Origin of the sequence: Enterobacter sp. BRE11, from assembly GCF_031844285.1 — a bacterium.
Taxonomy (GTDB): Bacteria; Pseudomonadota; Gammaproteobacteria; order Enterobacterales; family Enterobacteriaceae; genus Pantoea.
The window spans coordinates 169,988-226,146 of record NZ_JAUZUX010000007.1; the positions used below are offsets into that span (position 1 = coordinate 169,988).

The window sequence follows — 56,159 nt, forward strand, 5'->3', positions numbered from 1 at the left end:
GTCGCGCCAGGCGCGAATGCCGCGCTGCGCGCCGTTGCCCGCGTATTTCAGGCTGTTCTCGATCAGGTTGGTCAGCACGCGCTCCAGCAGCGCGCTGTCGCCTTTGATCAGCACCAGCTCCGACGGCAGGTCGAGCGTGACGCCGTGCCCTTGCAGCGACGGCGCCATGCTGCTCAGCGCGCCGCCGATCACTTCATCCAGCGCCAGCCACTCTTCGCGCAGGTTCAGTCCGCCCGACTGGATGCGCGCCATATCGAGCATATTGCTTACCAGCCGGATGGTGCTCAGCGTCTGCTCGCGGATCTGGTTCGCCTGCGTGACATACTTCGACTCTTCGCTGGCCAGGTCCAGCATCAGCATCTCCGCCTGGCCAAACAGCACGGTCAGGGGCGTGCGCAGGTCGTGCGACAGGGCAGAAAGCAGCGCGTTGCGCAGCTGCTCGCGCTCCGCCGACAGCCGCGACGCCGCCTCACTCTGCGACAGCGCCATGCGCTCCAGCGCGTTGGCAATCAGCACGGTAAAGGTCTCCACCAGCCGCTGCTGCTCCGGGATCATCAGCTGGCGCAGGTTCTGCGGCTCCACCACCAGCAGCCCGCGGCAGTGCGCGCCGCTCTTTAGCGGCAGGATCTGGTACGGCACGGCAGGCAGCGTATCGGTGCCCGCGCCGGCGGGCTGGCCTTTGCTGTAGCTCCATTTGGCGATGGCGCGGTCCGGCTCGCTGCCCGGCGTCGCCGCCCCCGTCGCCACCAGCTCGCCCTGCTCGTCCGGCAGCAGCAGCAGGCTGCGCGCCTGCAGCGTGACCTCGATAACGCGCTGCGCGGTAGCGGCGATATCTTCAGGCGTCAGCGCGCTGCCCAGCGACTTCGCCATCTCGTAGAGGTGACGCGCGCGCTGCTCGCGGTAGCGCGCCACGCGCGCCTGATAGCGCACGCCAGCGGTCAGGTTGCCGACAATCACCCCCACCGCCAGCATCACCGCGAAGGTCACCAGATACTGCAAATCGGAGACCGCCACCGTGCCGGTCGGCGCGACGAAAAAAAGGTCAAAGGCGAGAATATTCATCACCGTGGCGATCACCGACGGCCAGCGCCCGTAGCGCAGCGCGATAATCACCACCGCCAGCAGGTAGATCATCACGCCGTTGGCGGTATCGAAACCGGCCAGCAGCCAGCGCCCGCCGGCGGTCACGATAATACAGAGCAGCAGCGCCATCAGCACGCCGCGCAGCGGCAGGCGCCAGCGGTCGCCGCCGACGCGCGCGTCCGCTAACGTCGAGGCCTCGGCGGCAGGCTCGTCGAGCGCCACCACCAGCAGATCGAGATCCGGCCCCAGCTTGCCGAGGCGCGTGGCGAAGCTGTCGCGATGCCAGCGCCGCAGCGGGCGACGGCCGGTGACGATTTTGCCCAGGTTATGTTCGCGCGCGTAGCGCAGCACCGCCTGCGCCTCGTCGGGATCGGAGAGCGTGGCGGTTTCGGCGCCCAGCTCCTGCGCCAGCTGCAGGGTTTTCAGAATGGCGCGCCGCCGCGCTTCCGGCAGCCGGTTCAGGCGCGGCGTCTCCACATAGACCGCGTGCCACTCGCTGCCGAGCCGCGCCGCCAGCCGCGCGGCGGTGCGCACCAGCTTTTCGCTGCCGGAGTCGTCGCCGATGCAGAGCAGAATGGCGTCGCGCGTGTGCCAGACGCGGTCGCGGCCCTGCTGGTCGCGCCAGGCGCGCATCTGATCGTCCACGCGGTCGGCAGTGCGCCGCAGCGCCAGCTCGCGCAGGGCGAACAGGTTGCCTTTGCGAAAGAAGTTTTCGATAGCGCGCTCGGCGCGATCGCCGACGTAAACCTTGCCCTCCTTCAGGCGCTGGCGCAGATCGTCCGGCGGCAGATCCACCAGCACCACCTCATCGGCGCTGTCGAAAAAGGGATCGGGAACGGTTTCGCGCACGCGAATGCCGGTGATGCCGCCCACGACGTCGTTAAGGCTTTCAAGGTGCTGCACGTTGACGGTGGTGATCACGTCAATGCCCGCGTCCAGCAGCTCGTCAATATCCTGCCAGCGCTTGGGGTGGCGCGATCCCTGCACGTTGGTGTGCGCCAGCTCGTCCATCAGGATCACCGCCGGATGGCGCGCCAGCGCCGCGTCAAGGTCGAACTCGGCATGACGCGAGCGGCCGGTGGCGCGCCGCGGCAGCAGCGCCAGCCCGCGCAGCAGGCTGGCGGTCTCTTCCCGACCGTGCGTCTCTACCACGCCGATCAGCACGTCGAGCCCCTGCGCGCGCAGCCGCTGCGCCTCCTGCAGCATGGCGTAGGTTTTGCCTACGCCCGCGCAGGCGCCGAAGTAGATTTTCAGCTTGCCGCGATGGCTGTCGGCCTGCTGCAACAGCAGCGCGTCGGGATCGGGGCGTTCGCGTTCGTCGTTCATTACGTCCTTCAGGGTTGCGTCAGCGCATCCAGCGCCAGGTTAAGCCGCAGCACGTTGACGGTGGGATCGCCGCTAAAGGCGAGCAGCGGCCGCTCCGTGTTGGCATCGATTAACTCCTCGACCGCTTTCAGCGGCAGCTGACGCGCGGTGGCGACGCGCGGCGCCTGCCAGTGCGCGGCGGCGGGCGATATCGCCGGATCCAGGCCGCTGGCCGAGGCGGTCACCAAATCGACCGGCACCGCCTGCGGCGAGAGCGGATTGGCGGCACGCAGCGCGGCGACGCGTTCCGCCACCGCCTTGTCCAGCGCCGGATTGCTTGCCGCCAGGTTGCTGCCGCTCGACGCCAGCGGATTATAGGGCGCGTCGCCGGTCGCCGACGGCCGCCCCCAGAAATAGCCGGGTCGGGTAAAGTTCTGGCCGATCAGCGCCGAACCGCGCTCTTCGATCAGCGAGCCGTTGGCCTGGACCGGAAAAAGCCACTGGGCCAGGCCGGTAGTAAGTAAAGGATACCCCACGCCGGTGATCAGGGTGAGCAGCAGTAAAACTAACATTGCCGGACGTAACTGACTCATTTTTTTCTCCTTACGCCAGACCCAGCAGCACCAGCAGCAGGTCGATGGCTTTAATGCCGATAAAGGGCACCAGCAGCCCGCCCAGGCCGTAGATCAGCAGGTTGCGGCGCAGCAGCGCCGCGGCGCTCAGCGGCCGGTAGCTCACGCCCTTCAGCGCCAGCGGGATCAGGAAGACGATCACCAGCGCGTTAAAAATCACCGCCGAAAGAATTGCCGACGCTGGCGAATGCAGATGCATGACGTTCAACAGGTTGAGCTGCGGGTAGGTCGCCGCGAAGGCGGCCGGAATAATGGCGAAATATTTGGCGACGTCGTTGGCGATGCTGAAGGTGGTGAGCGAGCCGCGCGTCATCAGCATCTGCTTGCCGATATGCACCACCTCCAGCAGCTTGGTGGGGTTGGAGTCGAGATCCACCATGTTGCCCGCCTCTTTCGCCGCCTGGGTGCCGGAGTTCATCGCCACCGCCACGTCAGCCTGCGCCAGCGCCGGGGCGTCGTTGGTGCCGTCGCCGGTCATCGCCACCAGCCGGCCTTCCGCCTGATACTGGCGGATCAGCGCCAGCTTCGCTTCCGGCGTCGCTTCCGAAAGAAAGTCGTCGACGCCCGCTTCCGCCGCGATCGCCGCCGCGGTCAGCGGGTTGTCGCCGGTGATCATTACGGTTTTAATGCCCATCTTGCGCAGCTCGGCGAAGCGCTCTTTGATACCGCCCTTCACAATGTCCTTGAGCGCCACCACGCCCAGCACCTTCGCCCCTTCCGACACCACCAGCGGCGTGCCGCCCGCCCGCGCCACCTCTTCCACCAGCGCGTTAACCTCCGCCGGGAAGCGGCCGCTGTTGGCTTCGATATGGCGTTTCACCGCGTCCACCGCGCCTTTGCGGATCAGCCGGTCCTGCACGTTGACGCCGCTCATGCGCGTCTGCGCCGAGAAGGGAATAAAGCTCGCGCCCAGGCTGTTAAGGTCGCGCTCGCGCAGGTTAAAGCGCTGTTTCGCCAGCACCACGATGCTGCGCCCCTCGGGCGTCTCATCCGCCAGCGAGGCGAGCTGCGCCGCGTCGGCCAGCTGCTCTTCGCTAACGCCCGGCGCGGGCAGAAACTGCGTCGCCTGGCGGTTGCCAAGCGTAATGGTGCCGGTCTTGTCCAGCATCAGCACGTCGACGTCGCCCGCCGCCTCGACCGCGCGTCCGCTGGTGGCGATGACATTAGCGCCCAGCATGCGGCTCATGCCCGCCACGCCGATGGCGGAGAGCAGGCCGCCGATGGTGGTCGGGATTAAACAGACCAGCAGCGCCACCAGCACCGTGACGCTGACCGGCGCGCCGCCCCACGCCGAGAAGGGCCAGAGCGTGACGGTCGCCAGCAGAAACACGATGGTCAGCGACACCAGCAGAATGGTCAGCGCGATCTCGTTGGGCGTTTTCCGCCGCTTCGCCCCTTCCACCATGGCGATCATGCGGTCAAGAAAGGTCTCGCCAGGATTGACGCTGCACTGGATCACCAGCCAGTCGGAGAGAATGCGCGTGCCGCCGGTGACCGAGGCGAAATCGCCGCCCGACTCGCGGATCACCGGCGCGGATTCGCCGGTGATGGCGCTCTCGTCCACCGAGGCGCCGCCCTCCAGCACTTCGCCGTCGCAAGGGATGATATCGCCCGCCTCCGCCAGCACGATATCCCCTTTGCGCAGGCTATCGGCCGAAACCTGCTGCCACTGGCCGCCATGGTGCGGCTCAGACAGCTTTTTCGCAAAGCTGGTTTTTTTGACCCCTTTCAGGCTGCTCGCCTGCGCCTTGCTGCGCCCTTCCGCCAGTGCTTCGGCGAAGTTGGCAAACAGCACGGTGAACCAGAGCCAGAGGGCGATGGCGCCGGTAAAGCTGGCGCGGCCGTCGAGCCAGCCGCCCGCCATGCCCAGCGCCAGCAGCGTAGTCAGCAGGCTGCCGAGCCAGACCACGAACATCACCGGATTGCGGAACTGCACGCGCGGATCCAGCTTTTTCAGCGCGTCGGCCAGCGCGACGCGCATCAGTGCGCCGTTCAGCGCCTGTTCTTGACGACTCATGAGTGCGTACCCTGAAGAAGTTGCAGATGCTCGGCGACGGGACCCAGCGCCAGAGCGGGAATAAAGGTCAGTGCGCCCACCAGCAGCACCGCGCCGATCAGCAGCGCGATAAACAGCGGGCCGTGCGTCGGCAGCGTGCCGTTGCCCACCGGCTGCGCCTTTTTCACCGCCATGCTGCCCGCCAGCGCCATCACCGGAATGATGATGCCGAAGCGGCCGACCAGCATGCAGAACGCCAGCAGCAGGTTCCAGAACGGCGTGTTGGCGCTCAGCCCCGCAAAGGCGCTGCCGTTGTTATTGGCGGCGGACGAGACGGCATAGAGCACCTCGCTAAAGCCGTGAATGCCGGGATTCGCCATGCCTGCGCGGCCCGCGTCGGTCATCATCGCCAGCGCGGTGCCGAGCAGCACCAGCGTCGGCGTCACCAGAATCGCCAGCGCGGTCATCTTCATTTCGCGCACGTCGACCTTTTTGCCGAGGTATTCCGGCGTGCGGCCGATCATCAGGCCCGCGATAAACACCGCCAGCACCACGAAGAGCAGCATGCCGTAGAGGCCCGCGCCGACGCCGCCGAACACCACTTCGCCCAGCTGCATCAGCCACATCGGCACCATGCCGCCCAGCGCGGTGAAAGAGTCGTGCATCGCATTCACCGCGCCGCACGACGCCGCAGTGGTGATCACCGCAAACAGGCTGGAGTTAAGAATGCCGAAGCGCGTCTCCTTGCCTTCCATGTTGAGGGCGCTGTCGGCGCCAAGCGCCAGCAGGTGCGGATTGCCCTGTGTTTCCGCCCACATCACCGCCACCACCGCGACGACGAACATCAGCGACATCGCCCAGAGCAGCATATGGCCCTGACGACGGTCGCGCACCGCATAGCCGAAGGCGAAACAGAGCGCCGTGGGGATGAGAAATATCGCCAGCATCTGCACGAAGTTGGTCAGCGCGTTGGGGTTCTCAAACGGATGCGCCGAGTTGACGTTGAAGAAGCCGCCGCCGTTGGTGCCCAGCATCTTGATCGCCTCCTGCGACGCCACCGGCCCCATCGCCAGCGTCTGCTGCGCCCCTTCCAGCGTGGTGACGGTATGGTACGGCAGGAAGTTCTGAAGGCTGCCCTGGCTGACGAACAGCAGCGCCATCAGCAGGCTGATCGGCAGCAGCACGTAGAGCGTAATGCGCGTCAGATCGCGCCACGCGTTGCCGAGCGAATCGGTGGCGCGGCTGGCGAAGCCGCGGATAAGCGCGAACGCCACCGCGATGCCGGTCGCCGCCGACACGAAGTTCTGCACCGTCAGGCCGACCATCTGGCTGAAGTAGCTCAGGGTGCTCTCCCCGGCGTAGGACTGCCAGTTGGTATTGGTGACAAAGCTCACCGCGGTATTGAGCGCCAGATGCCAGCTCAGCGCGGGCAGCTGCTGCGGATTGAGCGGCAGCCGATCCTGCAGCAGCAGTATCGCCGTCAGCAGCAGCAGGCCGAGCAGGTTAAACAGCAGGATCGCCAGCAGGTAATGCGGCCAGCGCATGGTCGGCGCCTCTGCGCCGAGCAGACGCCAGAGCGGACGCTCGACGCGCGGCAGCACCGGCTTATCGGCGATCAGCGCGGCCAGCCCGCGTCCCAGCGGCTGCGCCAGCGCCATTAACGCCGCGAGAAAGACGGCAATCAGTAAAAACGCATTGGCGGCCATCAGAACGCCTCCGCATTTAGCAGGGCATAGATCAGGTAGCCCAGTAACAAAAACACCAGCACGATGCCGGTTATCACGCCCACGCTCACAGCGACCTCCAGAGGGATCAGGGTTTCGCGTTAGCCTGCGCGCATCGGTATAAAGAAGCGGTTAAATTGCGTATAGCGGGCGTAAAAAAGTTATAAAAATGGCTGAAAAACAGGCAGATGACCGGGCGCTGCCGCCTTTTTTAGTTATAAAAATCCGGCGGCGCATCGCAATGGTCCCGTCGCCATTGTGAAGACGACTGAGATTCATTATCATTTCGATTTCCTGACGAAATCATTGTAATGCGTTTTCTTTTTTCTCTGATGCTGCTGCTGTGCAGCGGCGGCGCCGTTGCCAAATCGATCGTCGATATCACCGGCCAGCGCGTGACCCTGCCCGATCGTCCCCAGCGCATCATCCTGGGCGAAAGCCGCATGCTCTATACCCTGGCGCTGATCGTGCCCGGCAACCCGGCGGCGCGCATCGCAGGCTGGCCGGCGGATATGGCGAAGTACGATCCGCAAAGCTGGCACCAGTTCACCACCGCCTTCCCGGCGATCAAGGCGGTGCCGCAGCTCGGCACCGGCGCGCTGCGCGACCTCAATCCCGAACAGGTGCTGAAGCTCAGGCCCGATCTGATTATCCTGCCGCGCCTGGCGAAAAGCGGCGCGGAAGAGGCGCATTTCCGCCAGCTGATGCAGCAGGTCAATATCCCGGTCATTTATGTCGACCTGCGCGTTGATCTGCTTAACAACACGGTGCCGAGCCTGAAAATTCTGGGCGAGGTGTTCGACCAGCCGCAGCGCGCGCAGGCGTTTATCGATTTCTATCAGCAGCATATGGATAAGGTGCGCGCCCGGCTGGCGAGCTATCAGGGCGCAAAAACCCGCGTGATGCTGCATCTGCATCTGGGCCGCCGCGACACCTGCTGCACCACGGCGGTCAACGGCAATCTCGGCCAGCTGCTCGCCTTTGCCGGCGGCGACAATATCGCCGCCGGTGCGGTAAAAGGCGTGTTCGGCGAGATCAACCCTGAACAGGCGCTGGCCCAGCCGCCGCAGGTCTATATCGCGACCGGCATGGCGGATGCAGACAACGACAAGACCCTACAGCTCGGCCCGGAAGTCGACGCCAATCGGGCCGCCGCCAGCCTGCAAAGGCTGCTTGCCGCGCAGCCGGTTCTCAGCCAGCTTGAGGCGGTGAAAAACCACCGCGCGTACGGCCTGTGGCACAACTTTTATCTCAGCCCGTGGCACGTGGTGGCGGTAGAGCGCTTCGCAAAAGCGCTCTATCCGCAGCTTTTCGCCGACCTCGATCCGCAACACACGCTTGAACAACTTTATCAGCGCTTTCTGCCGCTGAATTTATCAGGGACCTTCTGGAGCCAGTTACCGCCATGAAACACGTTTCTTCTCTCCTGCTGGGCGGCGCGCTGCTCTCCGGCAGCCTGCACGCGCAGGAAACCACGCTGCTGGTCACGCAGGATGCAGCCTCGCAGGAAGATGGCTACCAGCCGCACAGCAGCGTAACCGCCACGCGCGCGCCAGCAAAGATTATCGACACCCCGCAGAACGTTACCGTGGTGCAGCAGCAGGTGTTGCAGGAGAGCGGCGCACAGGATCTCAACGACGCGGTAAAATTTGTCAGCGGCATCACCCAGGCCAATACGCTGGGCGGCACGCAGGATGCGCTGATCAAGCGCGGCTTCGGCGATAACCGCGACGGCTCTATTCTGCGCGACGGCGTGCGCTCGATTCAGGCGCGCAACTTCACCCCCACCAGCGAGCGCGTCGAGGTGCTGAAAGGCCCCTCTTCCATGCTCTATGGCATGAACGAGCCGGGCGGCCTGGTCAACGTCATCAGCAAGAAGCCGCTGCTGACGCCGCAGGCGCATCTGGAGGGCCGCTACAGCAGCTTCGGCGGCGGCGGCGGACAGCTCGACGTCACCGGCCCGCTCGGCACCAGCGGCTTTGCCGGACGGCTGATCGTCGATCACGACGAGACCGACTACTGGCGTAATTTTGGCCGCACGCGCCAGACGGTGGTTGCGCCGTCGCTGATGTGGTTCGGCGAGAGCACCACCCTGCGCGTCGCCTGGGAACATATGGCGTACCTGGTGCCGTTCGATCGCGGCACGGTGATCAATCCCAAAACCGGCAAGCCGGTGAACACGCCGCGCGAAACGCGCTTTGACGAGCGCTTCAACGCCACGCGCGGCGATCAGGATACCCTGACGCTGGCTGCCGATCGCATCCTCAACGACAGCTGGACGGCGCATCTCAACTACAGCTTTACGCGCAATACCTACAGCGACCATCAGGCGCGCGCCACCGCCTTCAATGCCGATACCGGCGTGCTGACGCGTCAGGCCGACGCCACCGGCGACGCGCAGAGCCGCTCGCAGATGGTACAGCTGACGCTCAACGGCGACGTCGACTGGGGCCGCGTCAATCATCAGCTGCTGGCGGGATTCGACTATGAAGCTGACCGCACCTTCCGCGGCGATATGCTGCGCGGCAAGAAAAACAGCCGCTTCACTATCTGGCAACCGGTGTATGACGAGATGTCATCCAGCTCTACGGTAAGCGCCGCCGACAGCGATCAGCGCGAGAATATCGACAGCCGCGGCCTCTTTTTGCAGGATGCCATCCGCCTGACGCCGAACTGGCTGCTGCTGGGCGGCCTGCGCTACGACAGCTTCGACGTGATGGCGGGCAAAGGTCGTCCGTTCGTTGCCCGTACCCGCAGCTCCGACAGCCGGCTGGTGCCGCGCGCGGGCGTGGTTTATAACCTCAACGGCTGGTCGAGCCTTTACGCCAGCTACACCGAATCCTTTAAGCCCAACTCCTCTATCGCCACCGAGATCGGCGCGCTGCCGCCGGAGCTGGGCAAAGCCTGGGAAGTGGGCGGCAAGATCGATCTGCCCAATGGCGTGACCGGCACGCTGGCGCTGTTCGATATTCAGAAGCGCAACGTGATGGTGGATGAGCTGGTGGATGGCGAGAGCGTCACGCGCACCGCCGGGAAGGTGCGCTCGCAGGGCGTCGAGCTGGATCTGGCGGGCAAGCTGACCGACTCGCTCAGCCTGGTGGGCAGCTACGCCTGGACCGACGCGCGCGTCACCGCCGATCCGGCAAATAACGGCAACGCCATGAGCAATACCGCGCGCCATACCGCCGCGCTGTTCCTGACCAACGACTTCGGATCCACCGGCCTGCTGGCGGCGGACGATCTGCGCGCTGGCGTCGGCGCACGCTACGTCGGCCGCCGTCCCGGCGATGCGGCCAACAGCTTTTATCTGGACGACTACACGGTGGCGGACGCTTTTGTCGCCTGGCAAACGCCGCTGAACGGCTATCGCCTGAAGTGGCAGGTCAACGTCAATAACCTGTTCGATAAAACCTATTACCCGTCCAGCGGCAACAATCTGCGCGTCGCGGTCGGCGAGCCGCGCGAAGTTGTGCTGCGCGCCAGCGTCGATTTTTAGCTTGCCAGCGCCCAGACGCGATTAAGGTCGGCGTTTTGCCATAGCGGACTCTCTTCTGCGCCGATAATGCTGTCGGTGCAGAAGCTGTCGCCAAGATCGACGCGTTCCGGCCTGACTTCACGCTGCGCATGCAGCGACCAGAAGGCGTGCACCACTGGTTTCAGCAGCGATTGCTCGCCCGCCTTGACCACCAGCGCGACGCGCCCCGATGCCAGCCGCACCAGCGAGCCTACGGGATAAATGCCAATAGCGCGCACGAAGGTGTGCAGAATATGCGGGTCGAAATGGCCGCGCCAGTTCAGCATGTTGTGCATCGCCTCTGCGGGCGTCCAGCCCTTACGGTAGACGCGCGTCGAGGTAAGCGCATCATAAACGTCGCACACCGCGGCTATACGCGAGTAAAGGCTAATCTCCTCTCCCTTCAGCCGGTGCGGGTAGCCGCTGCCGTCAATCTTTTCATGGTGGTGCAGCGCGATATCGATCAGATCGGCGTCGGCGTTCGCCTCAATCAGCATCTGCGCCCCCGTTACAGGATGCTGACGCATGACTTCAAACTCCTCATCGCTGAGCTTGTCTGGCTTGTTAAGGATTTCCAGCGGTATGGCCGCCTTGCCGACGTCATGCAGTAGCCCGCCCATGCCGACGCGCCGCACCTGTTTGTCATCCAGCCCGAGCTGCTGCGCCAGCGTAATCATCAGCCCGCAAACCGCCATAGAGTGCAGCCAGGTGTAATCATCATGGTTTTTGAGGCGCGCCACGCTCAGCAGCGCGGTCGGTTCGCGCCGGATAGAGCCGGCGATCTCGTCCACCAAATCCAGCATGCCCGCCAGGTTCAGACGATGGCCGAGACGCGCCTCATTGAACATCGCCATCACCTGCGTTTTGCCCTGCTGGAAAATCTGCTGCGCCTGGTCCAGCTCCTGGAAAAAGGGGGTGCGCTCGACAGGTTTTTTATCCGCCGACGACGCGGCAGGCAGCTGCACCGATCGATTCAGATCGATCCAGAGCCGCAGGATCCCTTCATTGCGCAGCGTCGCGATCTGTCGTGGATCGGTGACCAGCATCTGATTGTGAATGCGTTTATCTTTAATCCACCAGACGTCGAGCTTATGGATAAACATCCCTGGTCGCAGCTCGTCGACGGTGATCTGTTTAATCACGATATCTCTCCTAAAAGATCGCTCCTGGTAGAGAGGTATCGGCAAATGATCAAATTTTCTTCAGTGAGAATGCAGTGGTCAGCGCAGCGCGCCGACCTGCGGAAACCTTAGATTGCCTTGATGCCGTGCGTCGCTTTTTGCGCCTCGCGCGCCGCTTCTGGCGTCTGAGTTTCACCGACGCGCACGATTGGCCCCATCACGAACAGGAACAGCAGCGCGGCGACCACGCAGTGCGCGCCAACAAATCCCAGCCCGATGCTGTAGCTGCCGGTCAGCCCGACAATCACGCCGAACAGCAGCGGCGTGACGAAGCCGGCAATATTGCTGACGCCGTTGAATATGCCGCCAGCCAGGCCGACCGCCTCTTTCGGCGCGGTATCGCTAATCACCGTCCAGGTGCCGGCGCCCGCTGCTACGCCTTTACCGAAGAAGGCGAAAGACATAATGGCGATAATACCGAGGTTGCTCGGGATCACCGCCGCCATCACCAGCGACGCCGCCATCAGCATGCCGATGATAAACGGCGTTTTGCGCGCCCAGGAGAGGCTCCAGCCGCGTTTAATCAGCATATCGGAGATATAGCCGCCGCTGATGCCGCCGAGAAAACCGAACAGCGCGGGCGCGATGGTGGCGAATCCGGCGTCCATAATATTCATGCCGCGCGCCTGCACCAGGTAGATTGGAAACCAGGTAATAAAGAAATAGCTTAACGCGATGGTGCAGTACTGACCGAGATAGGCGCACCAGAGCATGCGGCTGGAGAGCAGAGTTTTGAACATCTTTTTATTCAGCGCGGGCCGCGCCTTTAAAGTGTGGGGCGCATCAATATCCACCAGCGCCCCGCCCTCGACGATATAGTTCAGTTCGCTTTCTGAGACGCCGGGATGTTTGCGCGGCTCGCGCATATAGGCTGCCCAGACGAACACCGCCAGCACGCCGATGCCGCCCAGCACGAAGAAGGGCCACTCCCAGCCAAAGCGCGACACCAGCCAGCCGGAAAGCGGGGAGAAAATAGCCACGGCAAAGTACTGCGCCGTACTGAACAGCGCGGAGGCGCGACCCCGTTCCGCACCGGGGAACCACATAATTACCACGCGCGCGTTCGCCGGAAAGGCGGGCGCCTCTATCAGCCCCAGCGCAAAACGCAGCGTAAACATCAGTACCAGCGCGGCGGTCATGCCGCCTGCCAGCTCGCCGACAAAGCCCATCGCAATGGTGGAAAGTGACCAGAGCGCCAGCGTGATGCCGTAGATTTTTTTCGCGCCGAAGCGATCGAGCAGCAGGCCGCCGGGGATCTGGCCGATCACATAGGCCCAGCTAAATGCGGAGAGGATCAGGCCGAGCTGGATCGCCGAGAGTCCAAACTCATCTTTTATCGCCGATCCGGAGATCGACAGGATCGAACGGTCAGCATAGGCCACCACAGAAAGAAACAGGATCAGGCAGAGGATCCAGATACGCACGCGGGTGGGCCGCGCGGCAGAGTGCGCTGTTGTCATCAGGTGAATTCCTTAAAAAGGAGGCGTACCGCCCCGGAAAAAATGATCAGGAATACCGCGTTGAACGCCCTGTGGAGGAAATATAGGTAGCAGGCGAAGGATTGGTCATTGGGCGAGTGGTGAAATCATGCGCGCTATCTGGCACTGATTTTGGCAGCCTTCACAACGCAGCTTGCGGCGCCGCACATAAGCGGCAAAAACGTCGGCTGGCACATAGGGAATGTGCGCCAGCTCCAGGAAATCATGGCGCGCTGCGCTATGAAACGCAGCGGCCTGCGTGCGTGACCGCAAAATCACCTTTAGCGTCTTGTCAGTTTCTCGGCCACCAGAGAGCATGTTTATCACCTGCAATGCAGGATTTGGCGCAGCAAACAAGAAGCGCATTCATCCTGCACCGATCCCCCTTATCACCGGAGCATTGTTAGTGATGAATAACTGTTCTAAAATTACGCATTGTACGGTATTGAACCGTACAAAAAAGCGATCCGGCAGGGCGGATTTGTTCAGTAATCGGTTCTCAGCGTTGTGGGACGGGAGAAGTCAGATGGGCGCTTCAGCTAAATCAGAGCGTATGGAATTACGGATAAGTGCGGACGATAAAAAAGAGATTGAGGTGGCCGCGCAGCTGAGCCGCGTCAGCGTTTCGCAGTTTATCGCCGATTCCGCGCGCGCGCGGGCCGAGAGCGTGATCGACGAACACAAGCGCATCCGCCTGACGGAAGAATCCTTTATTGCCGTAATGGACGCGTTAGAAAACCCGCCGGAACCCGCTGAACGTCTATGTCGTGCGGCGGCTATCAGCAGAAAGGACTCTACCTGGGAATGGAAACGGTAAAACTAAAAATTATCCGCTTTTCGCCGCAGATGCCTCTCAACGTCGAGAATTTTAACTGTGGCCGTCGGGCATTAAACGAATTTTTGCAAAAACACCTGGCAGCGCAGCACCGGCAAAATGTTCTTAAAGCTTATCTGCTGGTTACCGACGATCCCGTGCCTGAAGTGATGGGCTATTACACGCTGTCTGGAGGCAGTTACGCCCGAGCCGCTATGACGCGCGCCTTTCAAAAACAGGCCGCCCCCTACCATGAGACTGCCTGCATTATTATTGGCCGTTTGGCCGTCGATCAACGCATCGCTGGAAAAGGATTTGGCACCCAGCTGGTGCTGGATGCGCTACGCGTTGCTTACGCTGCGGCTGATGCCGTCGGTATTTACGCCGTGATGGTAGAAGCCAAAGATGATCAGGCCGCTGGTTTTTATCGGGAGGCGATGCGCTTCATTCCGCTCAAAACCGAGGACGGGAAACTGAAGTTCTTCTTCCCCGTCGCCAGCATCGCGCCGCTACTGTGAATAACTGTCGCGCAGCATCGCCATCAAAATAATATCGTGATAGTCGCCGTCGCGCAGGCAGGCCTTACGGCGTACGCCTTCCTGCTCGAAGCCGAGGCGCTGATAGAGCCGCCGTGCGCGCGCGTTGTCGTGAAAGACCTCCAGCTCTACGCGCGTCGCGCCCAGCCAGTTGAAGGCGTAATCCAGGCCAGCGCGGATTAAACGTTCGCCAATGCCGCGTCCGCTGAAAGCGGGATCGACGCCGATGCCGAAGCTCAGCCCGTGCCGGGTGCGCGGCCGGTTTTCAATGAACAGCGTCAGTTCGCCGACCATCTGCCCCTCCAGCTCCGCGACAAAACCGATATAGCCTTCGCTATCCATACGTTCGAATTTTTTCTGCCATGTCGCCACGCTGGGAAACGGCAGCTGTGTGGTCCAGCGATAGACCTCAGGCTGGCTGTAAAGACGCTGATACCCAGCGGCATCGCTGGGCTCGCGACCGCGAATGGTCAACTCCATATCGGTAATCCCTTTTAAGTTGCACTAGGCTGTTTACTCTCCCCAGACGTAAAGAGAGACGTTATGTTGTATCGCCGTTTCGAACGTTTTATCAATATTTTCCAGGATGCTCCATCCGATTCGCCGCCAGGCCGCATCGGCGCCTTCTATTTTTACTATCTGCGTCAGGTATGGCCAAGCTTCGCGGCGCTGCTGGTGGTGGGGCTGGGATCGGCGCTGATCGAGGTGGCGCTGTTCAGCTACCTCAGCCGTATTATCGACCTGGTCAACGGCGCGACGCCCGCCACGCTGTTCGCCGAGCACTGGCCTGTTCTGCTGTGGATGGCGTTTGTCGCGCTGATCCTGCGCCCGGTCTTTATCGCGCTGCACGATATGCTGGTGCATCAGAGCATTAATCCCGGCATGACCAGCATGATCCAGTGGCAGCAGCATAACTACGTGCTGCGCCAGAGCCTGAACTTCTTTCACAGCGACTTCGCCGGGCGCATCGCCCAGCGCATCACCCAGACTGGCAACGCGCTGCGCGACTCTGCGGTGCAGCTGGTCGACGCCATCTGGCACGTGCTGATCTACGCGATTACCTCGCTGGTGCTGTTTGCCGAGGCGGACTGGCGGCTGATGATCCCGCTGGTCATCTGGATCGTCGCCTATGTCGCCTCGCTGCGCTTCTTCGTGCCGCGCGTGAAGGCGCGCTCCGTGGTGGCGTCGCAGGCGCGATCGAAGCTGATGGGCACCATCGTCGACGGTTACACCAATATCTCGACGATCAAGCTGTTTGCGCACCACGATCTGGAAAAGCGCTACGCGCGCGACGCGCTGCAGGAGCAGACCGAAAAAAACCAGCGATTGAGCCGCATGGTCACCAGCATGGACGTGACGCTCTCCTCGCTTAACGGCCTGCTGATCGTCTCAACCTCCGGCCTCGCGCTCTGGCTGTGGAGCCAGTCGCTGATCAGCGTCGGCGCCATCGCGCTGGCGACCGGCCTGGTGGTGCGCCTGGTCAATATGTCAGGCTGGATTATGTGGGTGGTGAACGGCATTTTCGAGAATATTGGCACGGTGCAGGACGGCATCAACACCATCGCCCAGCCGCTCAGCGTGCAGGACGCGCCGCAGGCGAAAGCGCTGAAGGTGACGCGCGGCCAGATCCGCTATGAGGATATCCGCTTTGACTACGGCGGCGGTCATCAGGTGATTAACCGTCTTAACCTCCATATCAAACCCGGCGAGAAAATCGCCCTGATCGGCCCTTCCGGCGCAGGCAAGTCAACGCTGGTGAATCTGCTGCTGCGCCTCTACGACCTGAACGGCGGCCGCATCACTATCGACGATCAAAATATCGCCGAGGTGACGCAGGCGAGCCTGCGCGGCCAGATCGGCATGATCACCCAGGATACCTCGCTGCTGCACCGCTCCATTCGCGAGAACCTGCTCTACGGGCGTCCTGACGCCACCGAAGAAGAGCTGCAGGCGGCGATTCGCCGCGCGCGCGCCGACGAGTTTATTCCGCACCTTTCCGACGCCGAAGGGCGCACCGGGCTGGACGCCCACGTCGGCGAACGCGGCGTGAAGCTCTCCGGCGGCCAGCGCCAGCGCATCGCCATCGCCCGCGTGCTGCTGAAGGATGCGCCGATCCTTATCATGGATGAGGCGACTTCGGCGCTCGACTCCGAGGTGGAAGCGGCGATTCAGGAGAGCCTGGGGACGCTGATGGAGGGCAAAACAGTGATCGCCATTGCGCACCGTTTGTCGACCATTGCCAAAATGGATCGCCTGATCGTGCTGGATAATGGTCATATCGTCGAGATGGGCAACCACAGCGAGCTGCTGGCGCACAACGGCCTCTATGCCCGACTGTGGCGCCACCAGACCAGCGGGTTCGTCGGCGACCACTAATCGCCGCGTCGATACGGCAAGGCGTCGCGCGCTTCATCGGCCCAGGCGCGCACGCCTTCTCGCTCTTCCTGCAGAAAATCCGCCACCGCATCGCGCAGGCCGGGATGCGTCAGATAGTGCCAGGAGGTGGTGAGCTGCGGCTCAAAGCCGCGCACCAGCTTATGTTCTCCCTGCGCACCGGCGTCGAAACGCTTCAGGCCCGTGGCGATGGCGTAGTCCATGCCCTGATAGAAGCAGGTTTCGAAATGCAGGCGATCGAACTCCGCCAGGCAGCCCCAGTAGCGGCCATACAGCGTCTCGCCATCCACCAGACAGAACGCCATCGCCGCCGGCTGCTGCTGCAGATGCGCGATCGCCACGCGAATGCTGTGCGGCATGCTCGCCGCCAGCAGGCTAAAAAAGCTGCGCGTCAGGTAGGGCCGCTGGCCGCGCACCGCATAGGTGTTGGCGTAGCAGGTATAGACGAAATCCCACTGATCCTCGCGCAGCTCGTCGCCGCGATACCAGTAAAATTCAAAGCCGCTCTGCGCCACCAGCTCGCGCTCTTTGCGCAGCTGTTTGCGCTTGCGCGACATCAGCGTGTCGAGAAAGTCCTGAAAATCGCGGTAGCCGCGGTTGTGCCAGTGATACTGGCAGCCAAGCCGCATCAGCCATTCCGGCTGCTGGCGCAGCAGCGCGTCGCCGGACGCGTCGGTAAAGTTGATATGGGCGCTGCTCAGCCCCTGCTGATGCAGCGTCTCGGGCAGCGCGGCGAGCAGCTGCGCGGCAGCCTGCGCGTCGCCCAGCAGGCGCGCGCCGGTCACCGGGCTGAAGGGAATGGCGCCCAGCCATTTTGGATAGTAGCGAATGCCCGCGCGCTGGCAGGCGTCCGCCCAGGCGTGATCGAAGACATATTCGCCCCATGAGTTGCGCTTGCGGTAGCCGGGCAGCGCAGCGCGCAGCGCGCCCGCTTCCCGCCACAGCAGATGATCCGGCTGCCAGCCGCTTTCGGCGCGCACGCTGCCGCTCTCCTCCAGCGTCAGCAGAAAGGCGTGGCGTAAAAAGGGCTGATCGTCGGGCAGCAGCGCGTCCCATTCAGCGGCGTCGACATCCGCCAGCGAAGCAAGGTGAAGCAGAGACATGCAGAACTCCAGGCCAAAACGGGCGAAAAACAAGTCAAGCAGGTTTTGCCGCACAGCGAAAGGGCGACGGCACCTAATGTGAAGCGACGAAGGGCACGTCTGGCCGGGCGACATCCAGCGTCTGCCACCCGCGCACCAGCCTGAAAGCAGCGTTGCCGAAGGGAAGTGCATCACGCGTTCAACCGACGGCTAAAAGCCTGTACATTGGCGTTTTCATCTGCAGGAACGCCCTATGGATCGGCTTGATTGCGACCGCATGTTCGTCGCGGTACTGGAGCTGGGCAGCTTTGCCGCCGCCGCGGCGCGGCTCGGCGTCAGCAGCGGCCAGGCCTCAAAGCTGGTGTCGAAGCTGGAGCGGCAGCTCGGCGTGCAGCTGGTGAAGCGCAGCACGCGCGCGCTGTCGCCTACCGACGTCGGCCGTACTTACTACGAACAGGTTAAAACGCTGCTTGATGCCTTTGACGCCCTCGACGTCAGCGTACGCGAAAGCGCCGGGACCCCGAGCGGCCGGCTGAAAATCAGCGCGCCCGTGACCTTCGGCAGCGTGATACTCTCGCGCGTGCTGGCCGCCTTCGCCAGACGCTATCCGCTGATCGAACTCGATGTCAGCTTTTCCGATCGCCTGGTCAGCATCGTGGACGAAGGCTTCGATATCGCCGTACGCATCGGCAACCTGAGCGACAGCAGCCTGATTGCGCGCCGCCTGGGGGAAATAGCGGTGCGGCTCGGTGCTTCGCCGCGCTATCTGCAGCAGTACGGCGCGCCGCAGCACTGGCGCGCCATCGGCGATCATCAGTGCATTACCGACACCAACTTCCGCGACCCCTGGAACTGGCCGTTCGTCAGCGAAACGGGCGAGACGGTGACCGTGCCGGTGCGCGGCCGTCTGCGCCTGGCCAATACTGAAGCCTGCCTGCAGGCGGCGCTCGCCGGACTGGGGATCGCCCGGCTGCCCGACTTTATCGCGGCTCCCGCGCTGCAGCGCGGCGATATCGTGCCGGTGCTGACGCGCTACGACGTGCCGCCGCTCGGGCTGTTCGCGCTCTATCCCGCCGCGCGCCATCTGCCACAGCGCACGCGGCTGCTGGTCGATTTTCTGGCGGATCACTTTGCGCGTTTCCCGCCCGGCCGATCCCTTCCAGAATGGAAAGAATGATTGTCGTTTTGACCCGATTATCAGCCGTCAGGAAGCGTAATAAGCTGCTGCTTATATCAGCATGAGGAGCAGCGCAATGTTAGTCAGTGGTAAATGGAGTGCGGAGTGGCATCCGGTTCAGGCCACGGATAAACAGGGCGGTTTTGTGCGCCAGACGTCGAGTTTTCGCCACTGGATCAGCAGCGACGGCAGCACCGCCTTTGCCGCCGAGCCGGATCGCTATCACCTCTATGTGGCGCTGATCTGCCCCTGGGCGTCGCGCGCGCTGATCGCCCGCAAGCTGAAAGGGCTGGAGTCGGTTATCAGCGTATCGGTGGTTGAGCCGCAGCTTGGCGAACAGGGCTGGCGCTTCGGCGACTTCCCCGGCGCGGATCGCGACACCCTTAACGGCGCGCGCTATCTGCACGAGCTCTATACCCGCGCCGATGCCGATTTTACCGGACGCGCCACCGTGCCGGTGCTGTGGGACAAAAAGACGCAAACCATCGTCAACAACGAGTCGGCGGATATTGTGCGCATGCTTAACAGCGGTTTCGGCGATCTCGCCGATAACCGTATCGATCTCTTTCCCGATGCGCTGCGTGATGAAATCGAAACGCTGAACGCGGCGATCTACCCGCGCCTGAACAACGGCGTCTACCGCGCCGGTTTTGCCACCACCCAGCTCAGCTATCAGCACGCCTACAGCGACGTTTTCGAGCAGTTGAACGAGCTGGAAACGCGGCTGGCCGATGGCCGCACCTTTCTGTTCGGCGAACGCGTTACCGAGACGGATATTCGCCTTTTCGTGACGCTTATCCGCTTCGACGTCGCCTATTACGGCCTCTTCAAGTGCAATCAGCGTCGGGTGCGCGACTATCCGTTGCTCAACCGCTATCTGAAGAGCATGCTGTCGATTTCCGGCGTGCGCGAGACGGTAAATATCGAGCACATCAAACAGGGCTACTATTCCATTAAGGCACTCAATCCCAACGGGATCGTGCCGGCAGGCCCGGATATGAGCGAGTATGGTTTTTAAGGAGAAACGGATGGCGAAAGCGTTAGTGATTTTTCTGCATGGCGTTGGCAGCAACGGCGAGGATTTAGCGGCGCTGGGTCGCCACTGGGCGCCGCTGTTGCCAGATGTCATCTTCGCCGCGCCCGATGCCCCCTTCCCTTTTCCTCATGGCGCAGGCTTTGAGTGGTTTAGCCTCGACGGCGTGACGCCGGAGAACCGTCCGGCGCGGGTGCGCGCCGCGCGCGACAGCTTCGATGCGACGCTGAAGGCGATTCTCGCGCGCCACGGGCTGAGCGACCAGTGGGACAACGTCGTGCTGGTCGGCTTTTCGCAGGGATCGATCATGGCGCTCGACGCGCTGGCGTCAGGACGCTTTCCGCTGGCGGGCGTGGTGGCTTTTTCCGGCCGGCTGGCGTTTGACGAGCAGCTGTCGCCTGCGGTTCAGACCCCTGCACTGCTGATCCACGGCCATGCCGACGCGGTCATCCCGTGGCGCGAGAGCGAGTCAGCCGCGCAGCGCCTCAAAGCCGCTGGCGTACCTCTTGAGCTTCAGCTTGAGCCCAGGACGGAGCATACCGTTTCCGCGCAGGGCGCGATGCGGGCCGCCGCGTTTATCGCCCAGTGCCTTCAGGATTAAGGCCAGAAGCGCCGTAGCGCGGCATACGCCTGTCGCGCCGCCTCATGCGGCGGCAGGCGCTTCAAATCGTCATTAAACACCTCGATACCAACTGGTCCCTGATAGTTCGCGCTTTTCAGCTTATCGACAAAGCTGTCAATATCGATAATGCCCGCGCCGGGCAGCTGGCGCTGATGTTTCGCCAGCCTCATGATCGCCTCTTTATCCTGCGGCGAAGGCTGAAGCGCCATATCGCACAGCTGCACTTCATAAATTCGCTCGGCGGGGATCCCGTCGAGATGCGAGGCGTTGCCGCCCAGCGCGCAGATATGAAAGAGATCGACCACCAGACCGATATTGGGCTGATCGAGACGCTGCAGCCGCTCCCAGGCTTTCGGCAGCGTATTATCGACGCTGCACCACGCCATCGGCTCATACATGATGCGCATATCGAAGCGCGCGGCCTCGGAAGCCAGCCAGCGTAGATCTTCATCAATTTGCCCGGCAATGCAGTCTTCGCGCGTGGTGGCAGGAGCCTGAAGGGTGTCACAGCCCAGCGCCTGCGCCATCTCGATAAACTGGCGCAGCTCCTCCCGTTTTTGCCAACGCAGCTCGCCGGGCGAGCCGGTAAAGTCGCGCAGCACCTGCAGGTTGGTGAAGCCCGGCCCCTGCTGCGCCAGCTGCGCTGCGCCCTGCCGGGAGGCTTCGACATCTTCACGCCAGATTTCGACCTGATCGAAGCCAGCGTCGCGCGCCGCCTGAAGTTTCTCTTCGGTGTTACCGCTTAACAGCACCAGGTTAAGGAATGCAGGTTGAGTCATGAACGTCCTCCTTAATTGTCCGGAATAATCGGTTGCAACCGCGGCGGAATGTTTCTGCGGCCGGTATTTGCCCTTAGCCGAGAAAATTTACCAGCGCGAAGCCGGCAAAGGTCATCAGCAGCGATCCAGCGACGTGCGTCAGCACGCTGGTCATCGCCCACAAATACTTACCTGATTGTAGCAACATGAGAATTTCTGCCGAAAAGGTTGAGAAGGTCGTCAGACCGCCACACAGGCCGGTGACGATCAGCAGCTTCCAGGCGGGGTCGAGCTGGGGATTTTTAACAAACCAGGCCAGTGCGGCGCCGATAATAAAGCCACCTGCCAGGTTCACCAGCAGCGTGCCCGGCGGCAGGCTGGGAAAGAGCGCGTTAAAGCGCAGCGAGATAAGCCAGCGCAGCGTACAGCCTGCAGCGCCGCCCAGCATCACGGCGAACAGCGACTTCAACATGATTAACTCCTGTAGTCAGCGATCGCGCAGGGAGGTGGCGGAGAGAGCAGTAGCCTGACACACCAGCAACGCCTGCGAGAGGATTCGGGTTGATGTCAGGCGTCATCAGCCGCTGGGAGCGCCAGCTGGCGGTTGGGAAAGGTGGAACGCCATCACCTTAAGGCGTTGATAATACGATGAGGCACAGGGAGAGACAAGCGGGTCAGACGTGCAGCAGACGGCGGAAGAGCAGATTCTGGAGGCTTTGCCGCGGCGAGAGCAGCACATGCACGAAAACATCCGGCAGCGTCAGCGAATAGAGGATGCGATAGCCGCCGCTGGTATAGCATTCGCGATAGCGGCTAATGCCCAACGCCAGCAGCTCGCTACAGATCGGACAGCCTTCAGGAAAGATTGCCACGCGCTGCTCGAACTCATCCAGCGCGCGCCGAATGAGGGCTGTGGGTTCATTGCCTAATCTGCGCTGAAAAGCGGCGATCTCTTCGATACTGAGACGCACGGTGGGGAGATAAATAAAGGTCAGTTCAGCATCCTGCCGGGACATTATTTACCTCACAGATTCGAGAGAAGCTCATCGCGCGTCATGCCGCGCTCTTTTTGTTTATCCTCTTCGGAAAGCGCCAGCAGACGAAGTAGTGCCAGAGTGTCGTCGCGCTGCTGTCTATCGGCCCATGACTCAATAACATAGGCCGGGTTGCCGTTTTGCGTCACCAGGATAGGTTCGGAAATGTCGAGCGACGCCGCATTTCGCTTAATATCACTGATCGTCTGAATTTTCATCACTGCCTCCGCGGTTGATGAACCAAATTTAGACTGATAAAAAACCATGAGCAACATTTTTGTTGCTTTTTCAGGCAATACGCTACGGGAGAAGTGATGCGCACCTTGATTTTCGATACCGATATCGGCGTAGATGACGCCTTTGCGCTGGCCTACGCGGCGCGCACGCAGCGGCTGCTGGGCATCACCACGGTGTTCGGCAACGTGGCGGTGGGACAGGCGGTGAAAAACGCCCGGCTGTTTTGCGAAAAGATGCAGATCGACGCGCCAGTCTACCGCGGCTGTTCGCGCCCGCTGGCGCTGCCGCCCAGCGAATCGGCAACGCTGCACGGCGAAGATGGCTTAGGCGATGCCTTTGCCAACGCCTGTAGCGACGCGGCGCCGGGCGCGGTGCAGTTTATTATCGACAGCGTGCGCGCCCGGCCGCACGACATTACGCTGGTGGCGATTGGCCCGCTGACCAATATCGCCAGCGCCATCAATCAGGCGCCGGACATTATTCCGCTGGTGAAAGAGCTGGCGATCATGGGCGGCGCGTTCGGCACCGACGGCCACAGCGGCAACGTGACGCCTTTCGCCGAGTTCAATATCTGGAAAGATCCGCACGCCGCCGATCAGGTGCTCAGCTCGGCGCTTAACATCGTGATGCTGCCCCTCGACGTAACGCACAAGGTGTTGATCAGCGCTGAGGAAATTGAGCAGCTTAACCAGCCGGTGCTGAGCGCCATCGTGCGGCCCTATCTTACCTATAGCCTGCAAAAAGAGGGGTTCGACGGCATGGCGCTGCACGACACGCTGGCGATCGCCTGGCTCTGCCAGCCCGAGGCGTTTCAGCTAAGCGAAAGCCCGCTGCGCGCGATCGCCGAGGGTATCGCGCGCGGGCAGACGGTGCGTAAGCTGAGCGCGCTGGCGTCGCGAGAGGATCCGTTTCGCCAGCTCCCAGCCCATCGCGTGGCGCTGGACGTGGACGCCGCGCGGGTGCGCGACCACTTCTTCCGCACCCTTAGCGATCGAAGTGAATAACGCCCTTTATCAGCTCGCGGTTGTTGATCACCTGCGGCGCGAAGCTTTCCGCCAGCGTCGAGAAAGCGAAGTGCGCGTTGAGCATCATCGCGGCGCGCAGCTGGCCGCTCGCCATCAAATCGCGCACGCGATCGAAGTCTTCGCGCGTCGCGTTGCGGCTGCCCATTAGCGTGGTCTCTTTCTTGTGGAACTCGCTGTCCGGGATCACTAGATCGCCCTTATGCAGGCCCACATAGACCACGGTGCCGCCGTGCCGCATCAGGTTGACCGCGTTATTCATCGCCGCCGGACTGCCGGTGGCGTCGAGCACTTTTAGCGCCAGCCTGCCGTTGAACTGCGCGCGCAGCGCGTCGTAAAAGTCGTCGTGCGCCGGATCAAGCGCCGCCAGGCCCAGCTCTCTGGCGACGTGCGCGCGGCGAAACGCGCTGGTGTCCGCCACCACGACGTTCGCGCCCGCTGCCGCGGCGATCGCCGCCACGCCCAGGCCTATCGGCCCCGCCCCCACCACCAGCACATCGTCGTCCGCGCCGACGCTTGCCCGGCGCACCGCGTGCGCGCTGATGGCGAACGGCTCAATCAGCGCGGCGGCCTCCGGCGCCACCTCTTCTACCGGCAGCAGGTTGCCAGCCGGCACCGCGAGGTAGTCGCAAAAGCCGCCATCCTGATGCACGCCGATCACGGAAATCTGTTCGCAGCAGTTGGTTTTGCCGCTCTGGCAGGCATCGCAGCGCAGACAGGAGAGATAGGGGATCAGCGCCACGCGCTGGCCCGGCTCAACGCCCGTCGCGCCTTCGCCCAGCGCGACCACTTCGCCGCACAGCTCATGTCCCAGCACGCGCGGATAGCTGAAGAACGGCTGATTGCCCGCCCAGGCGTGGATATCGGTGCCGCAAATGCCGGCGGCGATGATTTTAATCAGCGCCTCACCGGCGGCCGGGGCAGGCCGCTCGCGCGTGGCCCAGATCATGTTCTTTGGTTCAGCGATGACCAGGCTTTTCATTGTCGTCATGGGAATTCTCCTGTTGTTCTGCCGCAGTTATGACGAATTGATCACACACCGACTGTTTTGCCCGCGCGATCTGTGAGGCACGACGTTTTTTTTGGGATTTGAATGGTTTTTAATAAATAAAAAACCGGAGATCGCTCGTGAGCCGCAACCTGAATCTGCGCCAGAACGTGATTAACCAGATGCTGGAGGGGATCGCCCAGCGCCATATCCGTTCGCCGCTGCCTGCTCAGGCCGCGCTGGCGGAGATGTTCAATATCAGCCGCACGACGGTGCGCCATACGCTGCACTATCTGGCACAGCGCGGCGTGCTGGAAAAAGTGGCCGGAACCTATGTGATCGTGCGGCAGCCGCAGGAAGAGGATGGTTTCAGCGAGCTGACCTCGCCGATTGAGCAGCAGGCGAGCCAGTTCGAGCAGGCGTTTTTCGAGATGATCAACCAGCGCCAGCTCGCGCCCGGCGACGCTTTCAGCGAGCTACAGCTGGCGCAGCGGGTGAAGGTCAGTCCGGTGGTGGTGCGCGAGTTTCTGCTGCGCTTTATGCGTTACGATCTGCTGGAGCCGGTCAGGCGCGGTCGCTGGCGCATGAAGAAGTTCACCCTGGACTACGCCGACAAGCTGTTCGAGCTGCGCGAAATGCTGGAAACGCATGCGCTGACGCGCTTTCTCAACCTGCCGCCGCAGGATGAGCGCTGGATTCAGGCGCGCGACCTGCTGGATCGCCACCGCGCCCTGCGCGATACCATCGCCAGCGACTACCGCCAGTTCGCCGCGCTGGATAAAGAGCTGCACTCGCTGATCCTCTCCGCCGCCAATAACCCCTTTTTCAACCACTCGCTGGAGATTATTTCCGTTATTTTTCATTCCCATTACCAGTGGGACGAGCGCGATCTCAAGCAGCGTAATATCGTGGCGCTGGAGGAGCATATGGCGCTGCTCTCCGCGCTTATCGGCCGTCAGGACGTCGATGCGCTGCTGGCGCTGCATAACCATCTGGCCACCTCCCGCTCGTCGATGGCACGCTCGATCCAGCAGTACAATTAAAAACCGATTAAAAACCGCAAAGCATTAGCTCCCGCACGAATCAGAAACATCTTCGCAACATTACGGCTGCATTACTTCTAGTCTCGACAGCAACTCATAGCGGCCGCCTGCCGCTATGTCCTTAGCTGTCTGATAACGATAACGACCCCGCTACGGGAGTATGCCATGGAAAATACCTCAACCCGCGACGCGAAAAATCCGGCCGCCGGAACGCCGCCAGAGCAGGAGTATGTGCCGGCGCGCAGCGATATCGTGCGCTCGCCGCGCATTCGCAAGATTCAGATCACCGCCATGCTGCTGCTGCTGTTCGCAGCCATCATTAACTATCTCGACCGCAGCTCGCTCTCGGTCGCCAACATGACCATTCGCGAGGAGCTGGGGCTGAACGCCACCGAGATCGGCATGCTGCTCTCCGCCTTTTCGCTGGCGTATGGGCTGGCGCAGCTGCCCTGCGGCGCGCTGCTGGACCGTAAAGGGCCGCGCATTATGCTGGGTCTCGGCATGTTCGTCTGGTCGCTGTTTCAGGCGGCCGCCGGGCTGGTGCATAACTTCACCCAGTTTATTCTGGTGCGCATCGGCCTCGGCATCGGCGAAGCGCCGATGAACCCGTGCGGCGTGAAGGTGATCAACGACTGGTTCAACATCAAAGATCGCGGCATGCCGATGGGCTTCTTTAACGCCGCCTCAATGATCGGCCTGTCGGTCGCGCCGCCGGTGCTGGCCGCGATGATGCTGGCGTTCGGCTGGCGCGGCATGTTTATTATCATCGGCGTACTCGGCATGTTTCTGGCGATTGGCTGGTATCTGATTTATCGCGACCGCGACAACAACAAGCTCAGCGCGGAAGAGATCCACTATTTGCAGGCGGGCAGCGTGGCGTCGCGTAAAGAGCCGCTGAGCTTCGCCGAATGGCGTGGCTTGTTTAAGCAGCGCACCATGTGGGGCATGATGATCGGCTTTAGCGGCATCAACTATACCGCCTGGCTTTATATTGCCTGGCTGCCGGGCTACCTGCAGTCGACCTACCATCTGGATCTGAAGAGCACCGGCCTGCTGGCGGCAATTCCGTTCCTGTTCGGCGCAGCGGGCATGCTGCTCAACGGCTACGTGGTGGATGCGCTGGTGCGCCGCGGCTTCGACGCGGTGAAAACCCGCAAAGTGTGCATTATCTCCGGCATGCTGCTGTCGGCGGCCTTTACCGCCTTCGTGACGCGCGCCACCGATACCACCAGCGCCGTTACGCTGATTGGTATGGCGCTCTTCTGCATCCACTTCGCGGGCACCTCCTGCTGGGGGCTAATTCACGCCAACGTGACGGCGCGCATGACCGCGTCGGTCGGCAGCATCCAGAACTTCGCCAGCTTTGTCTTCGCCTCGTTCGCGCCGGTCATCACCGGCTGGGTGCTGGATACCACGAAGTCGTTCAGCCTCGCGCTGATGATCTGCGCCGGTATCGCCGTGGTGGGCGCCCTCGCCTATCTGGTGCTGGTGCGTAAGCCGATCACCGACGGCGTATAGCGGTAAAGCAGCCGGGCGCCCGCCCGGCTAGCTCAGCTTATGCAGCGTCACGCCGTGGCGCGCGCCGTAGCGCTCAATACCGGAAATAACCTTCTCTATGCTCAGCGGCGGCGGCGGCGCGAAAAGCGGCGCCCGCGCCCGCAGCACCGCATCAAAGTGCGCGAAAGCGGCCAAATCATGCGGATAGCGCTCAGTATCAACGCCGACGAAGGCCCCCTCATTTATCGCGCGATCGAGCAATGCCTGCCAGCGCTCGAGCGGCGCCAGTCCGATGCTCTCCGTCCCGGTTGAATAGAGCAGCATATCGATATCGCGATAGCGCGGCTGCCGGTCAAGGAAGCGCGCCAGTGAGGCGGCGGAAGGCTCGGCGCCCGACATCAGCCAGAACGGAATGGCGTGCTGACGCATGGCGCACCAGGGATCCATCAGCAGATAGCTGCCCACCGTCAGGCGCGTGGCGTTGATGCCCGCCGCCAGATACCAGTCGCGGTAGATCTCCGCCACCACGAAGCTCAGCGCCTCGGGATCCTGATAGCGTATTTCCATCAGCTGCCAGCCCTGATCCGCTGCCAGCTTTTTCAGCGGCGACTTCAGGTATTCGTCCAGCCCCCACTCCGCTTCCGGCACGCGATCGGTAGGCGCGGGCGCCTGCCACCGATCGCGATCGCTGCCGTAACGCGCCAGCAGTTCCGCTACGCGTCCGCTGCCCTGCAGATACTCCTTCTCCGCTGCGCCGCCCAGCGCGCCGAACTGGAAAAAAGAGCGATCGCTGGTGCGCGTTACCGGCCACTGCTGGGTGCAGTGGCTGATAAACAGCGTACTTTTGCCCGGCAGGCTGCGCATCAGGAACTCATTGAAGGCGAGCGGCAGCGCGCGCAGCTTCAGGTGGAAGTAGCGCAGTCTGTCGAGCGTCAGCCGGTCCTGGTTGGGATCCTGGATCTGATGCACCGCCAGACGCGGCCACGCGGCCAGCAGCGCCGCCGCCACCGCTTTGCCCTGCTCAAAGCCCGCCTGAGCGTCGTCGGGATCGCTGTGCGGCGCACGCACCGGACAGAGAAAGGTTTGCGGCAGCCAGGGCGCGCCCGCCGCCGCGGCCAGATGGGTCAGCGCGCCGTTCGACGAGCCGATAAAGGCGGCGGGATAGTCGCGCTCCGGATATTCGCTCACCATCCATTCGGCGATGCCTTCGAGATCGAGATCGCCCGCCTGCGATTCCGTGATGCCTTCCGCCATGCCGCCGACGGCGTAGCCCCACTCTCTCAGCCGGGTCGGCAGGCGGTCGAGCGACGGCAGCAGGCGATCGCGCATCGGCGACGCCTCGGCGTCGTCGACCGGCTTATCATGCAGCGTGTGGGCCAGCGCCATCAGCATGGCGGTGGCGGAGTCGAAGCGGGCGATGCCTTTAGGCAGTTTACTCATCCTGATTCTCCTGCTGAATGCGCGTCAGAAAGGGACGGATGGCGTGGCGAAAGCTCCACGGATAGACATAGTGCAGCGTATGGGTGCCGCCGCGCAGCGTCAGCACCTCGCCGCGCGGCATCAGCGCGCCCAGCTCCTCGACCCAGCGCGCGGGCGACACCGTATCGCGCGAGCCGCGCAGCAGCAGCGTCGGCGCGTTGATATAGGGCAGACGATGCTCAATGCGGTCCTGCAGCAGCAGCCGATGGGTTTTCAGCGCGCGCCACAGGCCCGCTTTGGCCAGGTCGACGTGCATCAGCGACGTGGAGGGGCGATGGCGTTCGAGACGGCTATTGCGCCAGCCGCGCCGCGCCTGACGCAGCAGGCTGCGCGCGTGGCGATCCACCGTCGGGCCCTGGAAAACCAGCCCGGCCACCGCTTCGGGATGCCTGACGGCCAGCGCGGCGAGCACCTGACAGCCGGAGGCGCTGCCGATCCAGATCGCGCGCGTCATCTCGTTATGCTGCAGCCACTGCCAGAGCGCATCGGCCTGCTCTTCCACCGACAGCGCAGGCGCCGATGCGGGCAGGACGCTGGCACCGAAACCGGGCAGATCAGGCACCAGCACGCGATAGTTGTTGCTGAGCGCCAGCGCCAGCTCCTCCATCGCGCGTCCCGACATCACCAGCTCGTGCACCAGCACCAGCGGCAGGCCGGGCGCGTCGTGGGGCGTCACGCGCGTAAACATGCGCCACTCGCCAACCTGTTGAAAATAACCGGCCAGCCCGGCGTGATGGCTGCGCGGCGAAACGGGCGGCGTCTGTTTTAACCGCCGCCACTGCTGAACGCCCCACCAGGTTGCCGCTGCGCCCAGCCCTAGCCCGGCCAGCAGCGCGCCGCTTTTCCAGCGCGTCGGTTGTTCCTTCCGCCTCATTACCCGCTCCTGAATATGGTTGTGTCACTTCAGTGTAGGCGGCGAAATCGTGACCAGCAGGCGAGGCGGGAGAAAGTTGGAGCGGGGTATCAAAGAACAGGCTGCGATTAGGACCAACCGCAGCCAGTGGGGATTAGGCGATTACGTTGCGCAAGCGGCCAATCTTTTCGATCTCCACTTCCACCACGTCGCCGCTGAACATAAACAGCGGCGGCGTGCGCTTTTTACCAACGCCGCCTGGCGAGCCGGTAAAGATGACGTCGCCTGGCGAAAGCGGGCTGAAGGCGGAGATATATTCGATAATGTTCGCCACCTTATGCACCATGCTGCCAGTGGTGTCGTTCTGCACTTCGCGTCCGTTCAGAAAGGTTTTTATCGCCAGCGCCTGCGGATCGCCAACCACTTCAGCCGTCGTCATCCACGGCCCGAAGCCGCCGGTCTGCGGCCAGTTTTTCCCGGCAGTGAACCAGGTAAACTGCATGTCGCGCACGGTGGCATCCATAAAGCAGCTGTAGCCCGCCACATATTCCAGCGCCTGGGCCGCTTTGACCTGATGCGCCGGCTTGCCGATGATGACCGCCAGCTCCCCTTCATAGTCGAATTCGCTGGTGGTCGCTGGCTTCAGTAGCGGCCGCTCATGGCCAGCCAGCGAGTCGGCGAAGCGAATAAACAGCGTGGGTGCGTCCAGGGTTTCAGAGAACTCTTTGCGTTTATCGGCGTAGTTCATGCCGACGCAAAAGACTTTGCCTGGGTTTTCAATTACCGGCAAGAACTGCAGCGCGGAGAAAGAGTAGTCTGCGGGCATGTCGCGGAAGGCAGCCAGGTCGGCCATGGAAGAGCGCTGGAGAAAGGTTTTTAAATCCGGGCAATGCGCGCCCAGGCGCAATCCGACATCTACTACGCCGTTTTTAAGGGCGATGCCAAAACTTTTCCTTGCCTGATCAGGAAGATAAAAACTGCAAAGCTGCATTACTGCCTCATTGTTATAAGAAAAATTGCGCGCAGATTAGCAAAAGATAAGATGAAAATCGTACGAAGTTTCGCTCATCCGATCTGTCGGTAGAGCGCAGATCGCATTACGCCGATAAGGCGCAGAGTGGTCTGAAGCGAGAGGATTATATGCGGTCGCTTCAGACCGCAATTGTCGATATGTCGGTGCAACGGTAACTCAGTACATCGCGCCTGGCGGGACATATTTGAAGGTTTCGACGTAAGCGCGGAAAACATATTTCACTAAGCGTTTCATAGATTACCTGATTCAAAATTTGTTGAAGAAATGCAGCGAAAGTATAGCTTCCGTGCATTTTTCAGGCAATAAATTTTGAACCAGATCACAAAAAACAGATTAACTGGCGAGTAGCGGCTTCAGGAGAAGAGGTTGAGATGCTGGATGAGGATAGTGCAGCCAATCGAAATCAACACCACACCGCCGAGCACTTCTGCCCATTTGCCCAGCACCGGTCCGACTAAACGTCCCACCAGCACGCCGGTGGTCGCCATGATGGTGGTTGCCATGCCAATGGTCAGCGCGGTGGCGATAATATTGACCTGCAGAAAGGCCAGGCCTACGCCGACGGCCAGCGCATCAAGGCTGGTGGCAACCGCCGTGGCTGCCAGCACCATAAAGCCGTGACGCTGCGGCGCTTCACACGGCTCTGCCGTCGCCGTCTGGCGAAAACCTTCCATCATCATGCGCCCGCCGAGAAACGAGAGCAGGAAGAAGGCGACCCAGTGATCCCAGGCCATCACATAGCGGCTGGCGGCAAGACCGGCAGCCCAGCCGATCAGCGGCGTCAGCGCTTCAATGGCGCCAAAAATCAGGCCGGTGCGCAGCGCCTCTTTGAATCCGGGACGATGCAGCGCCGCGCCTTTACTCAGCGCTGCGGCAAAGGCATCCATCGACATGCCGAAGGCAAGGATCAGAGTTGCGATAAAAGTCATAATGGCCAGTGTCAGGGTAAAAAGCGTTCAGACGCCCGCTTTTTTCCGCAATAACGGTTCAGTCTGGTAAAAGTGCGCGCAGTCTATCACGCATCATGCCTGATAAAAAGACAATAAAATCATGGGTTTAAGTATAGCAAAGGCTATAACTTTTATCGTTCGCTATGTTTTGCCGCTAAGTTAATGGTACTTAAGCCTTTTCTCAAGGCGCAATGCGCCCTTCAGGCGTGTGGCCGCCTCGGGGATTGAACCCTGGCGGAGATTGCCGGAAAATGGCCGCGCTGATTAATGCGGAACCTGCTAATGAAAAATCCTTTTGAATCTCTGATTATCCCCGGCGGCATCTTGCTGCTTGGCTTTCTCTCTGCGCTGCTGCTGCCTGCGCCCAATTTTGGTCTGACGATGGCCAGAAGCCTGACTCAGCGGCTGCACCTGCAGGACATCAACCAGCTTTACACCCTCATCTTCTGCGTCTGGTTTCTGCTGCTGGGCGTGGTGGAGTTCTGTGCGATCCGTTTTATCTATCGCCGCTGGTTTCGCTCGTAATGCGCTGCCCGCCGCTGCGGCTATGGGCCGAGCGCGGGCTGGCCGCACTCACAAAAATGTAACATTACTTTTACAGAATCGGCTGAAATACCCCTCGTCGTGAAAAATTCTTTATCAAGCCATTTTTCATTAACCTAATAAAATCAAAAACTTATAATGTAAGCCACTTTTTGCCCTCCTCCATGCGATGCACTACTTTCGTGCATTTACGCAACATCATATTCGGTTAACCTGCTAATTTTTCGGTAAAAAATCCCTTATGGCCGCCCGCCTGAGATGATTAATTCTTATGCTGAATCATTTCTGCATTTAAAAAATAAACAAATGTTTAATTCAGAGGCGAGAATGTTATATTCAACAGACAAAGCATAACGTGCAGTTAACCTGCATCCCGCTTAAACGAACCTGTGTCTTAACCTTTGAGAAATAGCGCAACGCGCTCCCCAGAAGCGCGACTATTTCGCCTGCGAACCTGTTGAGCATCAGGTCAACAGAGAGAGGAGATGTCGCCTCATGAGCAAAACAGCTGTAAACCTTACGCTCGCAACGAGCGCCGTTGGCATGGAAAAACCGCAGATGTCCGAGCGTAAAGATGTTGATGTGCTGCTGATTGGCGCAGGCGTCATGAGCGCGACGCTGGGCGCCTGGCTGCAGGATCTGGAGCCCGACTGGACCATTGAAATGGTCGAGCGTCTCGGGAGCGTGGCGGAAGAGTCCTCCAACGGCTGGAATAACGCCGGGACCGGCCATGCCGCGCTGGCAGAGCTGAACTATACGCCGTTAAAGGCGGATGGCAGCATCGACATCAGCAAGGCGTTAGCCATTAATGAATCCTTCCAGGTTTCCCGTCAGTTTCTGGCCTGGCAGGTTCAGAAGGGCCGCCTGCACTCGCCCGAACGCTTTATCAACAGCACGCCGCACATGAGTTTTGTCTGGGGCGAAGAGAATGTAGCTTTCCTGCGTAAGCGCTATCAGGCGCTGCAGAAAAGCACGCTGTTCCGCGGCATGGCCTACTCCGAAGATCCGCAGCAGATTGCCGAGTGGATCCCGCTGGTGATGAAAGGACGCGATCGCCGCCAGAAAGTCGCGGCGACCTGGACGGAGATGGGCACAGACGTCAATTTTGGCGAAGTGACGCGTCAGCTGATCGCTTCGCTGGAGAAGCATCCCGGCTTCCGCCTGCGCCTTCGTCAGGAAGTGCGCGACCTGAAGCGCCTGAGCGACGGCCGCTGGCAGGTGACGCTGCATTCGCTGGCCACGGGCGAGAGCCGCGTGTTAACGGCGAAAAGCGTCTTTATCGGCGCGGGCGGCGCGGCGCTGCCGCTGCTGCAGAAGAGCGGCATTCCAGAAGTTAACGGCTACGCCGGTTTCCCGGTCGGCGGCTCTTTCCTCGTGACCGAGAACCCGGACGTGGTGCGCCAGCATATGGCGAAGGTCTACGGCAAAGCCTCTGTCGGCGCACCGCCGATGTCGGTGCCGCACATCGACACCCGCGTGCTGGACGGCAAAAGAGTGCTGCTGTTCGGCCCGTTTGCCACCTTCTCCACCAAGTTTCTTAAGCAGGGTTCGCTGCTCGATATGTTCGGTTCGATGAACGGCGGCAACCTGCTGCCGATGATGAACGTCGGACTGAAGAATTTCGATCTGGTGAAATATCTGGTCGATCAGGTGCTGCAGAGCGACGCCGACCGCATGGAAGCGCTGCGCACCTATGTGCCGGAGGCGCATCCTGACGACTGGCGTCTGGTGACCGCTGGCCAGCGCGTACAGATCATTAAGAAAGAGGCCAAAGAGGGCGGCGTGCTGCGTCTCGGTACCGAAGTGGTCACCTCGGCAGACGGCTCGATTTCCGCCCTGCTCGGTGCCTCGCCCGGCGCGTCGACCGCCGCGCCGATTATGCTGGAGCTGATGGCGAAAGCCTGGCCGGAGCAGATGGCGTCGACGGAATGGCAGAACCGCATTCGCGCGGTGGTGCCCACCTGGGGCCGCAAGCTCAACGGCGACGTGACGCTGACGGAGAAAGTGCTGGCAGATACCAGCCGCGTGCTGAAACTCGCCTACGCGCCGCCGGTGACGCCGAACGCCGCGAACGACGAAGCGCGCGAGACCGCGCACGTTGTCGGCAAGTAATACGGTTTTGCTGATAAAAGCCCCGCTGATGCGGGGCTTTTTTGTTTTTAGCCGCGATACCTGAGCAGGGGTGTCAACCGATGGCAACGTGGTGAATACGGCCTCCCTGCCAGCCCGTCGCCTGGTCGAGTCGCGCATTCTCTATTAGGGTTAATGGAACGCTTTTTTCCCGCCACCTTTCGCTAACCAGGAGAATGCCCGATGTCACAATCGACCGCTGCCAGTGAATTACGCCTGCTGGACCGCTACTGGCGCGCCGCCAACTACCTTTCCGTCGGGCAGATTTACCTGATGGCGAACCCGCTGCTGCGCGAGCCGCTTCAGCCGGAACATATCAAGCCTCGCCTGCTGGGGCACTGGGGCACTACGCCCGGCCTCAACTTTATCTACGCGCATCTCAACCGCATCATCCGCCAGCGCGACCTGAATATGATCTATATCTGCGGCCCCGGCCACGGCGGGCCCGGCATGGTGGCCAACACCTGGCTGGAGGGCAGCTACAGCGAAATTTATCCGCACGTCAGCCAGGATGCCGAAGGCATGCAGCGCCTGTTTAAGCAGTTTTCGTTTCCCGGCGGTATTCCGAGCCACGCCGCGCCGGAAACGCCGGGATCGATTAACGAAGGCGGCGAACTCGGCTATTCGCTGTCGCACGCCTTTGGCGCCGCCTTCGATAATCCGGATCTCATCGTGCCCTGCGTCATTGGCGACGGCGAGGCGGAGACCGGCCCGCTGGCGTCGAGCTGGCACGGCATTAAGTTCCTCAATCCCCAGCGCGACGGCGCCGTGCTGCCGATTCTGCACCTTAACGGCTACAAAATTGCTAACCCTACTATTCTGGGACGCGCCAGCGACGACGATCTGCAGCAGCTGTTCCGCGGCTACGGCTACGAGCCGCTGTTCGTCAGTGGGCATGAGCCGGAGAAGATGCATCAGCTGATGGCGGATACGCTGGAGCACGCCTTTAATCAAATCGCCGCTTACCAGCAGGCGGCGCGCGCGGGCGGGGTGCAGGAAGGCGTTCCGCGCTGGCCGATGATTATTATGCGCAGCCCCAAAGGCTGGACCGGCCCGCAGGAGGTTGATGGCAAAAAGGTTGAAGATTTCTGGCGCGCCCATCAGGTGCCGGTCGCCGCCTGCCGCGAGGATGCGGGACATCGCCAGATTCTGGAGCAGTGGCTGCGCAGCTATCAGCCAGAAGAGCTGTTCGACGAACAGGGTCGATTGAAGCCGGAGCTGCGCGCGCTGGCGCCGCAGGGCGATAAACGCATGGGCGCATCGCCCTACGCCAACGGCGGTCTGCTGCGCCGCGAGTTGAACACCCCCGATATCCGCGAATTCGCCTTTGACGTCAAAGAACCTGGCTCGCAGCTGGCGCAGGCTACCGAGCAGTTTGGCCGCTACCTGACGGAGATTTTTGCGCGCAACCAGCATAACTTCCGCCTGTTCGGCCCTGATGAAACCGCCTCGAACCGCCTGACGCCGGTCTTTGACGTCACCAGCCGCACCTGGATGGAGCCGGTGAAGCCCTACGACGAGCAGCTGGCGCGCGATGGCCGCGTGATGGAAATCCTCAGCGAACACCAGTGTCAGGGCTGGCTTGAGGGCTATCTGCTGACTGGCCGTCACGGCCTGTTCAACTGTTACGAAGCCTTTATCCATATTGTCGATTCGATGTTCAATCAGCACGCCAAGTGGCTGAAGGTGACGCGCAAGCTCGGCTGGCGCAAGCCGGTCTCTTCGCTGAACTATCTGCTCTCTTCGCACGTCTGGCGCCAGGATCACAACGGCTACAGCCATCAGGATCCTGGCTTTATGGATCACGTCGCCAATAAAAAAGCGGATATCGTGCGCATCTACCTGCCGCCGGACGCCAATACGCTGCTGTGGGTCGGCGATCACTGCCTGCGTACCTGGGACCGCATCAACGTTATTGTGGCGGGCAAGCAGCCGTCGGCGCAGTGGCTGGATATGGAGAGCGCCATCGCACACTGCGAGGCGGGCATGGGCGAATGGCGCTGGGCGGGCACCACGCCGGAAGGCGAAGAGCCGGACGTGGTGATGGCGTGCGCCGGCGACGTGCCGACGCTGGAGACGCTGGCGGCGGTGGATCTGCTGCGCGGCTATCTGCCCGACCTGCGGATCCGCGTGGTGAACGTGGTCGATTTGATGGCGCTGCAAACGCAGGAGCAACATCCGCACGGCAAAAGCGAGGAGGCGTTTGACGCGCTCTTTACGCTCGACAAGCCGGTGATCTTCGCCTTCCACGGCTATCCGGCGCTGGTGCATCGTCTCACCTATCAGCGCAGCAACCATCATAATTTCCACGTGCGCGGCTTTAACGAAGAGGGCACGACCACCACGCCGTTCGATATGACCGTGCTAAACGAGCTGGACCGCTATCACCTGGCGCAGGAGGCGATCCTGCGCGTGCCAGGCCTGGCGGATCGCCATCCGGAACTGCTGGACGATTTGCAGGAGCGCATCGCCGAGCATCATCGCTACGTGCGGGAATATGGCGAAGATGTGCCGGAAGTGCGCGGCTGGAAATGGCCGTCGGAAACCGGTGCTGGCGCGCCCGATTAACGCAGGGCGCCCGCCAGCATCCATAACGTGGTGGCGACCAGCGACAGCGCCATGACGCCGTTGAAGAGACGACGCTTCCACGGCGTCTGCAGATGCAGGCCCAGCCGATCGCCCAGCGCCGCCCAGATGAAAACGCAGGGCAGGTTGACCAGCGCGAAGCCGAGCATCACCGGCAGCAGCCCGCTCTGTGCGCTCCACAGCAGCGCCACGTTGGTCGCCATCAGCCAGGCTTTGGGATTGACCGCCTGAAAGGCGATGGCACCGGCGACGGTCATCGGCCGCGCTTTTTCCCGCTGGGTCGGCGCGCCTGCCCGCCACAGCTTCCACGACAGCCAGAGCAGATAGGCGCAGCCCGCCAGCGTCAGCGGCAGCCGGACGGCACTCATCCAGCTCAGCAGCCACTCCAGCGCCAGCACCGCCAGCGCGGTTTGCAGCAGGCAGCCCAGCAGTATGCCGGAGATCATAGGCAGCGTGCGCCGCAGGCCGAAATTGACACCGGAGGTCGCCAGCAGCAGGTTGCTGGGGCCAGGCGTGATGGACATCACGGTGACATAGCTAAAAAAAGCGGGATCGAGCATGGCGGCGTTCTCGTTTATTAAACAGAACCCTATGCTAGAGCGCGGAAAGGATTGGTAACAGAGACACAAAATAACTATTGTCATGGTTACAGTTGCCATTTTTAACTATTGTACCTATGACTTGCGGAGGCTTTTGTGTCCCTTTCTCCTTCAGCCGATCAGCCGCTCTATTACCAGCTTGCCGATAGCTTCGCCGAGGCGATCCATCAGGGCACGCTAAAGCCCGGCAAGCGCCTGCCTGCTATTCGCCGCGTGGCGCAGACCCATCAGGTCAGCATCAATACCGTCCTGAACGCCTGGCAATTGCTGGAGGATCGCGGCCTTATCGAGGCGCGTCCGCAGTCAGGCTACTATGTGCGCAGCGTGCTGCCCGCCCTGACGCAGCCGGTTCCGCATCGCGCCCGCATCAAAGATCCGAGCAGCGAAAAGCTCGATCTCATCGAGCAGGTGTTCGCGGCGCAGAACCATCCCGACTACGTCAATATTTCGCTGGCCTGCCCGCAGGATGGCGAGCTCTATCCGTCGGCACGCCTCGCGCGCATTACCGCCTCGCTGCTGCGACGTAATCCCGATTTAATCGGCCGCTATGCGCTTCCGCCTGGTAGTGAGCGCTTACGGGAGGAGATTGCGCGCCGCGCGCTGCATGCGGGCATGTCGCTGACCAGCGACGCGATTACCCTGACCCACGGCTGTATGGAGGCGCTGCAGCTGGCGCTGCGCGCGGTGACGCAGCCCGGAGACTGCGTGGGGCTGGAGTCGCCGACCTACTTTTTCCTCTTTCCGCTGCTGGCGTCGCTGGGGCTGAAGGCGCTGGAGATTCCGACCGATCCGCAGCACGGCCTTTCGCTCGACGCGCTGGAGATGCTGCTGCAGGAGAAGCGCATCCAGGCGCTGATCGCCATGCCGAGCGCGCAGAATCCGCTGGGCTGCTGCATGTCGCGCCAGAACAAGCAGCGCCTGGCAAAGTTAGTAAATACTTACAACGTTCCGCTGCTGGAAGATGGTCTCTATGACGAGCTGCAGTTCGACTGGCCGCTCTCGCCTACCGTTAAGTCATACGATTCAGAGGGCTGGGTGATTTACTGCACCAGCTTTACCAAGACGGTAGCGCCTGACTTTCGCATCGGCTGGATCGCCGCCGGCCGCTTCCATGAGGCGATTGCGCGCCTGAAGGCGGTCTCCTCTATGGCTGAATCCCGGCTGCTGTCGGAGACGCTGGCGGAATTCCTCGCCAACGGCGGCTACGATCATCATCTGCGCACGCTGCGCCGCCGCTACGCCGCCAATATGGATGAGGCGCGCGGCCTGATCGCCCGCTATTTTCCGCAGGGGACGCGCGCCACGCTGCCGCGAGGCGGATTTGTTTTTTGGGTCGAACTGCCGGAACAGGTGGATACGGTGGCGATGTTCCATCGGTTGCTGCAAGAGCAGATCTGCGTGACGCCGGGCGCGCTCTATTCGCTGAGCGAACGCTACAATCACGCGCTGCGTCTCTCCTGCTGCTATCCCTTCGACGATCGCTATAGCTGGGCGCTGAAGCGCACCGGCGCGATCGCCTGCGAGCTCGCGGGTCTGGCGCCCGGGCTCGATCAGGGTTTGCCGTTGCGGCCCCAGACCGTGTAGGGATGACGCTCGGTCAGGCGTTCGTAGTAGTTACGCACCGCTGGCAGGCTGGGATGATCCAGCGGGGTTTCATACCAGCGGTTGACCGCCAGCCCGACGCCGATATCCGCCAGGGTAAAGTTGCGGCCCGCCACATAGCGTCCGGTTTTCTCCAGCTGCTGGTTGAGGATGCGCATGGTGTGCGCCCAGCCTTTGCAGGCCGCCGCCAGCAGACGCGGATCCTGATGCGCCGGCGAGTTGCGCACCAGCGACATAAAAGCGTAGCGCCAGGAGGTGTTGAGTTCGGTGGATTGCCAGTCCATCCACTGATCGACCGGCGCGCGGGCGCGCGGGTTTTGCGGATAGAGCCAGTCGCCTTCATAGGCGTTGGCCAGATAGCGCAGGATGGCGTTCGACTCCCACAGCACAAAGTCGTCGTCGATTAATACCGGGATTAAGGCGTTAGGATTGAGGGCAAGGAATTCCGGCTTGCGCAGCGAATCCGGCTCGGTGCCCCACTCTTCGCGTTCAAAGTCGAGATCCAGTTCGTCGCAGAGCCAGAGCACTTTACGCACGTTGATTGACGAGTCGCGCCCAAGAATTTTCAGCATAACGGTCTCCTGCAGGAATTGTTAACATATTGATAACCCTGTCAGGCCATAAACGCAAATGTCGGGCGTGGAAATGCCCTGTTGAGAAAGGAGCAATAATGAACGTCGCCTTTAAGCAAGTAGATGTCTTTACCTCGTCAGCGTTTAACGGCAATCCGCTGGCGGTGATTATGGATGCGCAGGGCCTGAGCGACGCCCAGCTCCAGACCATCGCCCGCTGGACGAATTTATCTGAAACCACGTTCGTGCTGCCGCCGCAGCATCCTGAAGCTGACTATCGCGTGCGCATCTTTACCGTCGAAGGCGAGCTGCCGTTTGCCGGGCATCCGACGCTGGGTACGGCGCATGCGCTGCTGGAAGCGGGCTGGCCGACGAAAAATCCCGGCAAGATGGTGCAGGAGTGCGGCGTCGGCAACGTGACGGTCAGCATCGACGCCGAGGGTTCGCTGGCGTTTGCCGCACCGGATGCGACTATCACGCCCTTCACCGACGCCCTGATGGGCAATGCGCTCGGCTGCGAGCTGTTCGACACCACGCACACGCCCGCCGTGGTCGATATGGGCATCCGCTGGCTGCTGGTCCCGATGATTAGCGCCGAAGCGGTGCTGGCGATTCAGCCCGCCGTCAGCGATCTGCAGCGCCTGCTCGCCCATGCGGGCGCGACCGGGGTGATGCCGTTCGGCCCATTGCCGCACGGCGAGAGCGAGCAGTATGAAGTGCGCGGCCTGCTGGTGGAAAACGGCAGCCTGACGGAAGACCCCATTACCGGCAGCGCCAACGCCTGCCTGGCGCGCTACTTTGCCGCGCAGGGCCAGATGCGGGATTACCGCACCCGTCAGGGCACGGCGATCCGGCGCCAGGGGCGCGTATCGGTGCGCTATGAAGGCGACCAGATCTGGATTGGCGGCAAGACCGTCACGGTGATTGACGGCACTATCAGGCTGTCGCCATAACGCTGCCGGGCAGGTGACATAAACCCGTCGCAATGTTCAGGGCGTCTCTGCTCGCCCAGCGCGGCAGAGACACATTTGCTTATAACGCCTGGCCGCCCGACGCCTCGATGCGCTGCGCCGTGATCCAGCCGGTTTCCTCGCTGAGGATTGCGCAGATGGCGTCGCCGATATCGTCCGGCTGTCCGACGCGCCCCAGCGCGGTAAGCGCCGCGATAGTGTCGTTGATCTCTTTGTTATCGCGCACGCGCCCGCCGCCGAAGTCGGTCTCGATGGCGCCCGGTGCCAGGATATTGACGCGAATGCGGCGTTCCCCCAGCTCTTTTGCCTGATACCGCGTCAGCACCTCCATCGCGCCTTTGACGGAGGCGTAAGTCGCCGAGCCGGGATAGGTCATGCGCGTCAGGCCGCTGGAGATATTTAAAATGCGCCCGCCGTCGTTGATCAGCGGCAGCAGTTTCTGCGTCAGGAAATAGGGACCTTTGAAGTGAACGTTAACCAGCGCGTCGAACTCCTCCTCTGTGGTCTCGCTAAATGGCTTATAGTGACCATGTCCGGCGTTGTTGATTAAATAATCAAAGCGCTCGCGCTGCCATGCCGTTTCCAGCGTCTGTTTGACCTGTGCGGCAAAGTCGCTGAACCGGCTGCTGTCGCCGACATCCAGCCGCAGCGCGGCCGCGCGGCCGCCCAGCGCTTCGATGGCTTTTACCACCGCCTGCGCCTCTTCATAATGGCTGCGGTAAGTAAAAAGGATATCAACGCCCTTTTCGGCCAGTTTTAGCGCCGCATTTTTGCCTAAACCACGGTTGGCGCCCGTAATCAGTGCAATTTTATTACTCATGTTTCGATCCTGTTGCAAAATTGAACACCAAATCAGGATATTCCCCGGTAATTGATCTATAAATGCCTGGAAATACGCAGCACTGTTTCGTTTACAACAACAATCGGTGAACAATATGGACAAAATTCACGCAATGCAGGTTTTTGTGCGGGTAGCGGAAATGGGCAGTTTTACCCGTGCGGCGGAGAGCCTGGGCCTGCCGAAAGGCAGCGTGTCGCGCCAGCTGCAGGCGCTGGAAAATCAGATGGGCACGCGGCTGCTGCATCGCACCACGCGCCGCGTGCAGCTTACCCAGGATGGGCTGGTCTACTACGATCGCTGTCTGGATCTGCTGTCGATGATCGACGATATGGACAGCCTGTTTCAGCACGATCCCGCTACGCTGAGCGGCAAGCTGCGCGTCGATATGTCAGTGGCGATGGCGACCGGCTTTATCCTGCCGCGTCTGCCGGAGTTTTTGCAGCACTACCCCGGCGTGGAAATCGAACTCAGCAGCAGCGACCGCATGGTGGATGTGATCCGCGAAGGCTTTGACTGCGTAATTCGCGTCGGCGAGCTAAAGGATTCCGGCCTGATTGCGCGAAAAATCGGCACCTATACCTTGATTAACTGCGCCAGCCCTGGCTACCTTTCCCGCTTCGGCATGCCGACGCGGCTGGAGGAGCTCTCGTCGCACGCCATGGTGCACTACACGCAGCAGCTCGGCCAGCCCTCGCCCGGCTTTGAGTATTTTGACGGCAGGCAGTGCCACTACGTGCAGACCGGCGGCGTCGTGACGGTCAACAGCACGGAAACCTATCGCGCCGCCTGCCTGGCGGGGCTGGGCATTATTCAGGTGCCGGCGATGGGCATCTACCCGCTGCTGGAGTCTGGACAGCTGGTGGAAGTGCTGCACGCCTTCCCGGCGAAGCCGATGCCGATCTCTCTGCTCTACCCTCATCGGCGCAATGTGGCGCGGCGCGTGCGCGTGTTTATGGAGTGGCTGAGTCAGGTGTTGCAGGAGTATGTCACCTGAGCGGCTATAATTGCCTTTTCAAGTAAAGCAGGATGATAACTGTCTATGACGGACAAACAGGAAAACCCGACCAGTTCCGAGCAACCTAAACCGCTGATCGATATTCAGACCGGCAATAAAACCGTCGATGGATCGATTCGTCGCGTATCGCGCTTCGCCGCCTGGTTTCAGGCGATTCCGGCGGTGGCGCACTTTATTCGCGCGCTGGAGCGCTTTAACGATCGTCTGGGAAGCCAGTTTGGGGCGGCTATTACCTACTTCTCGTTTTTGTCGCTGATTCCGATCCTGATGGTCTCTTTCGCTGCCGTGGGGTTCGTGCTGGCATCGAACCAGGATCTGCTGTCGGATCTGATCAATAAGATCGTTAACAGCATCAGCGATCCCACGCTCGCCACCACGCTGAAAAATACGGTGAACACCGCTATCCAGCAGCGCGCCACGGTGGGCATCACCGGTTTGCTGCTGGCGCTCTACTCCGGCATCAACTGGATGGGCAATTTGCGCGAAGCGGTGCGCGCCCAGTCGCGCGACGTCTGGGAACGCAAGCCGGACGATCAGGAGAAGTTCTGGAAAAAGTATCTGCGCGACCTGATTTCACTGATCGGCCTGATGCTGGCGCTGGTGATTACCCTTTCGCTGACCTCTATCGCTGGCGCAGCGCAGGCGGCGATTGTCAACGCGCTGGGGCTGGCGGATATCGAGTGGCTGCGCCCGGTAATGACCGCCATCGCGCTGTCGATTTCGATTATGGCCAACTATCTGCTGTTCCTGTGGATTTTCTGGATCCTGCCGCGCCACAAGCCGCGCAAGAAAGCGCTGTTTCGCGGCACGCTGCTGGCGGCTATCGGCTTTGAGATCATCAAGTTCGTGATGACGCTGACGCTGCCGAAGCTGGCCACCTCGCCTTCCGGCGCAGCCTTCGGCTCTGTGCTTGGGCTGATGGCGTTCTTCTACTTCTTCGCCCGTTTGACGCTCTTCTGCGCCGCCTGGATCGCCACCGCGAAGTATAAGGACGATCCGCAGATGCCGGATTCGCGCCGCGCCTCGCGCCATCAGGTGTAAGAAAACGTTAACGGCAGCGAAAAATTTCCCCCTTCGGCTATTTTTTTAACCATCCAGCAGGATGAATAGCTGAAGGGTCACTTTTATTTCCCCCTTTTATAGAGATTCTCGCTGCAAAAGGCGGGCTTCTCCCTGCCTTAATCCGCGCATTCCAGTACGACACAAATTATTCACTTTTTCGCCAAAAAAGCCCGTTCTGGCGCGGGTTATCAGCGTTGAATGCGGCATGCCAGGTGCGTAATATTCCTGGTCTCTATTTACAATTAAGAAACAGTTATGCAAGCCTCCATCACAGAACCCCTGAAAAAGTCACAAGACGAAACGCCGGTCAATTCGCGCGGCAAGGTCGTGGTGGCCTCGCTGGTCGGCACCGCCATCGAATTCTTCGATTTCTATATCTACGCCACGGCGGCGGTGATTGTCTTTCCACATATTTTCTTCCCGCAGGGCGACAATACCGTGGCGACGCTGCAGTCGCTGGCGACCTTCGCTATCGCCTTCGTGGCGCGCCCGATCGGCTCCGCCCTTTTCGGCCACTTCGGCGACCGCGTGGGCCGTAAGGCGACGCTGGTGGCCTCGCTGCTGACGATGGGCGTTTCTACCGTAATTATCGGCCTGCTGCCGGGCTATCAGTCGATTGGCGTTGCGGCGCCGCTGCTGCTGGCGCTGGCGCGCTTTGGCCAGGGGCTCGGTCTCGGCGGCGAATGGGGCGGCGCGGCGCTGCTGGCGACGGAAAATGCGCCGGCGAAAAAGCGCGCGCTCTACGGCTCTTTTCCGCAGCTCGGCGCGCCGATCGGCTTCTTCTTCGCCAACGGCACCTTTCTGCTGCTCTCCTGGCTGCTGACCGACGAGCAGTTTATGCAGTGGGGCTGGCGCGTGCCCTTTATTCTCTCGGCGGTGCTGGTGATTATCGGCCTCTATGTGCGCGTGTCGCTGCACGAAAGCCCGGTGTTCGCCAAAGTGCAGAAAGAGAAGAAGCAGGTGCGGGTGCCCATTGCTGCGCTGTTGAGCAAGCATCTCACCGCGACCATCCTCGGCACCTTTATCATGCTGGCAACCTATACGCTGTTCTACATTATGACGGTCTACTCGATGAGCTACGGCACCGCGCCGGCGCCTGCGGGCCTCGGCTTCTCGCGCAACAGCTTTCTGTGGATGCTGATGATGGCAGTGATCGGCTTCGGCGTCATGGTGCCGATCGCCGGTCTGCTGGCGGATCGCTTTGGCCGCCGTAAGACCATGATCACCATTACTCTGATGATTATCGCTTTCGCCTTTTTGTTCCCGGCAATGCTCGGTTCCGGTTCGCAGGCGCTGGTAATGGCCTTTCTGCTGCTCGGCCTGAGCGTCATGGGGCTGACCTTCGGTCCGATGGGCGCGCTGCTGCCGGAGCTCTTCCCGACCGAAGTGCGCTATACCGGCGCCTCTTTCTCCTACAACCTGTCGTCGATTCTCGGCGCCTCGGTTGCGCCCTATATCGCCACCTGGCTGAACGCCCACTACGGCTTGCAGGCGGTAGGCTACTACCTGGCATCCATGGCGGCGCTGACGCTGATTGCGCTCATCGCCTGTAAAGAGACGCGCCATCAGACGCTATACGAAGCGGTGTAAGCGAAATCAGGAAACCCGGCTAAGGCCGGGTTTTTTTGTCATGGTATAGTTCCTGCTGTTTCGGTATGCAGGAAAAGAATGATGGCAACGGCAGCGCACCTGATCAGCAATAACCTTCCCAGCGTTAAACAACTTCAGTGCTTTCTTGCCGTCGCATACGAGCTCAATTTCCGGCGTGCCGCCGAGCGTCTCAACATGACTCAACCTCCCCTGACGCGTCACATCCAGAGCCTCGAAGCGCTGCTCCACCAGCCGCTCTTTAGCCGCAGCACGCACGCGGTGAGCCTGACCGAGGGCGGGCGTGCGCTGGTCCCCAGAGCGGAGCGAATTCTTGCCGATCTTGACGCCCTCAGCGCCGGTTCTCTTTCCCGCCCGCATCGTCTGCGCATCGGACTGACACGCACGCTGGACTTTACGCGCATACCGCCTGTCGCCGCGCGGCTGGCGCAGCTGGATGCCGGCGACGAAATCGACTCGCCCGATCTGACCTCTGCCCGGCTGCTGCAGTGTCTGGCGCAGAACCGGCTCGATCTGGTGCTGACCGGAGAGAAAGGCGCTGGCGAGCACGATAACGTCCGCTATCGCTGGATCTGCCGTGAGCCGCTGCTTATCGCGCTGCCAGCCTCGCATCCCGCCAGCCGACAGCCGCAGGTTTCGCTCGACGCGGTCAGCAATCTGCCGCTGTTCTGGTTCGCCAGGCGCGCCAATCCCGCCTTCTTTGATAAGTGCGAACAGGTTTTCGCAAAGCTGAAGACGCCGCTGAAAAAGATCAACGAGCCCGACGACTCGCTGACGATGCTGGCGCATATCGCCCGCGGCAAAGGATTCGCTCTGCTGCCGCAGTCAAAGTGCGCCTTTAATCAGGAAGGATTATGCTACCGGCCGCTGCGCGACGACCAGGCGCAGCAGCTGCATATCGACGTTTACGCCGCCACGCGCCGTGACGACGCGCGTCCGGCGCTCCTGCAGGCGCTGGAGAAGCTAAGCGACAGCGCGCCTTAATACCTTTTCAGCATCACAAAAACGGCAATTCCCTGCTGCCCCGCCCGGTGAAAGAATCAGACCCGGACAACAGGAGGCATGATGAAAACCCGTTACTTAGCAAAAAACTTCGAGGTCAGCGCCATCGGCTATGGCGCGATGGGCCTCAGCGAATTCTACGGCGCGGCGGATGATGCGCAGTCGCTGCGTGTTTTACACAAACTCATCGAGCTGGACCAGACCTTTATCGATACGGCGGATCAGTACGGCCGCGGTCACAATGAAACGCTTATCGGACAGTTTCTGGCCGGGCTGGATAACGCCACACGCGGCAAAATGAAAGTCGCGACCAAGTGCGGCATCGAGCGCGCGGCCGACGAAGCTTACAGCCGCACTATCAACAACCGGCCGGACTATATTACCCGCTGCTGCCACGACTCCCTTAAGCGGCTTGGCGTCGAGCGCATCGACCTTTTCTACCTTCATCGCGTCAGCCAGGCGACGCCGATTGAAGAGAGCATGGCGTGCCTGAGCCGCCTGGTGAAAGAGGGAAAGATAAACCATATCGGGCTGTGCGAAGTCTCTGCCGCAACCCTGCGCCGCGCGCACGCCGTTCATCCCGTCGCCGCCCTGCAGACGGAATATTCGCTGTGGACGCGCGACATCGAGGAGGCGATCCTGCCGACGGTTAAGGCGCTGGATATCGGGCTTGTCGCCTACTCGCCGCTGGGGCGCGGTTTTCTGACCGGCAAATACCTCCGCAACAGCGACTTCGCCGAAGGCGACTTCCGTAAAAACAACGGGCGCTTTCAGCAGGAGAGCCTCGATCATAATGCCGCGCTGCTGAACGCAGTGCGGCCGCTGGCGGAGAAGTACCGCTGCACGTCAGGCCAGATAGCGCTCGCCTGGCTGCTGGCGCAGTACGCTAAGCTGGTGCCGATTCCCGGCACCAAACAGATCGGCTACCTGGTGGAAAATGCGCAGGCGGCAGAGATAGCGCTGGAAGAAGCGGACGTGGCGCTGCTCAACACGCTTCACCAGCGCGTTCAGGTACAGGGCGCGCGCTATACCGAGGAAGGCATGAAGGGGGTAAATGCCTGATGTGAAAAACCCCGGCAGGCCGGGGTTTTTTAGTGCTGAATAAAGTGGCGCGCCTGGCTTAGCTGGCGACGGCGATACGCTTCATATCGGTCATATAGCCGCGCAGTTTACGGCCAACCGCTTCGATCGGATGCTGGCGAATCGCTTCGTTGACGTCGCGCAGCTGCGCGTTATCTACCTGCGTGCCTTCGATCGCTTTACCCAGGTCGCCCGGCTGCAGCGTGGTCATAAACTCTTTCAGCAGCGGCACCGCGGCGAAGGAGAAAAGATAGTTGCCGTACTCTGCAGTGTCGGAGATGACCACGTTCATTTCATACAGACGCTTACGCGCGATGGTATTGGCGATCAGCGGCAGCTCGTGCAGCGATTCATAATAGGCGGACTCTTCGATAATACCCGCGTCGACCATGGTTTCGAACGCCAGCTCAACGCCCGCTTTCACCATCGCCACCATCAGAACGCCTTTGTCGTAGTACTCCTGCTCGTCGATTTTGCCGTCAAACTGCGGCGCGGTCTCAAACGCGGTTTTGCCGGTCTCTTCGCGCCAGGTCAGCAGGTTTTTATCGTCGTTGGCCCAGTCAGCCATCATGCCGGATGAGAATTCGCCGGAGATGATATCGTCCATGTGCTTCTGGAACAGCGGCGCCATGATCGCTTTCAGCTGCTCTGACAGCGCATAAGCACGCAGTTTCGCCGGGTTAGAGAGGCGATCCATCATCAGGGTGATGCCGCCGAACTTCAGGGATTCGGTGATGGTTTCCCAGCCGAACTGGATCAGTTTTTCGGTGTAGGCCGCATCATGACCTTCCGCCACCAGCTTGTCGAAGCAGAGCAGTGAGCCCGCCTGCAGCATGCCGCACAGAATGGTCTGCTCGCCCATCAGGTCGGACTTCACTTCCGCAACGAAAGAGGATTCCAGCACGCCTGCGCGGTCGCCGCCGGTGGCCGCGGCCCAGGCTTTGGCGATCGCCATGCCTTCGCCTTTCGGATCGTTTTCCGGATGCACCGCGATCAGCGTTGGCACGCCGAAACCGCGCTTGTACTCTTCGCGCACTTCGGTGCCCGGGCATTTCGGCGCCACCATTACCACGGTGATGTCTTTACGGATGGTTTCGCCCACTTCAACGATATTGAAGCCGTGCGAGTAGCCGAGCGCCGCGCCGTCTTTCATCAGCGGCTGTACCGCCTGCACCACCGCAGAGTGCTGTTTGTCCGGCGTCAGGTTAACCACCAGGTCGGCCTGCGGAATCAGCTCTTCATAGGTGCCGACTTTGAAGCCGTTTTCGGTAGCCTTGCGCCAGGAGGCGCGCTTCTCGGCGATCGCTTCGGCGCGCAGCGCATAGGAGACATCCAGACCGGAATCACGCATGTTCAGGCCCTGGTTAAGGCCCTGCGCGCCACAGCCCACGATGACCACTTTCTTCCCTTTCAGGAAGCTGGCGCCGTCGGCGAATTCATCGCGCGCCATAAAGCGACATTTGCCTAACTGCGCTAACTGGTTGCGCAGATTCAGTGTGTTGAAGTAGTTAGCCATGGGGCACTCCGGTCAGATGTTGTGTTTGTTTTTGTCCTGTAACGGCGTAACAAGCAGCGCCGCGAATGACCCCATCATATGACAGGAAATCCGTTGCTTAAATTGATATATTAGCAAGGTTACATTGCAATATTTGCAACACTACTTTCGAGGTTAAGGCGTATGGATTTACGAGATCTGAAGCTGTTTCTTCATCTGGCTGAAAGCTGCCACTTCGGCCGCACCGCGCGCGCCATGCATGTCAGCCCCTCAACGCTCTCGCGCCAGATCCAGCGCCTTGAAGAGGATGTGGGGCACGCGCTGTTTCTGCGTGATAACCGCACCGTTGCCCTGACGGAGGCGGGCGAACGCCTGCGCCAGTTCGCGCAGCAGACGCTGCTGCAGTATCAGCAGCTGCGCCACGTGATGGATCTTAACGGTCCGTCGCTGAGCGGCGAGCTACGCCTGTTCTGCTCGGTGACCGCCGCCTATAGTCATTTGCCGCCGATTCTGGATCGCTTCCGCGCCGAGCATCCGCAGGTAGAGATCAAGCTGACCACCGGCGATGCCGCCGACGCCATTGAGATGGTACAGTCCGGCGAGGCGGATCTGGCCATCGCCGGGCGCCCCGAGTCGCTGCCTGCCAGCATCGACTTTACGCCGCTGGGACTCATTCCGCTGGTGCTGATCGCGCCGGCGCTGCCCTGTCCGGTGCGCAGCCAGGCGACGCAGCCGTCGCCCGACTGGGCGCAGATTCCGTTTATCCTGCCCGATCAGGGCCCGGCGCGGCGCGGCATCGATCTCTGGTTTCGACGTCGTCGTATCCCCAATCCGCAGATTTACGCCACGGTTTCCGGCCATGAGGCGATTGTATCGATGGTGGCGCTCGGCTGCGGCATCGCGCTTTTGCCGGACGTGGTGCTGGAGAACAGCCCGGAGCCGGTGCGCAATCGCGTGCTGACGCTGGCGAACGTGGAGTCGGTGGCGCCGCTGGAGCTGGGCGTCTGCGTACAAAAAAAGCGGCTCGGGGAGCCGCTGATTCACGCCTTCTGGCACCTGCTGTAGCTACTGCCCGGCGAGGAAGAAGCGGAACGCCGGGTTGTTGGCTTCATCGTGGAAGTCGTAACCCAGTTCGGTGAGATGCGACTCAAAGCGCGGCTCATTGTCGCCGATTTCAAAAGCCGCCAGCACGCGGCCATAATCGGTGCCGTGGCTGCGGTAGTGGAACAGTGAAATGTTCCAGTGGGTGCCGAGCGTTTGCAGAAACTTCAGCAGCGCCCCTGGCGCTTCGGGGAATTCGAAGCTGAACAGGCGCTCGCGCAGCGGCTTCGACGGGCGTCCGCCGACCATATAGCGCACGTGCAGCTTCGCCATCTCGTCGTCGGAGAGATCCACCACCTGATAGCCGCCCTGCGTAAGCTGGCTGATAATCTCGCCGCGCTCCTCCAGCCCGCGCGTCAGGCGCACGCCGACGAAAATGCAGGCGTTATCCGCATCGGCGTAGCGATAGTTGAATTCGGTCACCGCGCGTCCACCCAGCGTCTGGCAGAACTTCAGGAAGCTGCCCTGCTGCTCCGGAATGGTCACCGCCAGCAACGCTTCGCGCTGCTCGCCCAGTTCGCAGCGCTCAGAGACGTAGCGCAGGCCGTGGAAGTTGACGTTGGCGCCGGAAAGAATATGCGCCAGCCGCTCGCCTTTGATGTCGTGCTGCTGGATATATTTCTTCATGCCCGCCAGCGCCAGCGCGCCTGACGGCTCCGCTATGGCGCGCACATCTTCAAACAGATCTTTCATCGCCGCGCAGATGGCGTCGCTGTCGACGGTAATGATGTCGTCGAGATACTCCTGGCACAGGCGGAAGGTTTCGCTGCCGATGCGCTTCACCGCCACGCCTTCGGCAAACAGCCCTACGCGCGGCAGATCCACCGGCTCGCCCGCGTCGAGCGCCGCCTTCAGGCAGGCGGAGTCTTCCGACTCCACCGCGATCACCTTGATTTGCGGCATCAGCTGTTTGATCAGCACCGCCACGCCCGCCGCGAGGCCGCCGCCGCCGACTGGCACGAAGACGCGATCGAGATGCGCGTCCTGCTGCAGCAGCTCCATCGCCAGCGTGCCCTGACCGGCGATCACCGCGGGATGATCAAACGGCGGCACGAAGGTGTAGCCCTGCTGTTCCGCCAGCTCAATCGCTTTGGCTTTCGCCTCGTCGAAGTTAGCGCCGTGGAGATAAGCCTCACCGCCAAATGCGCGCACCGCATCTACCTTGATGTCCGCCGTGGTCACCGGCATCACAATCAGCGATTTGATGCCGAGCCGGCTGGCGGAGAGCGCCACGCCCTGCGCGTGGTTGCCGGCCGACGCCGTTACCACGCCGCGCGCTTTCTGCTCTTCGTCTAGTCCGGCGATCATCGCGTAGGCGCCGCGCAGCTTGAAGCTGTGCACCGGCTGCCGATCCTCGCGCTTCACCAGGATGGTGTTGCCGAGACGCGATGAAATTTTTTCCATTTTTTGCAGCGGCGTCACCTGTGCGACTTCATACACGGGCGAGCGCAGCACGGCGCGCAGATATTCTGCTCCGCAGGGCGACGCAGGTAGCGGTTGAGCCTCAGCCATCGGTTAGCCTCCCAGCTTGCTCTTGTCGCGCACCGCGCCTTTGTCGGCGCTGGTGGCGAGCGATGCGTAGGCGCGCAGCGCGAAAGAGACCTGACGCACGCGGTCGTGCGGCGTGTAGGCCGCGTCACCGCGCGCCTCTTCCTCTTCGCGACGCGCATGCAGTTCGTTGTCCGGCACCGCCAGCTTGATGCCGCGGTTCGGGATATCGATCTCGATGATGTCACCATCTTTCACCAGCGCGATGGTGCCGCCGTTGGCCGCTTCCGGCGAGGCGTGGCCGATCGACAGACCGGAGGTGCCGCCGGAGAAGCGGCCGTCGGTGATCAGCGCGCAGCTTTTGCCGAGGCCCATCGATTTCAGATAGGTGGTCGGATAGAGCATCTCCTGCATGCCCGGTCCGCCTTTCGGCCCTTCGTAACGGATAACGACCACGTCGCCCGCCACCACTTTGCCGCCGAGGATCGCCTCGACCGCGTCATCCTGGCTTTCGTAGACTTTCGCCGGGCCTTTAAAGGTCAGGATCTCTTTATCTACGCCGGCCGTTTTAACAATACAGCCATCTTCGGCGAGGTTGCCGTAGAGCACCGCCAGACCGCCATCCTGCGAGTAGGCGTGCTCACGGGTGCGGATACATCCCTCGGCGCGGTCGTCGTCCAGCGTATCCCAGCGGCAATCCTGCGAAAAAGCCTGGGTGGTGCGGATGCCCGCAGGACCAGCGCGGAACATATCCTTCACTGCCTGGTCTTTGGTCAGCATGATGTCGTACTGATCCAGCGTCTCACGCATCGTCTGCTGCAGGATATTACGGACGCTGGTATCGATCAGTCCGGCGCGATCCAGCTCGCCGAGAATGCCGATAACGCCGCCTGCGCGGTGCACGTCTTCCATATGATATTTCGGGGTGCTCGGCGCTACTTTGCAGAGCTGAGGCACCTTGCGCGACAGGCGGTCGATATCAGAGATATTGAAGTCGATTTCGCCCTCTTGCGCGGCGGCCAGCAGGTGCAGCACGGTGTTGGTGGAGCCGCCCATGGCGATATCCAGCGTCATGGCGTTCTCAAAGGCCGCTTTGGTGGCGATGTTACGCGGCAGCATGTTCTCGTCATCCTGCTCGTAATAGCGTTTGGTCAGGCTCACGATGCGCTTGCCCGCATTGATAAACAGCGCTTTGCGGTCGGCGTGGGTCGCCAGCAGCGAGCCGTTGCCCGGCTGCGACAGGCCCAGTGCTTCGGTCAGGCAGTTCATAGAGTTGGCGGTGAACATGCCGGAACAGGAGCCGCAGGTCGGACAGGCGGAGCGTTCGATCTGCTCGCTGTCAGCATCGCTCACGTTCGGGTTGGCACCCTGAATCATCGCGTCGACCAGGTCAAGCTTGATGATCTTATCGGAGAGCTTGGTTTTCCCCGCTTCCATCGGCCCGCCGGAAACGAAGATCACCGGAATATTGAGGCGCAGCGACGCCATCAGCATTCCCGGTGTGATTTTGTCGCAGTTGGAGATGCAGACCATAGCATCGGCGCAGTGCGCGTTAACCATATATTCCACCGAATCGGCGATCAGCTCGCGCGACGGCAGCGAATAGAGCATGCCGCCATGGCCCATGGCGATACCGTCATCCACCGCAATGGTGTTGAACTCTTTCGCTACGCCGCCCGCCGCTTCGATCTGCTCGGCGACCAGCTTGCCGAGATCGCGCAGGTGAACGTGGCCCGGCACAAATTGGGTGAATGAGTTGACCACGGCGATAATCGGTTTGCCGAAATCGGCGTCGGTCATTCCTGTGGCGCGCCACAGGGCACGGGCACCCGCCATGTTGCGGCCATGTGTGGTGGTGGCGGAACGGTACTTAGGCATGCTCTGTTTACTCCAGTCTGTAAATGACGCGGGCACAACGGCGCCCGCGCGACTCTCTTGTTATGGGTTAACCTGATCCAGCCAGCCATATTTATCTTCGGTTTCGCCAGTGAACAGGCCGAAGAAAGCTTTCTGGATTTTTTCGGTTACCGGGCCGCGTTTGCCTTCGCCGACCTGAATGCCGTCAACGCTACGTACCGGCGTGATTTCTGCGGCGGTGCCGGACATGAAGATTTCGTCAGCCAGATAGAGCGATTCACGCGACAGCACCTGCTCGCGTACTTCAATGCCCATATCCTGCGCCAGCTTGATGATGGCGTCGCGGGTAATGCCCGGCAGTGCGGAAGAGGTAAACGGCGGGGTAAACAGAATGCCGTCTTTTACTTCGAACAGGTTTTCGCCTGCGCCTTCAGAGATATAGCCGTTGGTGTCCAGCGCGATGCCTTCCTGATAGCCGTGACGACGCGCTTCGCTGCCCACCAGCAGAGAGGAGAGATAGTTGCCGCCCGCTTTCGCGGCGGTCGGCAGGGTGTTTGGCGCCACGCGGTTCCATGAAGAAACCATCGCGTTGATGCCGTTTTCCAGCGCTTCTGCACCCAGATATGCGCCCCACGGGAAGGCGGCGATGATGACGTCGGTGGTATAGCCGTCCGGTGGGTTCACGCCCAAACCGACATCGCCGACAAAGGCCAGCGGACGAATGTAGGCGCTTTTCAGGTTATTGTCGCGCAGCACTTTACGCGTCGCTTCCATCAGCTCTTCTACGCTGTATTTCAGCGGGAAACGATAAATCTTCGCCGAGTCGTGCAGACGCTGCATGTGTTCACGGTGACGGAACACCACCGGACCTTTGTGCGAGTCGTAGCAGCGCACGCCCTCAAACACAGAAGTGCCATAGTGCAGCGCGTGAGACATGACGCTGACTTTGGCGTCTTCCCACTTGACCATCTCCCCGTTGAACCAAATAAAGTCAGCTTTCTTCGTGCTCATTCTTATTTCCTTTCACGACCAGGCGTGGATTTGTTGTGATGTTTGTTGCTGGATTTCGACATTAGCGACATCCATTAATTTGCTTAACTGTGAAGACAGTAAATCGACTGAACGCTGGCTGGCAACGGTCATTTCGATATTAATGTTCTCGCTGTTGGCCGCCGCGCCCATGTTCATGGCGCAGACCTGGAAACCGCGATGGCGGACGACGCGTAAAATGCGTTCCAATATTTCAGGGCGAAAGCGAGCTTCGATAGACAATTGGTGCTGGTTCATACGGTTTTCTCCATCATGTTTGCGTTGCTGGCGCCAGGCGGCACCAGTGGCCAGACGTTTTCATGCTCATCAATCGCAACATGCAGGAAGTAAGCACCTTCGCTGTTCAGCAGAGCATCAAGGGCGGCGTCGACCTCGTCTTTACGGCTAATACGCTGGCCTGGGATATCAAAGGCGCTGGCCAGCGTCAGAAAATCGGGGTTGTCGGTCAGAATGGTTTCGCTGTAACGACCGTCAAAAAAGAGTTGCTGCCACTGGCGGACCATACCGAGACGCTGGTTATCGAGCAGCAGGATTTTCACCGGCAATTTTTTACGTTTGATGGTGCCCAGCTCCTGGATATTCATCATGATCGAGCCGTCGCCCGATACGCAGATCACGGTATCGTCGGGACGGGCGACCTGCGCGCCGACTGCAGCCGGCAGGCCGAAGCCCATGGTGCCCAGGCCGCTGGAGGTGATGAAATTTTCCGGCGCGTTGAAGTTCATATGCTGCGCGGTCCACATCTGGTGCTGGCCGACGTCGGTGGTGACGACGGCGCTGGCGGGTTTGCGATCGGAAAGCTGTTTCAGCAGCAGCGGCGCGTAGATCGCTTCGCCGGGATGATCGTAGCGCCAGCTGAATTCCGCTTTCATCGCCTTCACCTCTTCGCGCCAGCCGGCGATCTGCATCGGCATGCTCAGCGCGGGCAGGATCTGATTCATGTCGCCCTGCAGCGAAACGTGCGCGCGGCGCAGTTTATTCAGTTCGGCCGGATCGATATCGATGTGAATGACGCTGGCGTGCGGCGCGAAAGTGTCGAGCTTGCCGGTGACGCGATCGTCGAAGCGCGCGCCGACGGCAATCAGCAAATCGCAGGACTGAACCGCCAGGTTCGCGGCTTTGGTGCCGTGCATGCCCAGCATGCCGAGATAAACCTCGCTTTCGCTATCGGCGCTGCCGAGACCTTTCAGCGTGGCAACCATGGGAATGCCGGTCTCTTGCGCCATGGCGCGCAGCGCAGGCACCGCCTGCGCCATACCGACGCCGCCGCCGATATAGAGCATCGGCTTATGGGACTGCGCCATCAGCGCGCGCGCCGCTTCGATATGCTGCGGTGAATGGGCGAACGTCTCTTCGACCGGCAGCAGATGCGGAGTCAGCTCGCCGCTGGCGATTTGAATATCTTTAGGGATATCGACCAGCACCGGTCCAGGACGGCCTGACTGGGCGATAGCGAAGGCTTCCGCCATGACGGAAGGCAGCTCATCCAGCGACTCAACCAAAAAGCTGTGTTTGGTGCAGGCCAGCGACAGGCCCAGCACGTCGATCTCCTGAAAGGCGTCGGTGCCGATAAACGCCGACGAAACCTGACCGGTGATCGCCACTACCGGCACCGAGTCCATCATCGCATCGGCCAGGCCGGTAATTAAGTTTGTCGCACCAGGGCCCGAGGTCGCAATGCAGACGCCAGTTTTTCCGGTCGCGCGGGCATAGCCGATCGCCGCGACCACTGCGCCTTGTTCATGACGACACAGTAGGTGTTCCACGCCGCCATCGTAGAGTGCATCGTACACTGGCATGATGGCGCCGCCAGGATAACCAAATACGGTATCGACACCCTGCGCGCGTAAAACCTGAACTACCCACTGTGCACCTGTCATGGTTATTCTCCTGTATCCTTAGGGGAACAACAGAATTTTATGCTACTGCTCATTGTTTGCTCCTCGGTAATCCGCTGATATTTGCTCTGGTCGAAAAAAAACCCCCGGACCTTTCGGTGCGGGGGTTTTTCGAATTCCAGGCTTGATTTTTAAGCCTTTCTTTCTCCAGGCGTAGCCCCGCACGGTGGGTTAATAATCACCACCACGCTAAT

The 56,159-nt window shown here is 61.2% G+C and carries 52 protein-coding genes and 1 riboswitch (2 of these 53 running past the window's edge); of the genes, 22 read left to right on the forward strand and 30 right to left on the reverse strand.

Annotated elements, in window-relative coordinates:
- The 5 genes in view from kdpD to kdpF are tightly spaced (at most 10 nt apart) and all read right to left on the reverse strand, a layout consistent with a single transcriptional unit that may run on beyond the window.
- Positions 1 to 2,409: the 5' portion of a two-component system sensor histidine kinase KdpD gene (kdpD, locus tag Q9R34_RS09460; RefSeq protein WP_485893238.1), read on the reverse strand. 264 nt of this gene lie to the left of the window's left edge; 2,409 of the gene's 2,673 nt are visible here — the first part of the coding sequence; its start codon is at positions 2,407 to 2,409; its stop codon lies off the left edge, out of view.
- Between the two features lie 8 nt (positions 2,410 to 2,417).
- Positions 2,418 to 2,981, reverse strand: coding sequence for a potassium-transporting ATPase subunit KdpC (gene kdpC / locus Q9R34_RS09465; protein WP_434124747.1), 564 nt, complete (start codon positions 2,979 to 2,981; stop codon positions 2,418 to 2,420).
- 10 nt (positions 2,982 to 2,991) lie between these two features.
- The gene (gene kdpB, locus Q9R34_RS09470) at positions 2,992 to 5,037 is read right to left on the reverse strand and encodes a potassium-transporting ATPase subunit KdpB (RefSeq protein ID WP_485893241.1); all 2,046 of its coding nucleotides are present in this window, start codon (positions 5,035 to 5,037) and stop codon (positions 2,992 to 2,994) included.
- A complete protein-coding gene (gene kdpA / locus Q9R34_RS09475; RefSeq protein ID WP_485893243.1) occupies positions 5,034 to 6,722 on the reverse strand; it encodes a potassium-transporting ATPase subunit KdpA in 1,689 nt (562 codons plus the stop codon). Before kdpA ends, kdpB begins: the two co-directional genes overlap by 4 nt.
- Complete coding sequence (gene kdpF, locus Q9R34_RS09480) at positions 6,722 to 6,811, reverse strand: K(+)-transporting ATPase subunit F (RefSeq protein ID WP_033753373.1); 90 nt, start codon at positions 6,809 to 6,811, stop codon at positions 6,722 to 6,724. The genes kdpA and kdpF overlap by 1 nt, the downstream gene beginning before the upstream one ends.
- Positions 6,812 to 7,051: 240 nt before the next feature.
- Between kdpF and Q9R34_RS09485 the strand changes: the two genes are divergently transcribed.
- On the forward strand, positions 7,052 to 8,149 hold the full coding sequence (locus Q9R34_RS09485) for an ABC transporter substrate-binding protein (protein WP_485893245.1): 1,098 nt from the start codon (positions 7,052 to 7,054) through the stop codon (positions 8,147 to 8,149).
- The gene (locus tag Q9R34_RS09490; RefSeq protein WP_485893247.1) at positions 8,146 to 10,236 is read left to right on the forward strand and encodes a TonB-dependent siderophore receptor; all 2,091 of its coding nucleotides are present in this window, start codon (positions 8,146 to 8,148) and stop codon (positions 10,234 to 10,236) included. The genes Q9R34_RS09485 and Q9R34_RS09490 overlap by 4 nt, the downstream gene beginning before the upstream one ends.
- Here the strand turns inward: Q9R34_RS09490 and Q9R34_RS09495 are convergent.
- From Q9R34_RS09495 to Q9R34_RS09505, 3 genes are all read right to left on the reverse strand, one after another.
- Positions 10,233 to 11,396 carry an HD-GYP domain-containing protein gene (locus Q9R34_RS09495; RefSeq protein WP_485893249.1) on the reverse strand — a complete coding sequence of 388 codons (1,164 nt, stop codon included), beginning with the start codon at positions 11,394 to 11,396 and terminating at the stop codon, positions 10,233 to 10,235. The genes Q9R34_RS09490 and Q9R34_RS09495 overlap by 4 nt on opposite strands.
- Before the next feature lie 107 nt (positions 11,397 to 11,503).
- A complete protein-coding gene (locus tag Q9R34_RS09500) occupies positions 11,504 to 12,895 on the reverse strand; it encodes an MFS transporter (protein WP_434124741.1) in 1,392 nt (463 codons plus the stop codon).
- A gap of 105 nt (positions 12,896 to 13,000) precedes the next feature.
- On the reverse strand, positions 13,001 to 13,231 hold the full coding sequence (locus Q9R34_RS09505; protein WP_434124740.1) for a hypothetical protein: 231 nt from the start codon (positions 13,229 to 13,231) through the stop codon (positions 13,001 to 13,003).
- Between Q9R34_RS09505 and Q9R34_RS09510 the strand changes: the two genes are divergently transcribed.
- The gene (locus Q9R34_RS09510; protein WP_485893251.1) at positions 13,230 to 13,730 is read left to right on the forward strand and encodes a type II toxin-antitoxin system TacA family antitoxin; all 501 of its coding nucleotides are present in this window, start codon (positions 13,230 to 13,232) and stop codon (positions 13,728 to 13,730) included. The genes Q9R34_RS09505 and Q9R34_RS09510 overlap by 2 nt on opposite strands.
- Complete coding sequence (locus Q9R34_RS09515) at positions 13,718 to 14,245, forward strand: GNAT family N-acetyltransferase (protein WP_485893253.1); 528 nt, start codon at positions 13,718 to 13,720, stop codon at positions 14,243 to 14,245. Before Q9R34_RS09510 ends, Q9R34_RS09515 begins: the two co-directional genes overlap by 13 nt.
- Here the strand turns inward: Q9R34_RS09515 and Q9R34_RS09520 are convergent.
- Positions 14,237 to 14,743, reverse strand: a complete 507-nt coding sequence (locus tag Q9R34_RS09520; RefSeq protein ID WP_434124737.1) for a GNAT family N-acetyltransferase — start codon at positions 14,741 to 14,743, stop codon at positions 14,237 to 14,239. The two genes, Q9R34_RS09515 and Q9R34_RS09520, sit on opposite strands and share 9 nt — an antisense overlap.
- A gap of 63 nt (positions 14,744 to 14,806) precedes the next feature.
- Here Q9R34_RS09520 and Q9R34_RS09525 point away from each other — a divergent pair, with 63 nt between their 5' ends.
- Positions 14,807 to 16,639 carry an ABC transporter ATP-binding protein gene (locus Q9R34_RS09525; protein ID WP_485893255.1) on the forward strand — a complete coding sequence of 611 codons (1,833 nt, stop codon included), beginning with the start codon at positions 14,807 to 14,809 and terminating at the stop codon, positions 16,637 to 16,639.
- Here the strand turns inward: Q9R34_RS09525 and Q9R34_RS09530 are convergent.
- A complete protein-coding gene (locus tag Q9R34_RS09530; RefSeq protein ID WP_485893257.1) occupies positions 16,636 to 17,760 on the reverse strand; it encodes a GNAT family N-acetyltransferase in 1,125 nt (374 codons plus the stop codon). The genes Q9R34_RS09525 and Q9R34_RS09530 overlap by 4 nt on opposite strands.
- 232 nt (positions 17,761 to 17,992) lie before the next feature.
- Between Q9R34_RS09530 and Q9R34_RS09535 the strand changes: the two genes are divergently transcribed.
- The 3 genes from Q9R34_RS09535 (at position 17,993) to Q9R34_RS09545 (ending at position 20,550) form a co-directional block, all read left to right on the forward strand.
- Positions 17,993 to 18,916: a LysR family transcriptional regulator gene (locus tag Q9R34_RS09535; protein WP_485893259.1), complete on the forward strand. Its 924-nt coding sequence runs from the start codon at positions 17,993 to 17,995 to the stop codon at positions 18,914 to 18,916.
- 76 nt (positions 18,917 to 18,992) lie between these two features.
- Complete coding sequence (locus Q9R34_RS09540) at positions 18,993 to 19,934, forward strand: glutathione S-transferase family protein (protein WP_485893261.1); 942 nt, start codon at positions 18,993 to 18,995, stop codon at positions 19,932 to 19,934.
- Between the two features lie 10 nt (positions 19,935 to 19,944).
- Positions 19,945 to 20,550, forward strand: coding sequence for an alpha/beta hydrolase (locus tag Q9R34_RS09545; protein ID WP_485893263.1), 606 nt, complete (start codon positions 19,945 to 19,947; stop codon positions 20,548 to 20,550).
- On the opposite strand, the gene Q9R34_RS09550 is transcribed toward Q9R34_RS09545, so the two are convergent.
- The 4 genes from Q9R34_RS09550 to Q9R34_RS09565 all read right to left on the reverse strand — a co-directional run bounded on the left by Q9R34_RS09550 (position 20,547) and on the right by Q9R34_RS09565 (position 22,581).
- Positions 20,547 to 21,350, reverse strand: coding sequence for a sugar phosphate isomerase/epimerase family protein (locus tag Q9R34_RS09550; protein WP_485893265.1), 804 nt, complete (start codon positions 21,348 to 21,350; stop codon positions 20,547 to 20,549). The two genes, Q9R34_RS09545 and Q9R34_RS09550, sit on opposite strands and share 4 nt — an antisense overlap.
- A 73-nt stretch (positions 21,351 to 21,423) precedes the next feature.
- Positions 21,424 to 21,801 carry a fluoride efflux transporter CrcB gene (gene crcB, locus Q9R34_RS09555; RefSeq protein ID WP_033753408.1) on the reverse strand — a complete coding sequence of 126 codons (378 nt, stop codon included), beginning with the start codon at positions 21,799 to 21,801 and terminating at the stop codon, positions 21,424 to 21,426.
- 89 nt (positions 21,802 to 21,890) lie between these two features.
- Positions 21,891 to 21,967: riboswitch (Fluoride riboswitch) on the reverse strand.
- Positions 21,968 to 22,003: 36 nt separating this feature from the next.
- Positions 22,004 to 22,345, reverse strand: coding sequence for a type II toxin-antitoxin system RelE/ParE family toxin (locus Q9R34_RS09560; RefSeq protein WP_485893267.1), 342 nt, complete (start codon positions 22,343 to 22,345; stop codon positions 22,004 to 22,006).
- An 8-nt stretch (positions 22,346 to 22,353) separates the two neighbouring features.
- Positions 22,354 to 22,581, reverse strand: coding sequence for a type II toxin-antitoxin system Phd/YefM family antitoxin (locus Q9R34_RS09565; protein WP_485893319.1), 228 nt, complete (start codon positions 22,579 to 22,581; stop codon positions 22,354 to 22,356).
- A 96-nt stretch (positions 22,582 to 22,677) separates the two neighbouring features.
- Between Q9R34_RS09565 and Q9R34_RS09570 the strand changes: the two genes are divergently transcribed.
- The gene (locus Q9R34_RS09570; RefSeq protein WP_485893269.1) at positions 22,678 to 23,604 is read left to right on the forward strand and encodes a nucleoside hydrolase; all 927 of its coding nucleotides are present in this window, start codon (positions 22,678 to 22,680) and stop codon (positions 23,602 to 23,604) included.
- Here the strand turns inward: Q9R34_RS09570 and Q9R34_RS09575 are convergent.
- Complete coding sequence (locus tag Q9R34_RS09575; protein ID WP_485893271.1) at positions 23,585 to 24,613, reverse strand: zinc-binding alcohol dehydrogenase family protein; 1,029 nt, start codon at positions 24,611 to 24,613, stop codon at positions 23,585 to 23,587. The genes Q9R34_RS09570 and Q9R34_RS09575 overlap by 20 nt on opposite strands.
- A gap of 137 nt (positions 24,614 to 24,750) precedes the next feature.
- Here Q9R34_RS09575 and Q9R34_RS09580 point away from each other — a divergent pair, with 137 nt between their 5' ends.
- The gene (locus Q9R34_RS09580; protein WP_434124727.1) at positions 24,751 to 25,653 is read left to right on the forward strand and encodes a GntR family transcriptional regulator; all 903 of its coding nucleotides are present in this window, start codon (positions 24,751 to 24,753) and stop codon (positions 25,651 to 25,653) included.
- A gap of 165 nt (positions 25,654 to 25,818) precedes the next feature.
- The gene (locus Q9R34_RS09585) at positions 25,819 to 27,171 is read left to right on the forward strand and encodes an MFS transporter (RefSeq protein ID WP_485893274.1); all 1,353 of its coding nucleotides are present in this window, start codon (positions 25,819 to 25,821) and stop codon (positions 27,169 to 27,171) included.
- A gap of 27 nt (positions 27,172 to 27,198) precedes the next feature.
- Here Q9R34_RS09585 and Q9R34_RS09590 read toward each other — a convergent pair whose 3' ends face one another.
- The 5 genes from Q9R34_RS09590 to mntP form a co-directional block, all read right to left on the reverse strand.
- A complete protein-coding gene (locus tag Q9R34_RS09590; protein ID WP_485893276.1) occupies positions 27,199 to 28,590 on the reverse strand; it encodes a hypothetical protein in 1,392 nt (463 codons plus the stop codon).
- Positions 28,583 to 29,503, reverse strand: coding sequence for an alpha/beta fold hydrolase (locus Q9R34_RS09595; RefSeq protein WP_485893277.1), 921 nt, complete (start codon positions 29,501 to 29,503; stop codon positions 28,583 to 28,585). Before Q9R34_RS09595 ends, Q9R34_RS09590 begins: the two co-directional genes overlap by 8 nt.
- 133 nt (positions 29,504 to 29,636) lie before the next feature.
- On the reverse strand, positions 29,637 to 30,473 hold the full coding sequence (locus tag Q9R34_RS09600; RefSeq protein ID WP_485893279.1) for a fumarylacetoacetate hydrolase family protein: 837 nt from the start codon (positions 30,471 to 30,473) through the stop codon (positions 29,637 to 29,639).
- A 198-nt stretch (positions 30,474 to 30,671) separates the two neighbouring features.
- Positions 30,672 to 30,749 (reverse strand): stress response protein AzuC, encoded by a 78-nt coding sequence (gene azuC / locus Q9R34_RS09605; protein ID WP_120457375.1) that lies wholly within the window; start codon positions 30,747 to 30,749, stop codon positions 30,672 to 30,674.
- Between the two features lie 119 nt (positions 30,750 to 30,868).
- On the reverse strand, positions 30,869 to 31,444 hold the full coding sequence (gene mntP / locus Q9R34_RS09610; protein ID WP_048783280.1) for a manganese efflux pump MntP: 576 nt from the start codon (positions 31,442 to 31,444) through the stop codon (positions 30,869 to 30,871).
- Positions 31,445 to 31,747: 303 nt separating this feature from the next.
- Here mntP and Q9R34_RS09615 point away from each other — a divergent pair, with 303 nt between their 5' ends.
- From Q9R34_RS09615 to Q9R34_RS09625, 3 genes are all read left to right on the forward strand, one after another.
- Entirely contained in the window at positions 31,748 to 31,990 is a 243-nt protein-coding gene (locus Q9R34_RS09615) for a DUF1158 domain-containing protein (RefSeq protein WP_434124707.1), read from the forward strand.
- A gap of 513 nt (positions 31,991 to 32,503) precedes the next feature.
- Positions 32,504 to 34,120, forward strand: coding sequence for a malate dehydrogenase (quinone) (gene mqo, locus Q9R34_RS09620; RefSeq protein WP_485893282.1), 1,617 nt, complete (start codon positions 32,504 to 32,506; stop codon positions 34,118 to 34,120).
- A gap of 201 nt (positions 34,121 to 34,321) precedes the next feature.
- Positions 34,322 to 36,706 carry a phosphoketolase family protein gene (locus Q9R34_RS09625; protein WP_485893283.1) on the forward strand — a complete coding sequence of 795 codons (2,385 nt, stop codon included), beginning with the start codon at positions 34,322 to 34,324 and terminating at the stop codon, positions 36,704 to 36,706.
- Here the strand turns inward: Q9R34_RS09625 and Q9R34_RS09630 are convergent.
- Entirely contained in the window at positions 36,703 to 37,284 is a 582-nt protein-coding gene (locus Q9R34_RS09630; protein ID WP_485893285.1) for a LysE family translocator, read from the reverse strand. The two genes, Q9R34_RS09625 and Q9R34_RS09630, sit on opposite strands and share 4 nt — an antisense overlap.
- Positions 37,285 to 37,419: 135 nt before the next feature.
- Between Q9R34_RS09630 and Q9R34_RS09635 the strand changes: the two genes are divergently transcribed.
- Entirely contained in the window at positions 37,420 to 38,907 is a 1,488-nt protein-coding gene (locus Q9R34_RS09635) for an aminotransferase-like domain-containing protein (protein WP_485893287.1), read from the forward strand.
- Here Q9R34_RS09635 and Q9R34_RS09640 read toward each other — a convergent pair.
- Positions 38,874 to 39,497, reverse strand: a complete 624-nt coding sequence (locus Q9R34_RS09640) for a glutathione S-transferase family protein (RefSeq protein ID WP_485893289.1) — start codon at positions 39,495 to 39,497, stop codon at positions 38,874 to 38,876. The two genes, Q9R34_RS09635 and Q9R34_RS09640, sit on opposite strands and share 34 nt — an antisense overlap.
- Positions 39,498 to 39,595: 98 nt before the next feature.
- Here Q9R34_RS09640 and Q9R34_RS09645 point away from each other — a divergent pair, with 98 nt between their 5' ends.
- Complete coding sequence (locus Q9R34_RS09645) at positions 39,596 to 40,450, forward strand: PhzF family phenazine biosynthesis protein (RefSeq protein ID WP_485893291.1); 855 nt, start codon at positions 39,596 to 39,598, stop codon at positions 40,448 to 40,450.
- Between the two features lie 79 nt (positions 40,451 to 40,529).
- On the opposite strand, the gene Q9R34_RS09650 is transcribed toward Q9R34_RS09645, so the two are convergent.
- Positions 40,530 to 41,288, reverse strand: coding sequence for an SDR family NAD(P)-dependent oxidoreductase (locus Q9R34_RS09650; RefSeq protein ID WP_485893293.1), 759 nt, complete (start codon positions 41,286 to 41,288; stop codon positions 40,530 to 40,532).
- Between the two features lie 115 nt (positions 41,289 to 41,403).
- On the opposite strand from Q9R34_RS09650, the gene Q9R34_RS09655 reads away from it, so the two are divergent.
- The 5 genes from Q9R34_RS09655 to Q9R34_RS09675 all read left to right on the forward strand — a co-directional run bounded on the left by Q9R34_RS09655 (position 41,404) and on the right by Q9R34_RS09675 (position 47,058).
- Positions 41,404 to 42,303: a LysR family transcriptional regulator gene (locus tag Q9R34_RS09655; RefSeq protein WP_434124699.1), complete on the forward strand. Its 900-nt coding sequence runs from the start codon at positions 41,404 to 41,406 to the stop codon at positions 42,301 to 42,303.
- Positions 42,304 to 42,348: 45 nt separating this feature from the next.
- Complete coding sequence (gene yhjD, locus Q9R34_RS09660) at positions 42,349 to 43,365, forward strand: inner membrane protein YhjD (protein WP_434124698.1); 1,017 nt, start codon at positions 42,349 to 42,351, stop codon at positions 43,363 to 43,365.
- Between the two features lie 276 nt (positions 43,366 to 43,641).
- Entirely contained in the window at positions 43,642 to 44,976 is a 1,335-nt protein-coding gene (locus tag Q9R34_RS09665; RefSeq protein WP_434124697.1) for an MFS transporter, read from the forward strand.
- Positions 44,977 to 45,057: 81 nt separating this feature from the next.
- Positions 45,058 to 45,978 carry a LysR family transcriptional regulator gene (locus Q9R34_RS09670; protein ID WP_485893296.1) on the forward strand — a complete coding sequence of 307 codons (921 nt, stop codon included), beginning with the start codon at positions 45,058 to 45,060 and terminating at the stop codon, positions 45,976 to 45,978.
- Between the two features lie 81 nt (positions 45,979 to 46,059).
- Positions 46,060 to 47,058: an aldo/keto reductase gene (locus Q9R34_RS09675; RefSeq protein ID WP_485893298.1), complete on the forward strand. Its 999-nt coding sequence runs from the start codon at positions 46,060 to 46,062 to the stop codon at positions 47,056 to 47,058.
- A 58-nt stretch (positions 47,059 to 47,116) separates the two neighbouring features.
- On the opposite strand, the gene ilvC is transcribed toward Q9R34_RS09675, so the two are convergent.
- Positions 47,117 to 48,592, reverse strand: coding sequence for a ketol-acid reductoisomerase (ilvC, locus tag Q9R34_RS09680; protein WP_434124694.1), 1,476 nt, complete (start codon positions 48,590 to 48,592; stop codon positions 47,117 to 47,119).
- 162 nt (positions 48,593 to 48,754) lie between these two features.
- On the opposite strand from ilvC, the gene ilvY reads away from it, so the two are divergent.
- The gene (gene ilvY / locus Q9R34_RS09685; RefSeq protein WP_485893300.1) at positions 48,755 to 49,636 is read left to right on the forward strand and encodes an HTH-type transcriptional activator IlvY; all 882 of its coding nucleotides are present in this window, start codon (positions 48,755 to 48,757) and stop codon (positions 49,634 to 49,636) included.
- On the opposite strand, the gene ilvA is transcribed toward ilvY, so the two are convergent.
- From ilvA to ilvL, 6 genes are all read right to left on the reverse strand, one after another.
- Positions 49,637 to 51,184 carry a threonine ammonia-lyase, biosynthetic gene (gene ilvA / locus Q9R34_RS09690; RefSeq protein ID WP_434124693.1) on the reverse strand — a complete coding sequence of 516 codons (1,548 nt, stop codon included), beginning with the start codon at positions 51,182 to 51,184 and terminating at the stop codon, positions 49,637 to 49,639.
- A 3-nt stretch (positions 51,185 to 51,187) separates the two neighbouring features.
- Positions 51,188 to 53,038 carry a dihydroxy-acid dehydratase gene (ilvD, locus tag Q9R34_RS09695; protein ID WP_434124692.1) on the reverse strand — a complete coding sequence of 617 codons (1,851 nt, stop codon included), beginning with the start codon at positions 53,036 to 53,038 and terminating at the stop codon, positions 51,188 to 51,190.
- A 60-nt stretch (positions 53,039 to 53,098) separates the two neighbouring features.
- Complete coding sequence (locus Q9R34_RS09700) at positions 53,099 to 54,028, reverse strand: branched-chain amino acid transaminase (protein WP_033753504.1); 930 nt, start codon at positions 54,026 to 54,028, stop codon at positions 53,099 to 53,101.
- A 12-nt stretch (positions 54,029 to 54,040) separates the two neighbouring features.
- A complete protein-coding gene (ilvM, locus tag Q9R34_RS09705) occupies positions 54,041 to 54,304 on the reverse strand; it encodes an acetolactate synthase 2 small subunit (protein ID WP_033753506.1) in 264 nt (87 codons plus the stop codon).
- Positions 54,301 to 55,947, reverse strand: coding sequence for an acetolactate synthase 2 catalytic subunit (gene ilvG / locus Q9R34_RS09710; protein WP_485893304.1), 1,647 nt, complete (start codon positions 55,945 to 55,947; stop codon positions 54,301 to 54,303). The genes ilvM and ilvG overlap by 4 nt, the downstream gene beginning before the upstream one ends.
- 149 nt (positions 55,948 to 56,096) lie before the next feature.
- Positions 56,097 to 56,159, reverse strand: the 3' portion of a protein-coding gene (gene ilvL, locus Q9R34_RS09715; protein ID WP_084882286.1) for an ilv operon leader peptide. It continues 36 nt past the right edge of the window; 63 of the gene's 99 nt are visible here — the last part of the coding sequence; its start codon lies off the right edge, out of view; its stop codon occupies positions 56,097 to 56,099.

Bases quoted from the DNA above. Each gene is read 5' to 3' on its own strand.
- ilvM (WP_033753506.1), bottom strand. From the start codon at position 54,304: ATGAACCAGCACCAATTGTCTATCGAAGCTCGCTTTCGCCCTGAAATA.
- Q9R34_RS09670 (WP_485893296.1), top strand. From the start codon at position 45,058: ATGGCAACGGCAGCGCACCTGATCAGCAATAACCTTCCCAGCGTTAAA.
- Q9R34_RS09560 (WP_485893267.1), bottom strand. From the start codon at position 22,345: ATGTCCCGGCAGGATGCTGAACTGACCTTTATTTATCTCCCCACCGTG.
- Q9R34_RS09525 (WP_485893255.1), top strand. From the start codon at position 14,807: ATGTTGTATCGCCGTTTCGAACGTTTTATCAATATTTTCCAGGATGCT.
- kdpB (WP_485893241.1), bottom strand. From the start codon at position 5,037: ATGAGTCGTCAAGAACAGGCGCTGAACGGCGCACTGATGCGCGTCGCG.
- yhjD (WP_434124698.1), top strand. From the start codon at position 42,349: ATGACGGACAAACAGGAAAACCCGACCAGTTCCGAGCAACCTAAACCG.
- Q9R34_RS09530 (WP_485893257.1), bottom strand. From the start codon at position 17,760: ATGTCTCTGCTTCACCTTGCTTCGCTGGCGGATGTCGACGCCGCTGAA.
- kdpC (WP_434124747.1), bottom strand. From the start codon at position 2,981: ATGAGTCAGTTACGTCCGGCAATGTTAGTTTTACTGCTGCTCACCCTG.
- Q9R34_RS09675 (WP_485893298.1), top strand. From the start codon at position 46,060: ATGAAAACCCGTTACTTAGCAAAAAACTTCGAGGTCAGCGCCATCGGC.
- Q9R34_RS09565 (WP_485893319.1), bottom strand. From the start codon at position 22,581: ATGAAAATTCAGACGATCAGTGATATTAAGCGAAATGCGGCGTCGCTC.
- Q9R34_RS09505 (WP_434124740.1), bottom strand. From the start codon at position 13,231: ATGCTCTCTGGTGGCCGAGAAACTGACAAGACGCTAAAGGTGATTTTG.
- Q9R34_RS09625 (WP_485893283.1), top strand. From the start codon at position 34,322: ATGTCACAATCGACCGCTGCCAGTGAATTACGCCTGCTGGACCGCTAC.
- ilvC (WP_434124694.1), bottom strand. From the start codon at position 48,592: ATGGCTAACTACTTCAACACACTGAATCTGCGCAACCAGTTAGCGCAG.
- Q9R34_RS09545 (WP_485893263.1), top strand. From the start codon at position 19,945: ATGGCGAAAGCGTTAGTGATTTTTCTGCATGGCGTTGGCAGCAACGGC.
- Q9R34_RS09490 (WP_485893247.1), top strand. From the start codon at position 8,146: ATGAAACACGTTTCTTCTCTCCTGCTGGGCGGCGCGCTGCTCTCCGGC.
- Q9R34_RS09590 (WP_485893276.1), bottom strand. From the start codon at position 28,590: ATGAGTAAACTGCCTAAAGGCATCGCCCGCTTCGACTCCGCCACCGCC.
- ilvA (WP_434124693.1), bottom strand. From the start codon at position 51,184: ATGGCTGAGGCTCAACCGCTACCTGCGTCGCCCTGCGGAGCAGAATAT.
- Q9R34_RS09520 (WP_434124737.1), bottom strand. From the start codon at position 14,743: ATGGAGTTGACCATTCGCGGTCGCGAGCCCAGCGATGCCGCTGGGTAT.
- Q9R34_RS09540 (WP_485893261.1), top strand. From the start codon at position 18,993: ATGTTAGTCAGTGGTAAATGGAGTGCGGAGTGGCATCCGGTTCAGGCC.
- Q9R34_RS09570 (WP_485893269.1), top strand. From the start codon at position 22,678: ATGCGCACCTTGATTTTCGATACCGATATCGGCGTAGATGACGCCTTT.
- ilvD (WP_434124692.1), bottom strand. From the start codon at position 53,038: ATGCCTAAGTACCGTTCCGCCACCACCACACATGGCCGCAACATGGCG.
- Q9R34_RS09485 (WP_485893245.1), top strand. From the start codon at position 7,052: ATGCGTTTTCTTTTTTCTCTGATGCTGCTGCTGTGCAGCGGCGGCGCC.
- Q9R34_RS09510 (WP_485893251.1), top strand. From the start codon at position 13,230: ATGTTTATCACCTGCAATGCAGGATTTGGCGCAGCAAACAAGAAGCGC.
- Q9R34_RS09615 (WP_434124707.1), top strand. From the start codon at position 31,748: ATGAAAAATCCTTTTGAATCTCTGATTATCCCCGGCGGCATCTTGCTG.
- ilvY (WP_485893300.1), top strand. From the start codon at position 48,755: ATGGATTTACGAGATCTGAAGCTGTTTCTTCATCTGGCTGAAAGCTGC.
- kdpA (WP_485893243.1), bottom strand. From the start codon at position 6,722: ATGGCCGCCAATGCGTTTTTACTGATTGCCGTCTTTCTCGCGGCGTTA.
- Q9R34_RS09700 (WP_033753504.1), bottom strand. From the start codon at position 54,028: ATGAGCACGAAGAAAGCTGACTTTATTTGGTTCAACGGGGAGATGGTC.
- azuC (WP_120457375.1), bottom strand. From the start codon at position 30,749: ATGAAACGCTTAGTGAAATATGTTTTCCGCGCTTACGTCGAAACCTTC.
- Q9R34_RS09640 (WP_485893289.1), bottom strand. From the start codon at position 39,497: ATGCTGAAAATTCTTGGGCGCGACTCGTCAATCAACGTGCGTAAAGTG.
- Q9R34_RS09655 (WP_434124699.1), top strand. From the start codon at position 41,404: ATGGACAAAATTCACGCAATGCAGGTTTTTGTGCGGGTAGCGGAAATG.
- Q9R34_RS09515 (WP_485893253.1), top strand. From the start codon at position 13,718: ATGGAAACGGTAAAACTAAAAATTATCCGCTTTTCGCCGCAGATGCCT.
- Q9R34_RS09630 (WP_485893285.1), bottom strand. From the start codon at position 37,284: ATGCTCGATCCCGCTTTTTTTAGCTATGTCACCGTGATGTCCATCACG.
- Q9R34_RS09595 (WP_485893277.1), bottom strand. From the start codon at position 29,503: ATGAGGCGGAAGGAACAACCGACGCGCTGGAAAAGCGGCGCGCTGCTG.
- Q9R34_RS09500 (WP_434124741.1), bottom strand. From the start codon at position 12,895: ATGACAACAGCGCACTCTGCCGCGCGGCCCACCCGCGTGCGTATCTGG.
- Q9R34_RS09665 (WP_434124697.1), top strand. From the start codon at position 43,642: ATGCAAGCCTCCATCACAGAACCCCTGAAAAAGTCACAAGACGAAACG.
- Q9R34_RS09600 (WP_485893279.1), bottom strand. From the start codon at position 30,473: ATGCAGCTTTGCAGTTTTTATCTTCCTGATCAGGCAAGGAAAAGTTTT.
- crcB (WP_033753408.1), bottom strand. From the start codon at position 21,801: ATGTTGAAGTCGCTGTTCGCCGTGATGCTGGGCGGCGCTGCAGGCTGT.
- mqo (WP_485893282.1), top strand. From the start codon at position 32,504: ATGAGCAAAACAGCTGTAAACCTTACGCTCGCAACGAGCGCCGTTGGC.
- ilvG (WP_485893304.1), bottom strand. From the start codon at position 55,947: ATGACAGGTGCACAGTGGGTAGTTCAGGTTTTACGCGCGCAGGGTGTC.
- Q9R34_RS09645 (WP_485893291.1), top strand. From the start codon at position 39,596: ATGAACGTCGCCTTTAAGCAAGTAGATGTCTTTACCTCGTCAGCGTTT.
- Q9R34_RS09535 (WP_485893259.1), top strand. From the start codon at position 17,993: ATGGATCGGCTTGATTGCGACCGCATGTTCGTCGCGGTACTGGAGCTG.
- Q9R34_RS09550 (WP_485893265.1), bottom strand. From the start codon at position 21,350: ATGACTCAACCTGCATTCCTTAACCTGGTGCTGTTAAGCGGTAACACC.
- Q9R34_RS09650 (WP_485893293.1), bottom strand. From the start codon at position 41,288: ATGAGTAATAAAATTGCACTGATTACGGGCGCCAACCGTGGTTTAGGC.
- Q9R34_RS09575 (WP_485893271.1), bottom strand. From the start codon at position 24,613: ATGACGACAATGAAAAGCCTGGTCATCGCTGAACCAAAGAACATGATC.
- Q9R34_RS09585 (WP_485893274.1), top strand. From the start codon at position 25,819: ATGGAAAATACCTCAACCCGCGACGCGAAAAATCCGGCCGCCGGAACG.
- mntP (WP_048783280.1), bottom strand. From the start codon at position 31,444: ATGACTTTTATCGCAACTCTGATCCTTGCCTTCGGCATGTCGATGGAT.